Origin of the sequence: Arthrobacter humicola, assembly GCF_022803015.1 — a bacterium.
In the GTDB taxonomy this organism is placed as follows: Bacteria; Actinomycetota; Actinomycetes; order Actinomycetales; family Micrococcaceae; genus Arthrobacter; species Arthrobacter humicola_A.
Genome location: NZ_JAFKON010000011.1, coordinates 56,103 through 107,989 on the forward strand (window position 1 = coordinate 56,103; position 51,887 = coordinate 107,989).

Sequence of the window (51,887 nt, forward strand, 5' to 3'; positions counted from 1 at the left end):
ACATGACCGTCAAGGCCACCGGCGACACCCACATCGATGTCCACCACACTGTCGAGGACGTGGCCATCACTTTCGGCGAGGTTCTGCGGACCGCCCTGGGCAACAAGGCCGGGATCCGCCGTTTTGGCGAGGCGACCGTTCCCCTCGATGAGGCCCTCGCGCAAGCTGTCGTAGACGTCTCCGGCCGTCCCTACCTGGTCCACGCCGGCGAGCCGGCAGGCCAGGAATACCACCTGATCGGTGGCCACTTTACGGGCTCCCTGACCCGCCACGTTTTTGAGGCGATCACCCTTCACGCCGGGATCTGCCTGCACATGAACGTCACCGCCGGGCGCGACCCCCATCACATCGTCGAGGCCCAGTTCAAGGCCTTTGCCCGTGCCCTGCGCGCAGCCGTCGAGCCGGATCCCCGCGTCGAGGGCATCCCGTCGACAAAGGGTGCTTTGTGACCGGCCCGCTGCTCCGCGACGGGGCCATCATCGACCCCGCCGCCGCGACCAAGCCGGTCTCCCCGCAGGGAAAGCCCACCGTTACGGTGCTGGACTACGGCTCCGGGAATGTCCGGTCCGCCGTCCGCGCGCTGGAGCGGGCCGGCGCCGAAGTCATCCTCAGCTCCAAGGCCGAGGATGTCCTCAATGCCGACGGCCTCGTCGTCCCCGGTGTGGGCGCCTTCGAAACCGTCATGCGCGAACTTAAGGCCGTTGACGCCATCCGGATGATCGGCCGCCGTGTCGCCGGAGGCCGTCCCGTGCTGGCCATCTGCGTCGGGCTCCAAGTGCTGTTCGAGGCCGGCGTCGAACACGGCACCGAAGCCGAGGGCATGGGGGAGTGGCCCGGCAAGGTGGAACTGTTGCCTGCCGACGTCGTGCCCCATATGGGCTGGAACACCGTCGCCGTCCCCGAAGGGTCCAGGCTCTTCGCCGGGGTTGAGGACGAGCGTTTCTACTTCGTGCACTCCTACGGTGTCCAGAAGTGGGACTTCGACGTCATCCAGCCGCGGATGGCTGCTCCGCTGGTGACCTGGTCCGACCACGGTGCCCCGTTCATCGCGGCCGTGGAGAACGGCCCGCTGTGTGCCACCCAGTTCCACCCGGAGAAGTCCGGCGACGCCGGCGCCCGGCTGCTGCGCAACTGGGTCCAGGGCCTGCGCCCCGCAGCCCCGGACCGGACCGCAGCCCCGGAAGGGACCGCCTAGATGTGGTCTCTGGTGCTTATGGGCGTGGCCGGCCTGCTGGTTGGCGGCGGGATCTCCTTCCGCCAGCAGAAAAGTCCGCTCTGGGTGCAGATCGTTTTCTACATCCTCGCCGGCATGTCACTGCTGGCCGCCTACCTCCTGACCCTGCCGGCGTCCTGACCGCCCCCTCCCCACCACCATCCCCAAGCTGAGGACTCCACGATGACCACCGAAACCCCGCTGCCCGTACTCGAGCTCCTGCCCGCCGTCGACGTTGTCAACGGACAGGCCGTCCGGCTCGTACAGGGCGAAGCCGGCAGCGAGACGAGCTACGGCACCCCGCTGGAGGCCGCCCTCAACTGGCAGCAGCAGGGGGCTGAGTGGGTGCATCTGGTCGACCTGGACGCCGCGTTTGGTCGCGGTTCCAACGCCGAGCTTCTGCGCGAGGTCGTCGGCCGGCTCGATATCAAGGTGGAGCTCTCCGGCGGCCTGCGCGACGACGAATCCCTGGAGAAGGCCCTCGACCTCGGCGTCGCCCGCGTCAACCTGGGCACGGCGGCACTGGAGAACCCGGAATGGACGGCCCGGGTGATCGATCGCTTCGGCGACAAGATTGCCGTCGGCCTGGATGTCCGCGGCACCACCCTCGCCGGCCGGGGCTGGACCAAGGAAGGCGGGGACCTCTGGGACGTGCTCGGCCGCCTCGAGGACGCCGGCTGCGCCCGGTACGTCGTGACTGATGTGACCAAGGACGGCACGCTCCAGGGCCCCAACGTCGAACTCCTGCGCCAGATGGTCGAGAAAACGGGCAAGCCGGTGGTCGCCTCCGGCGGCATTTCCAGCCTCGAGGATCTGAAGGTCCTGCGCTCCCTGGTGCCGCTCGGCGTCGAAGGCGCCATCGTCGGCAAGGCCCTCTACAACGGCAACTTCACCCTGCCCGAGGCCCTCGACGTCGCCGGCCGCCGCTAGCGGCGAAGGTGCCCATGACGCACACCCACGACCCCAATAACCCCCACGAGGCAGTGCAGGCAGGGACCGGGGCCGGTCCCGTCCGGCATCTGCCCGGGCACATCGCGGCGGCCCTCGCCGGCGCCGGCGGGGCCACCGACTCCGCCGGCCAACCCTGGGCAGGGCGCAGCCTGTCCGGCGATGACGCCAAGATCCACAATTTCGACAACGACGACGGCACCGCCGACGCCGGCTATCTGGCGGCTTTGTCCGACCTCGCCGCGGGCACTGGCGACGAAGCGGCCGTGGTGGCCGCGCTGGCCACCGCCCGGGTGTTCGTGCCCATCCTCGCCCAGCTCGCCGAAGAGGGCGAGGCCGCGGCCGGCCCCAACGGGGATCCGCTGCACTCGGACAAGCAGGCCGACATGGCCCTGGTGACGCTCAAGGCGCCGGACGGGCGGACGGCCATGCCGGTGTTCACCTCGGCGGCGTCACTTTCGGCGTGGCACCCGGAGGCCAGGCCGGTCGCCGTGTACGCGGCCCGGGCCGCCTTGTCAGCGGTCGCGGAAGGCGCGGAGCTGCTCGTGCTCGATCCCGGATCGGAAGTGACGTTCGTGGTCCGCCGGCCGGCAGTCTGGGCCCTCGCCCAACAGCAGCCATGGACGCCGTCATACGCCGATCCCGATCTCGCGGGTGCACTCGGGGAAGGCGCGGTTGGCTTTCCGGCGGTCCGCCGTGTTGAAATTCATCCGGGGGGTGGAGTTGCCTCGGCCACGGCCGATGGCAGGCGGCTCCCCGGTGGGGGAGCCGGCCCGGAACTCCGTGTGGTCCTCTATCTTGAAGACGGTCTCGACGCCGCCGGCGTGCAGTCGATCGTCGCCGGCCTCAATAACGCCTGGGCCCGGAATGAAATCTTTGCCGAGCGGGTTGATTCGATCGAGGTCAAGCTGCAGCGCGCAGCACCATAGCTGACGGCCCAACGGGGGGACCTCCCGGTGCTGCCGTGGGCAGTACCAGAAGGATATAGTCCGTGAATTTCGCGCTTTACCGTCAGCTGCTGGCCATCCGGCCCATCAGGCGCCTCCTGTTGGTCGGCATGATCGCCCGCATACCGCACTCGGCGGCCGGTGTCCTGCTGACCCTGCACATCGTCCTGACCCTCGGCCAGGGCTACGCGGCCGCCGGAGCGGCCGCCGCCGTGATGACGATCGGTATCGCTGTCGGCGCGCCCTGGCGCGGACGTCGGGTCGACACCGTGGGGCTGCGGAAGGCGCTGATTCCGTCTGTGGTCTCCGAGGCCGTGATCTGGTCGATCGTGCCGCACGTGTCCTACGAGGCCCTGTTGCCCCTGGTCTTCATCGGGGGCCTGCTGACCCTGCCTATCTTCAGCGTGGTGCGGCAGTCGCTGGGCGTGCTGGCCCCCGGGGAACAGCGCCGGACTGCCTTTGCGCTCGACGCCATCGCCACCGAGCTGGTCTTCATGATCGGCCCGGCCGTCGGGGCCGTCGTCGCCACCAGCGGCCAGTCCGTCCTGGGCCTGACAGTCGTGGGAGTGGCCACATCCGTCGCCGGGCTCTTCCTGATGTGGTTCAACCCGCCCACCCGGAGTGCTTCCCCGGACGCCGGGCTTGAGGCGCAGGAGCTGGAGTGCGCGGAAGCCGCTGTGGTCGCCGCCGCGCCGGCCCATCTGCAGGAGGCCGCAGCCGAACTGGCACCCCTTGCGGCCGCCGCCGAGGAGCGGCGCCGGCGGGGATCCGGCCTGCGCCACCGGGTCATCCACAACTTCAGCTGGTTCACCGCCGCCGTAGCCGCCGTGTTTGCCGTCGGCGCCGGTGCCGGCATGGTCCTCAGCGGCACCGACGTCGGCATCGTCGCGGCGCTCCAGACCGGCGGCCACCAGGCCGAAATCGGCATCGTGTTCCTCTTCTGGTGCGCGGCCTCGGTGGTGGGCGGCGTCCTCTACGGCGCCATGCACCGGGCCGTTTCCCCGATCCTCCTGTTGCTGGGGATGTCAGCGCTGACGGTCCCGATGGCCTTCGCGACCGACGTCTGGACGCTCAGCCTGCTCGCGTTGCTGCCGGGTCTGCTGTGCGCGCCGGTGTTGTCCGCGGCCTCGGAAAAGGTGGCCGAACTGGTGGATGAAAGCCGGCGCGGCGAGGCGATGGGCTGGTACGGGTCATCGCTCACCGGCGGAGTGGCCCTGGGTGCGCCGCTTGCCGGGCTGTTCATTGACCTCATCGGCCCGTCGGCCGGCTTCGTCTCAGTGGGGTTGGCGGGCGTGGCCCTCTGCCTGGTGGGACTGGCCCTGCAACAGGTCCGGCGCAGCCGCCTGGCCCGCGTCTGAACGCGGGCCGGCCCCACTGCGCCGACCCGGGCACGCGCCCGGGCCGTGCGGACGGAAAATCGTGCGGACGGAAAATCGTGCGAACGGAAAAATAGCGACGCCGGCGGGCGGACCTGGGTGGTAAGCACGCCGGCGTTGTCCTGACTGACGAGTGCTTAGTTGACGGGGCCGGTGTACTTCTCGCCCGGGCCCTTGCCCGGAGCGTCCGGGATGACCGATTCTTCGCGGAAGGCCAGCTGGAGCGAGCGGAGTCCGTCGCGCAACGGTCCAGCGTGCTGTGAGCCGATTTCGGGCGCCGCCGCGGTCACCAGACCGGCGAGGGCGGTGATCAGCTTGCGGGCCTCGTCCAGGTCCTTGAGGTCCTGGGCATTTTCCTCGGCGGCGAGGCCGAGCTTTACCGCGGCGGCGCTCATCAGGTGCACTGCGGCCGTGGTGATGACCTCGATCGCGGGGACTTCCGAGATGTCGCGGATCTGCTGCGAGACGTCCGCCTGGGCGGCCGCGGGCTCGAAGACGTGGGAATTACTATCTGAAGTGCTCATGCTGGTAAGCTTGTCACAGACCGACTAAATGTCGTTATTCTCAAGCTTTTATAGAATGCAGTGTTCTGACTGGCAGTGCTTGTCACTGAAGTTGGCGCCCGGCGACGCATACGTGCGTTGAACGGGTGTCTTTCTGTAGAGTTGGCTTTAGTTTGCAAGCGGAGTTCTCTCCCACCCGCGTCAGCCGCGAAACTTCCTTCGGGAAGCCCCTCCTGTCCAGGAGTCAAGGTTGCCGGGTACCTGGTCGGGCACTACCTCGGACTCCGGTCCGCAGGAAGTGCATGTTGCCCCATTGAGGGCGGCAGTTCCGATCTCGAGGCCTTCGATTGCTCCGGCAATTGGGGGCCTTCTCTTTTTGCCGGTGGAATACCCCTCACGAACACAGGAGCTTTAACATTAGCGAGCCAAGAATCAATGAGCGTATCCGCGTCCCCGAGGTGCGGCTGGTCGGCCCTGCAGGCGAACAAGTAGGAATTGTCCGTATTGAGGATGCCCTGCGTTTGGCTGCCGAGTCCGATCTTGATCTCGTTGAAGTTGCACCGCAGGCGAAGCCTCCGGTGTGCAAGCTGATGGACTTCGGCAAGTACAAGTACGAAGCCGCTGTCAAGGCACGCGAGGCCCGGAAGAACCAGACCAACACGGTCCTGAAGGAAATCCGTTTCCGCCTGAAGATCGACACCCACGACTACGAAACGAAGCGCGGCCACGCGCTCCGCTTCCTCGGTGCCGGCGACAAGGTCAAGGCCATGATCCAGTTCCGCGGCCGCGAGCAGCAGCGCCCCGAGATGGGCATCCGCCTGCTCCAGCGCTTCGCCGACGACGTCGCCGAAGTTGGTGTGGTGGAGTCCAGCCCGCGCATCGATGGCCGCAACATGGTCATGGTGGTTGGCCCGCTGAAGAACAAGGCCGAAGCCAAGGCGGAGGCCCGCCGCGCAACGCAGCGCGCAGAAGCCAAGGCTGAGAACGAAGCCAAGGCTTCGGGACGCGTCGATGTCTCCGGTGGCAACGCCCCGCTGACCCAGACGCTGTCGGACCTCCTGCCGGAAGGCTACGTCGTATCGTCGGAGGCACCCGCAGCGGAGGCCCCCGTCGAAGAAGCCAAGGTCGAAGAAGCCAAGGTTGACGAGACCAAGGTCGAAGAGACCAAGGTTGAAGAAGCCAAGGTTGAAGCGGCTCCGGTCGAAGAGACCAAGGCCGACGAGGCCCCCGCCCAGGACGCGGCGGCGGAAACCGCTCCGAAGGCAGCCGAGGAGCCGGCAGCAGCGAAGGCTCCGGCCGCTCCGAAGGCAGCCGAGAAGCCGGCAGCAGCGAAGGCTCCGGCGGCTCCGAAGGCAGCCGAGAAGCCGGCAGCAGCGAAGGCTCCCGCGGCTCCGAAGGCCGCTCCGGCCCCGGCGGCAGCGAAGGCTCCCGAGGAAAAGGCAGCCGCTCCGGCAGCAGCGCCGAAGCCGGTTGCTGCTCCGAAGCCGGTACCCAGGCCCGCAGCGCCGAAGCCCGCCGCACGGCCGGCCGCCCCCCGGGCAGCCGCCAAGCCTGGCACCAAGAAGACCAACTAGTTCACGGCTGCCGGACAGCAATGTCCGGCAGCAGGCAACCAGCACGCCGCCCGCAGGGGTGGCTGCACGAAAGAGCTGCAGACTTTTCTGCGGATACGTAAGGAGATCGGTTCCCATGCCGAAGATGAAGACCCACAGCGGTGCTAAGAAGCGCTTCAAGCTGACCGGTACCGGCAAGCTGCGCCGCCAGCAGGCCAACCGCCGCCACTACCTCGAGCACAAGTCCTCCCGGCTGACCCGTCGCCTTGCCGGCGACAAGATCGTCTTCAAGGGCGACGCCAAGGTCATCCGGAAGATGCTCGGCATCTAAGTTCCAAGTTCTCTGACTGTTCGCCACCTGGCAGCAGTCAACTACCAAAAAGGCTTCTCAGGCCAGCCGGACCGTTCCGGCAGTAGACGCTTGGGATCAGAAATTTTCTAAGGAGTACGCACGTGGCACGTGTGAAGAGGGCGGTTAACGCCCACAAGAAGCGCCGGGTTATCCTCGAACGCGCAAAGGGTTACCGCGGACAGCGTTCACGCCTGTACCGCAAGGCAAAAGAGCAGCTGCTGCACTCGTTTGTGTACAGCTATGGTGACCGCAAGAAGAAGAAGGGCGACTTCCGCCGTCTTTGGATCCAGCGCATCAACGCTGCATCCCGCGCCAACGGCCTGACCTACAACCGCCTGATCCAGGGCCTGAAGGCCGCTGAGGTTGAGGTTGACCGCCGTATGCTGGCCGAGCTGGCCGTTTCCGACGCCAACGCCTTCGCCGCGCTGGTCAAGGTCGCCAAGGACTCGCTGCCTGCCGACACGTCCGCTCCGGCCGTCCAGGCTGAGGCTGCTCCGGCTCCCAAGGCTGCCAAGAAGGCTCCCGCGAAGAAGCCTGCTGCCAAGAAGGCCGCCGACGAGGCTGCAAAGTAGTTCCTCCCGCAGTTGAAAGACTGCCTCGTTCAAGAGCCGGCTGGAATAGCCACTAAGGTTCTTATATGAACGAAACCGGGCGCCCGCAAGACTTTCCACTCTCCAACCCCCGAGCTGATCGGATGAGGAAGGTGGCACAGCTTGCCGGGCGCCCGGCCCGTTTAAAGCGTCGCGAGTTCCTGGCCGAAGGCCCGCAGGCGGTCCGAGAGGCCTTGGTCCTGCACCGGAAGAAGATCGCCGCGGGGGAGCCCGGCATCGTCTATGAGGTGTACGCCACCGAGGCCTGCCTGGACCGCCACCCGGAGCTGGAGCAGCTGGCCGAGGGAACCCACGCGCACCTCGCAACCGACGAAGTGATCGCTGCGATGGCGGACACCGTCACCCCACAGGGCATCGTCGCCGTCTGCGGCTTCCTGGACGTCAGCCTTGAGCACGTGCTCGACGCCGGCCCGCGGCTGATTGCCGTCCTGTGCCAGGTCCGCGACCCCGGCAACGCCGGCACCGTGCTGCGGGCGGCCGACGCCGCCGGCGCCGACGCCGTCATCCTGACCGGCTCGAGCGTGGACATCTACAACCCCAAGGCCGTGCGGTCGACGGCGGGTTCCCTGTTCCACCTGCCCGTCGTCCTCGGCGCGGAGGTCGAGGAAGTCGTGGCCCGCTGCCGGGAGCGTGGCGTCGGCGTGCTGGCCGCGGACGGCAAGGGACAACTGGACCTGGACCGTCTCCAGGACGAGAACGCCGCCCGCCGCCTGGGGGCCTCCGCCGCCGAATCGGTGTACGCGTTGGAACAGCCGACCGCCTGGCTCTTCGGCAACGAGGCCCAAGGCCTGTCCGAGGACGAGATCGCGCTGGCCGACCACCGGGTGGCCGTGCCGGTGTACGGGGAAGCGGAAAGCCTGAACCTCGGCACCGCAGCCACCGTCTGCCTGTACGCCAGCGCCCGCTCCCAGCAAACCCCCTAGCCGCCCGGCAGGAAACCAGCGGGTCCGGCAGGAATTCCTGTCCAAAAAAAGCAGGCCAAACGAACGGCGGGGCCCACCGAATGGTGAGCCCCGCCGTCGTACTGTCACTGCCGCCCCCACACAAAGTGTGCGGCCAGTGCCTTGAAGAATTAGGTGGTGGTCTTGTTGCGCCCTGTGATGGCGCCGTAGATGAGCGCGGCCGCGAGGCCACCGACGATGGCCAGGAGCCAGGAACCGAGATTCCAGAATTCCATCTTGCCGCCGCCGAACAGCAGGTCCCCGATCCAGCCGCCAACAATTGCGCCGACGACGCCGAGCACGAGGCTGGTAACCCAGCCGCCACCGACCCTGCCGGGCAAGAGTGCCTTGACGATTGCACCCACTATGAGTCCGAGAATGATCCAGCCAAGAAAGCCCATGTCTCCTCCTACATATTTTTCGGCATCCAAATTGTGAATACCGAATATGGCTTCAAGCTAACATAGGGCGGATTGCTTGTCAGCAGGGGACTACCCAATCGTTACGTGGCAGCGTTGGTCCCGCCGCGGTTCGGCGCCGGCCCGGAAACCGGTACGGTATTCCTTGTGGGCGCTGGGTTCTTCCGGTGTTCGCATACACCCCGGAAGAACCCCATAAGGAGAAGCTCACGTGGCTGCAAATGGCGGTACCAAGGCGATTCTCGCGGCGCTGGCCGCAAACCTGACCATCGCCGTTTTGAAGTTCGTCGCCTACTTTCTGACGCTGTCCTCGTCCATGCTGGCCGAGGCGATTCACTCCCTCGCAGACTCCGGCAACCAGCTGCTGCTCCTGCTCGGCGGCAAACGCGCAAAGCGGGAAGCCAGCCCCGAGCACCCTTTCGGCTACGGCCGCGAGCGTTACATCTACGCCTTCATCGTTTCGATTGTGCTTTTCAGCGTCGGCGGCCTGTTCGCACTGTACGAGGCCTGGGGAAAAATCCAGCACCCGCACGCCATCGAAGGGGACTTCTGGTGGGTGCCGCTGGCCGTCCTGATCGGCGCGATCATTGCCGAGTCCTTCTCGTTCCGGACAGCGATCATCGAATCCAACCCGCTCCGCGGGAAGCAAAGCTGGGTTAAATTCATCCGCAACGCCAAGCAGCCTGAACTCCCGGTCATCCTGCTCGAGGATTTCGGTGCCCTCGTGGGCCTGGTGTTCGCGCTCTTCGGCGTGGGCCTGACGCTCCTGACCGGGAACGGCATCTGGGACGCCCTCGGCACCGCGATGATCGGTCTGCTGCTCGTGTCGATCGCCGTGGTCCTGGCCATGGAAACCAAGTCGCTGCTGCTGGGCGAGTCGGCCACCCGCGATGACGTCGCCAAGATCCGCAGCGCGATCGAGGCCGGCGGCACCAGCATCATTCACCTCAAGACCATGCACCTTGGCCCTGAGGAGCTCTTGGTGGCGGCCAAGATCAGCATCGGCCGCTCGGACTCGGGCCAGGACATAGCGAAGGCGATTGATGACGCGGAGGTCCGGGTCCGCGAAGCCGTCCCGATTGCCCGGGTCATCTACCTGGAACCGGACGTGCAGCGCGTCAGCGCCCCCTGAGCCGCCCGGCCCCTAGGGAGAACGGAAGCCACTAGGATAACGGCAGCCGACAGATGGAACGGCGGCCCCTCAACAAAACAGCAGTCCGGTCCAGTGCTTCACTGGACCGGACTGCTGTTCTTTTTGGAGAATTTGGGCGCTGGTACCTCGGTCTCGGCCTCTGCCTCTTCCTCTGCCGTTGCCGTGGCTGTTCTGCCGGGGTACCTCTGCCGCGGCTGTTGCGCCGCGGCGGCGGGGTGGCTAGGAGGCCAGCGGCCGCCGGCGTTCTACGGCGCCGCTGAAGGCGGCGACCCCGAGCCCCAGCACGGCCAGGACGGCGCCCACGAGCGCGGGGGCGACGTAGCCCCAGCCCCAGGCGATCACCAGGCCGCCCAGGAAGGCACCGAGGGCGTTGGCGACGTTGAGCGCAGCATGGTTCAGCGAGGAGGCCAGCGACGGTGCATCCGGGGACGCATCGAGTAGCCTCGTCTGCAGGGCGGGAACGAGCATGGACCCTGCGGCGCCAACGACGAACACCATGACCAGCGCGGACCAGGCCCAGTGGACGCCCACGGCATAAACCACGAGTGCCACCGCCGTGCCGGGCAGGACCCAGTAAATCGTGCCCATGACGGACTTGTCGGCGATCCGGCCGCCAACGATGTTGCCCACCACCATGCCCACGCCGTACAGCGCCACGACCAGCGGCAGCCAGACCGCCGGGAGGCCGGCGACGGAGGTCATGGTGTGCGAAATGTAGGTGTAGGTCGCGAAGAACCCGCCGAAGCCGACGATGCCGACCAGGATGGCAAGCCACACCTGCAGCCGCTTGAGCGCGCCGAGCTCCCTGCGGAAGCTGGCATCGGCGTGTGGTTTCTGGAACGGGACAAACTTCCACAGCATGAAGAGCGTAATGATGCCGATCAGGCCCACCAGCAGGAACAGCAGCCGCCACCCGTAGCTCTGGCCCAGCCAGGTGGCGAAGGGGACGCCAATGACGTTGGATACTGTCAGCCCCGCCATGACCATCGAAATGGCCCAACCCCGCTTGGTCGGCGCCACCAGGGAGGCGGCAATCACGGCCGCGACCCCGAAGAAGGCGCCGTGGGGGAGTCCCGCGGCGAACCGGGACACCAGCATGGAGCCGTAGTCCGGGGCGAGGAAGGAACTGAGGTTGGCGACGCTGAAGAAGAGCATGAGCCCGAGGGCCAGATACTTCCGCGGGAGTTTGGCTCCCACCGCGGCCAGCACCGGCGCGCCGATCACGACGCCGAGGGCGTAGGCCGAAATCAGGTGACCTGCCTCGGGCGTGCTGATGTTCAGGCCCTGTTCGATCTCCTTGAGCAGGCCCATCATGGTGAATTCCGTGGTGCCGATGCCAAAGCCGCCCATCGCGAGGGCAATGATTGCCAGGGCAACGTGACGGGTGCCGGTCTTGGTCGGCGCCGGGGCGTGTGTGGTGGTTGTCATTCGTCTTTTCGGAGAGATTTTCCGGGAGAGACCGGATGGATCGGACAGATAAATATGCTTTTAAGAACCGGGAGGGGGCGCCGAATATTCCGGAAGGTGTCGTGGCGGCCGCCTCCACCATTGTCCCCTACCTGAGCCGGCCCCGGCCCCCGGCCTCGGGCGCCGGACCCTGCGCCCGCCTTAGACTTGAGGGCGTGACTGGACTCATAGGCGTCGTTGGCGGCGCAGTAGTGGACTCGCTGGCCGACCCGGGCATGCTCCTTGTGGCCCGGCGCACGGCGCCGCCGCAGTTTGCCGGAATGTGGGAGTTCCCGGGCGGAAAAGTCGAAGCAGGAGAGGCCGCCGAGGACGCCTTGCACCGCGAGCTCCAGGAAGAACTGGGCGTGCTGGTGCGGCTCGGGGCGGAACTGCCCGCGGAAACCGCCGCGGGCTGGCCGCTCAACGCGAAGGCGGCGATGAGGGTCTGGTTCGCGGAGCTCGCGCAGGGAGAACCCCGGCCGCTGGAGGACCATGACGAATTGCGCTGGCTCGACCTCCGCAATCCGGCAGGGGTCCTGGACCTGCCGTGGATCCCGGCGGACCTCCCCATCGTCGAGGCCCTCCTGGCGGCTGTGCAGGCCACCGGGACTCGCGGAGTGGAAGCGGGGCTGGGCCGCTGACCGGACTCGCCGCCGCGCTTCGGGAGCCCGCCTCTCGCCAAACCGTCAGGCATGTGCCTACTCTGATCCCAACCGAGAGGAGTGGCCCGTGCAGGTCGGTGTCGGACGAGAGCAGCGAGCCGGAGAACGTCGCGTCGCGGCCACACCGGAGACGGCCCGGCAGCTGACAGCGCTCGGGCTCCATCTCCTGGTCGAGAGCGGTGCCGGCACCGAAGCAGGCTTCGCCGACGCCGCTTTCAAGGAGGCCGGCGCGACGGTGATCTTCGAGCTCCCGTTCGAGGCCCTGGACGTCCTGTTGCATGTCCGCCCGCTCACCCCGGAGGCCGCGGCCCGGCTGCGGCCCGGCACCGTCACCATCGGGCTGGCTTCGCCGTCCTCGGAACTGCCAACCGTCCGGGCACTCGCCGCGGCCGGGATCACCTCTTTCGCCCTGGAGCTGCTTCCGCGGATCTCCCGGGCGCAGTCCATGGATGCGCTCAGCTCCCAGTCCCTGGTCACGGGCTACCGCGCCGTGCTGGAAGCCGCCGTCCGCTACCCGCGGTTCTTCCCGCTCTACATGACCGCCGCCGGTACCATCCCGCCGGCGAGGGTGCTGGTCCTTGGCGCCGGCGTCGCCGGGCTGCAGGCAATAGGCACGGCGAAGCGGCTCGGCGCCCGGGTCTCGGCCAACGACATCCGGGCCGCCTCCGCCGAGGAAGTCGCCTCGATGGGTGGCACCTTCATCAACCTGGACATCGATGCGGCGGCAGACGGAGCCGGAGGCTACGCCCGTGCCCTCGGCGAGGACCGGGCGCAACGCCAGCGCAGCCTCCTGGCCCCGCATGTCGCGGCGGCGGACGTCCTGATCACGACGGCCGCCATCCCCGGCCGGGCCGCTCCCTTGCTGGTGACCACCGCCATGGTGGCCGGCATGCGGGCGGGGTCTGTCGTCGTCGACCTCGCCGCGGAGTCCGGAGGCAACGTCGAAGGCGTGATCGCCGGCCAGGACGTGCAGGTGCCGGTCGACGGCGGATCGGTCACGCTCGTGGGTTTGCAGGACGCGGCATCCGCCATGCCCTCGGACGCGTCCCGGCTTTTCGCCCGGAACGTCAGCAACTTCCTCGCGCTCATGACCGACTGCGGGTCGGTGGCCCCGGACTTCGACGACGACGTGGTCGCCGGAACGTGCCTGACCCACGGCGGCACGGTGCGGCACGCCCCCACCGCGGAAGCATTGGAAAGGGAGGCGTGATGGGCCCCATCGTGTTGCTGACCGTGGTGGTTCTCGCGGTGTTCGTTGGCTTCGAAGTCGTCTCCAAGGTCACCAGCAAACTGCACACGCCGCTCATGTCCGGCGCCAACGCCATCCACGGCATCATCCTGGTCGGCGCCATCATCGTGGCCGGACAGGCCAGTGACCCGTGGGTCCTCGGCATCGCGCTCCTGGCCGTCGTCCTGGCCACCGTCAACCTGGTGGGCGGCTTTGTGGTCACGGACCGGATGCTGGAGATGTTCAGCGCCCACAAGCGGACACGCATCCCCGCCTCAAGCGGCGCCGCCAAGGCTGGCGGAGCCGCGGGCGAAGGACACCCCGGCGAGGGGAGCTCCGCCGACGCGGCGGGGGAGTCCAAATGAGCCTCCTGAGCCCCGAATGGACAGCCCTGCTCTACCTTGTGGCCGCCGTCTGCTTCATCCTGGCGCTCAAGGGACTCAGCTCGCCACGAACGGCCCGCCGCGGCAACGCTATCGGCGCGGCCGGGGCGCTCCTCGCCGTCGTCACCGTCTTCCTCTCCGCGCGGCTGGAGAATGTTCCGCTCATCCTCGCGGCCATCGCCGTGGGGTCCGCGATTGCCTTCCCCGTGGCACGGCGGGTGCAGATGACCCAGATGCCCCAACTCGTGGCGCTCTTCAACGGCGTCGGGGGCGGGGCCGCGGCGCTCGTCGCCGTGCTGGAACTTGGCCACCAGGAAGATCCCTGGGTCCGCCTGGCCGTGGTCTTCACCATGCTGGTGGGGGCGGTGTCCTTTGCCGGCTCCGCGGTGACCGTGGGCAAGCTGCAGGAGCTCATCAGCACCCGTCCGCTGCTGTTCCCCGGGATGCCCTGGGTGATGGGGGCCGTCCTGCTGGGGGCGGTCTTCTCAGGAGCTCTGGTGGTCGTGACCGGGTCGCTGGGCTGGTCGCTCGCATTGCTGGGCCTGGGCCTCGCGGCCGGGCTGCTCCTGGTGCTGCCCGTGGGCGGGGCGGACGTGCCGATCGTGATCTCCCTGCTGAATGCGTTCACGGGGCTGGCGGTGGCAGCGTCGGGCGTGGTCCTGGGCAATGTCCTGCTGCTGGTCGCCGGGACGCTCGTGGGCGCGAGCGGCACCATCCTGACCAAGGTCATGGCCTCGGCCATGGGGCGCGGAGTCGGCGGAATCATGTTCGGGGCGTTCAAGGGCGGCTCGACGGCGGGTTCCACCGCCCTGAGCGACCGGCCAGTGCGTTCCTCGTCCCCGGAGGACATTGCCGTCCAGCTCGGCTACGCCCAGCGGGTGGTGATCGTTCCCGGTTATGGGCTCGCCGTGGCCCAGGGCCAGCACACTGTGGCGGAGCTTGCCACGGCCCTGGTCGCGCGCGGCGTGGACGTCGTGTTCGCCATCCATCCCGTGGCGGGACGCATGCCGGGCCACATGAACGTGCTGCTGGCCGAGGCCAACGTGCCGTACGAGTCACTGCGGGAGCTCGCGGAAGTCAACCCCGAATTCGCGACCACGGACATCGTTCTGGTAGTCGGGGCCAACGACGTCGTCAACCCGGCGGCCAAGTCCTCGCCGGGTTCGCCGATTTACGGGATGCCGATCCTGGAAGTGGTGCAGGCCCAGCAGGTCGTGTTCCTGAAGCGGTCCATGCGCCCGGGGTTTGCCGGCATCGAGAATGAGCTCCTGCACGATCCCAAGACCACCCTCCTGTTCGGCGACGCCAAGGATTCGCTGGCGAGGGTGCTCGGCGCGGTCAAGGCGCTCTAGGCATCCTGCGCCCGGCGGCTCAGGGCGCTTTCCGCTCCGGCAGCCCTGCTGCGCAGGGGACCCATGGCTCCGTGTGCTTGAGGTGGAGCGGACTTCAAAACAGTGTGGGCTGGGCCGTGCCGGAACGGGCAGCGCCAGCGTGGCGTGGGCTTGCGTGCCCCGCGGTGTCCGGGATGCTCCCGGCCGGGTACTGGGCTTCTTCCTCCCGGGCGTTGTCATGGTCGCTGCCCCCGTCAAGGTGCCGGTGGCTGAAGCCCTGCGAGCCGGAGAAGCCGTGCAGGTCCTTGAAATGCCGGACCCGTCCTGCCAGCCACGCGCGGTATTCCTTGGATGCGTATGACCCGCTGCCGTACAGGCGGCGGTACTTGCCCGCCAGTTGCGGATGTTCCCGGGCGATCCACTGCATGAACCATTCACGAGTGCCCGGCTTCAGGTACAGCGCACCGGCCGTGACCCCTGTGGCGCCGGCCGCCGCGAGGGCCCCGAAGAGGGAATCGAGGGCCTCATCACTGTCGGAGAGCCACGGCAGGATGGGCATGGCCATGACGCCGCAGGGCAGGCCCGCTTCCCGCAGACGGGAGATGAGCTTCAGCCGGGCCCGTGGCCCAGGCGTGCCAGGCTCCACGGCCTCGGACAGCTGCCCGTTGGTCATGGCCAGCGAGATGCCCACCCCGACCGGCACTTGCGCCGCCGCATGCTTGAGGAGCGGGATGTCCCGGGCCAGGAGCGTGCCCTTGGTGAGGATGGACAGGGGAGTGCCGGAATCGGCCAGGGCACCAATGATGCCGGGCATGAGCTGGTAGCGGCCCTCGGCGCGCTGGTAGGGGTCGGTGTTTGTGCCAAGGGCCACGTGCTCGTGGCGCCAGGACGGCTTGGCCAGTTCCTTGCGCAGGACTTCGGCGGCGTTGATCTTGACCACCACTTGGCTGTCAAAGTCCAGGCCGGCGTCGAAGTCAAGGTAGGTGTGGCTCTTCCGGGCAAAGCAGTAGACGCACGCATGGCTGCAGCCGCGGTAGGGGTTGATGGTCCAGTCGAACGGCATCCGGGAACCGGCGACCACCTTGTTGAGCACCGATTTGGCGGTGACCTCATGGAAGGTGATCCCGGCAAATTCCGGGGTGGAGACCGTCCGCACGAGTCCGGCCAGCGGCAGCAGGGCAGCCGTGGGCGAAGCGGCGGAAACGGCGGCCGGGGAATCGCCGCGCTCAAGTGCTTGTGCGTCCCATCTCATGCCTACATTCGAATATATGTTCGACTGAATGTCAAGGATGCTGACGGGCGAGGCGGCGGCCGGTTGCAGCATGGGGCGGCCTGTGCAGCTGCGGGGATCGGGGCTTACGAAGCCAGCCGCTCACGGGCGTTGTGATCAGGGCCGGTCGGTTCAGTGGCGCGTTTGGTCTGGTTGACCTCGGCCCACACCGCATCGAGGGAGAGTCCGAGGACGCCGGCGATAGCGGCGATGGTCGGGAAGGCGGGGGTCGCTACGCGGCCCGTCTCGATCTTCCGGAGGGTCTCCGGTGAGACGCGTGCATCGAGTGCGATGTCGAGCATCGAGCGTTCCCCCCTGGCGCGGCGCAACAGGGCGCCGAGGCGCTGTCCGCGCTCGATCTCTGCGAATGTGAGGGGCAACCTGACCATGGCTTCGATTATACCGGGATAATATGACCGGTATAGTTATTGGACACGTGAGAAAGGCGCCGCATGATCGAGATCCTGAATCCCACCGAACTTGCCCGGGCCAAAGAAACAGGCGCCCTTGTAGCTGACATCCTGCAGACGCTGAAGAACCGCAGCACGGTCGGCGCGAACCTCCTGGACCTCGACCGATGGGCGCAGGCCATGATCGCCGAGGCTGGTGCGCAGTCCTGTTATGTCGACTACGAGCCGTCCTTCGGCCGCGGGCCGTTCGGACACTACATCTGCACGGCCGTCAACGACGCCGTGCTCCACGGACTCCCACGCGACTACACGCTGGCAGACGGCGACCTGCTGACACTCGACCTCGCCGTCTCCAAGCGGGGATTCGCAGCAGACTCCGCCATCAGCTTCATCGTGGGCGACTCAAAGCCCCCGGGAAGCGTCGCGATGATCAGCGCGACCGAGCGCGCGCTCGGCGCAGGGATAGCCGCTGCCCGGCCCGGAGCCAGGATCGGCGACATCTCCCATGCCATCGGCTCGGTCCTTGGCGAGGCGGGGTACCCGATCAACACCGAGTTCGGGGGCCATGGCATCGGATCGACCATGCACCAGGACCCGCACATTCCCAACACCGGACGGCCGGGCCGTGGCTACAAGCTGCGCCCCGGGCTGCTGCTCGCACTGGAGCCATGGGTCATGGCCGACACCGCTGAACTCATCACCGACGCCGACGGGTGGACGCTCCGAAGCGCGACCGGCTGCCGGACAGCACACAGTGAGCACACGATCGCCATCACCAACGACGGGGCCGAAATCCTCACCCTGCCGACGCGGACACACGCATGAGGCCGGAGCGACACATGCCCCGGCGGCCAAGTGTGGACGGGGCCGGGTCGAGGGTGCCGCGGGGTGCCGCCTTACCGCGGCAGTGGGAGGGCGTTGTTAGGCTGGGGCGATGATTCTCCTGACCGGGTTTGAGCCATTTGGCGGCGATACGGCCAATCCGTCGTGGGCAGCGGCCCGTTCGGCGGCACGGCTGCTCCAATCCGAAGGGCTGGATGTCCAGGCGGTGGAATTGCCATGCGTCTTCGGCGAGTCGGCCAAGGTGCTGGCGGAGGCCCTCGAGCGTTTCACGCCGGAGCTTGTGCTGTGCGCCGGCCAGGCCGGCGGGAGGGCGCGCATCTCGCTGGAACGGGTGGCCATCAATTGTGACGACGCCCGGATTCCGGACAATGCCGGCAATCAGCCCGTGGACGAAGCCGTGGTCCCGGGCGGACCGGCAGCCTATTTCACGTCGCTGCCGGTCAAGGCGGCGCTCGCGGCGTTGAGCGCAGAGCAGATCCCGGCCGAAGTGTCCCAGAGTGCCGGGACCTATGTCTGCAACCATGTCTTCTACGCGCTCATGCACGCCCTGCGGCTACGTCCGGGCACCAGGGGAGGCTTTGTCCACGTCCCCTACGAGGACACGCAGCTTCCGGCCGGGAGCAGTGCCCCCTCGCTGCCGGCCGCCCAGATGGCGGCGGCGCTCGCCGTCGTCGTGCGCACTGCACTGGCGACGACGGCGGATCTAAAGCTCCCTGCCGGCGCAACCCACTAGCCCCAGCCGGTCATCCGGCGCCCGAGCCGGTGGCGGCCGCCGTCGGCGACGCGAAACAACTGCTCCCGCAATTACTGGGCAATCAGTCGAGCAGTTCCCAGACGACGCCGATGGTGGCAGTGACCCCCGACTCACCGGCCTCGACGGTGAGTGAGGTCACGGCCACTTCCCGCTGCATCTTCGCCACGGGGATCGGCGCCTGGAAACCGGTGTGCTGGGTGAGGGACAGGACCCTGCCCAGCCCGGTTCCCGCGAGGGCGGCATAGTGCTCGGCGGTGGTGCGGGCGTCCTGCCAGGCGGCCTCACGGGCCCGGGCTTCGACGGCCGAGGAGTCGGCGAAGCCGAGGGTCAGCCCGTTCAGCCGGACGGCGTCGCCGCCGGCAGCAACCGCCGCGGCAAGGACCTGCGAGGACGCGGACAGCTCGCGGATCCTGACGGTGAGCGTGCTGGAGGCCAGGTAGCCGGTCACGGTCTGGCCCCGGCCATCCTGCCAGTTCAGCTCGGCCCGGACGTTCAGCCCGGAAGTGGACAAGTCCGCGCTGTCCACGCCGCGCTGCCGGAGCTCCGACGTGATGGCGGCCGACCGTGTTCCGGCCTCGCTGTAGGCCTCGGCCACGGTCTCGCGGCGGCATTCAATGCCGATCGACACGGTCAACAGGTCCGGCACCGCCTCGGCGCTGCCGGTTCCTGCAACGGAGATGCTTCGGGGGCTGTCTGTCATGTCAGGCCTCGTAACGTTCAGGGGCGGTCACGCCCAATCTGCGGTGCGTGCGTGGTCTGGTCCCGGGCAGGCCGGGCAGGGGGTAGCCGCCTGCTTCCAGGCCGGCGTGGCGCTCGAAGATGTTGGCGCTGCCCGGGTTGCCCGTGCGCCAGAGGGACCAGCCGGCGGCTATGAAGTACAGCGGAAGGAAGGGCAGCCCGAGGCACCAGGCATATTGGGTGCTGTGGCGCTCCTCGTGGCCCAGCAGCACTGGATTGGCGCGGGCGGATTCCGGTCCGGTTCGGAAGAGGATCACGTTGCCCACGGTGAAGGCCGCAGCAAACGGCAACCGCCAGCGGTAGCGGCCCGCGATCAGCAGTCCGCGCGGACCGGAGCTGACGGTTGTCCGCGCACAGGCTGCCAGCAGCAGGCCCAGCAGGGTGGAGCCGTTGAGCAGGTTGGCGATCTGGCGAAGCCGTTGTCCGGGCGTCATGAGGCCATGGTAGCCGGGGGTGTGCCCGGCAGTCAGGGGGCCGCCGGGATGTCCCGTGCCCTTGGAATTCCGGCGTAAGCGTGCCAGGGGCGGCCGGCACCGCGGCGTCACGTGCGGGGCGGCCATTGCCATGCCGCCGACGGCCGTCTACTAGACTGGGGACAGTGACCACAAGCCTTGCCGAGAACCTGCGCCGCGCCCTGTGCCCGGCGCACGCTGTTGGCATGATCCGACTCGTAGCTAAGAACAGTAGATGACTGAAACTTTGCCGGACGCAGCCGTCCCGAATCCTCTGGATGAAGCCGCCATTACCGCCGCCGTAGACCAGGCCGTTGCCGCCATCGCCGCCGCAGCGACCCTCGATGAACTCAAGGCCGTGCGCCTCGCCCACACGGGCGAGAAGTCCGCCCTGAGCCTCGCCAACCGTGAGATTGGCGCGCTGCCCAAGGACCAGAAGGCCGCCGCCGGCAAGCTCATGGGCGCCTCGAGGGGACGGGTCAACAAGGCGCTCGCGGACCGGACGGTCGCGCTCGAGGCCGAGAACGACGCGCGGATCCTCGTCGAAGAGACCGTGGATGTCACGGCAGCGCCGCGCCGGCGCACGGCCGGTGCACGCCACCCGCTGTCCACGCTGCAGGACCGCGTGGCGGACATCTTTGTCGGCATGGGTTGGGAAATTGCCGAAGGGCCCGAGGTCGAGTCCGAATGGTTTAACTTCGATGCCCTGAACTTCAAGCCGGACCACCCCGCCCGCGACATGCAGGACACGTTCTTCGTCGAGCCGCCCGAGGCCCACCTGCTCATGCGCACGCACACCTCGCCGGTGCAGGTCCGCTCCATGCTGGAACGGGAGCTGCCCATCTATGTGTTGTGCCCGGGCAAGGTGTTCCGCACGGACGAGCTCGACGCGACGCACACCCCCGTGTTCCACCAGTTCGAAGGCCTGGCCATCGATAAGAACCTGAGCATGGCGGACCTTCGCGGCACGCTGGAGCACTTCGCACGCCAGATGTTTGGTGCGGAAGCCCAGATCCGGCTGCGCCCGAACTATTTTCCGTTCACCGAGCCGTCCGCGGAGCTGGACATTTGGCACCCGGGCGCCAAGGGCGGCCCCAGCTGGATCGAGTGGGGCGGCTGCGGCATGGTCAACGCCAACGTCCTGCGCGCGGCCGGGATCGACCCGGACATCTATTCAGGCTTTGCCTTCGGCATGGGCATCGAACGCACCCTCATGTTCCGCAACGAGGTTGGCGACATGCGCGACATGATTGAAGGCGACGTACGTTTCAGCGAGCACTTCGGGATGGAGATCTAACAGTGCGTATCCCACTTTCCTGGCTGCGCGAATTCGCGCAGGTACCGGCCGAAGCATCGGCCGAAGACGTCATGGCCGAACTCGTCAAGGTCGGCTTTGAAGAAGAAGCCGTCCACCGACCCACGGACACCCTTCGTGGGCCGATCGTCGTGGGCCAGGTCCTGAGCATCGTCAAGGAGCCCCAGACCAACGGCAAGACCATCAACTGGTGCCAGGTCCGGGTTGTCCCCGAGGGCCGCGAGCAGACCCTCACGGGCGAGGGCATCGACCCCTCCGGCGTGCAGGGCATCATCTGCGGCGCCCACAACTTCGTCGAGGGTGACAAGGTGGTGGTCACCCTCCCGGGCGCAGTGCTGCCGGGCGACTTCCACATCTCCGCGCGCAAGACCTACGGGCACCTCTCTGCCGGCATGATCGCCTCCGTCCGTGAGCTTGGCATCGGTGAGGACCATGACGGCATCCTGGTGCTGTCCCGGATCGGCCTCGACCCGGAACTGGGCACCGACGCGATGGAACTGCTGGGCCTCTATGACCAGGCGGCCGAGATCAATGTGACGCCGGACCGCGGGTACGCGTTTTCCATCCGCGGCGCAGCCCGTGAATACGCGCACGCCACCGGCACCGTGTTCACGGACCCGGTCTCCAAGGTCCAGGTTCCGCAGTCGCTCTCCGGCGGCTACGGCGTCAAGCTCAACGACGACGCCCCCATCTACGGCAAGCCCGGCTGCGACCGTTTCGTGGCCCGCACCGTGCGCGGTGTGGATGCCACCCGGCCCACCCCGCTGTGGATGACCTCCCGTCTCCGGCTCGCCGGCATCCGGTCCATCTCCCTGCCGGTGGACATCTCCAACTACGTCATGCTCGAGCTCGGGCAGCCGAACCACTGCTATGACCTGGACAAGCTGGCCGGCGACATCGTGGTCCGGCGGGCCACAGCGGGGGAGAAGATCACCACCCTGGACGACAAGGAGCGCACGCTCGACGTCGAGGATCTGCTGATCACGGACGAATCCGGGCCCATCGGAATCGCCGGTGTCATGGGAGGCGCCCACACCGAAGTCTCGGACACCACCACGAACGTCCTGGTCGAGGCCGCGCACTTCGACGAGGTCTCGATCGCCCGCGCACGCCGCCGGCACAAGCTGCCGTCCGAGGCGTCCAAGCGCTTTGAACGCGGCGTGGACTGGCAGGTGGCCGACGTGGCCGCCCAGCGTGTGGTGGACCTGCTGGTCGAACTCGCCGGCGGAACGGCCGACGAGGCCGGGACCGACGTCGGGACCGCGCCGGACGCCGTCACCATCGAACTGCCGGCAGAGTACGCGGCAGCCCGGATCGGGATCGACTTCACCGAGGAACAGATCCTGAGTTCGCTCGAGGACCTCGGCGCCGTCGTTGCCAGGACCGGTAACGGCTATACGGTGACCGCCCCGAGCTGGCGCCAGGACCTCGAGACCCAGGACGACCTGACCGAGGAAATCGCCCGGCTGATCGGCTATGACAAGATCCCGGCGACCCTGCCGGTGGCGCCCCCGGGCCGTGGCCTGACCCGCGTCCAGCAGCAGCGCCGCCGCCTGATTCAGGCCCTCGCCGACGCCGGACTCACCGAGGTGCTGGCGTATCCGTTCGTCTCGAAGTCCGCCAATGACACCTTTGGCGTCCCCGCCGAGGGTGCGGAGCGCAAGGCCCTCAAGCTGGCCAACCCGATCAGCGAGGAGCACGGCTTCCTGCGGACCTCCGTGCTGCCGGGCCTGATCGAGGTGGCCAAGCGCAACCACTCCCGCGGCTTCCGCGACCTCGCCCTCTTCGAGGCCGGGCTCGTGTTCCTGCCGGGCGAGAAGCTTGGCACCTCCGCGATTCCGCCGCTCGGCGTCAAGCCCGGCGACGACGTGCTTGATGCCCTGTACGACGGCGTCCCGGACCAGCCGCTGCACCTGGGCGCTGTGCTCACTGGGCACGACTCTCCCGCTGCCCCGGGCCACGCCCCGCGGGCCTGGGACTGGGCAGACGCGGTGGACATCGCCCGGATCGCCGGCGACGTGCTCGGCGTCGAGCTCCTGGTCACGCAGGGCCGGCATCAGGCCTTCCACCCGGGCCGGGCGGCGCAGCTTGAACTGCGCACCGGCGAAGTGGTGGGCTTCGCCGGCGAGCTGCACCCGAAGCTGCTGGCGGCGCACGACATGCCGGCCCGTTCCGTGGCACTGGAATTGAACGCCGACGCCCTCTTCGAGGCCGCCGCCGACGTGATCGTGGCCCGGCACATCTCGACGTATCCGGTGGCCACGCAGGACGTGGCCCTGGTAGTGGCGCAGGATGTCCCGGCGGGGGAGGTGCTGGCTGCGCTGCGTGAAGGCGCCGGCGAGCTGCTCGAGGACGTCGCGTTGTTCGACGTCTACGCGGGCAAGGGCATCGAGGCAGGCAAGAAGTCGCTGGCGTTCAGCCTGCGCTTCCGCGCCGACGACCGCACCCTGACGGCGGACGAGGCCTCGGAGGCCCGTGAAGGTGCCGTGGCCGCCGCCCACGAACGATTCGGAGCGGTGCAGCGCTGAGGACTGCGCTGCTCACGGCGCAGACGTTTCTGAAAGGGGCGGGTCATGGCATCACACCTTGTTGTGCGTGCCTGCCCGCCCTTTCGCGTTCCCGGCGACCCCCGTGGTCCCAGGGACCTGGGGGCGCCCGTGGACGCGGCACCAGCCCTCTATCCGGAACCGGAGCTGGAATGCGACTCGCGCTCCCTGCTGGACGGGGCCGAACTCGTCCGGGCCCGGGCCATGACCCCGCGGACCCGGGAGGACTTCCTGTACGGGCGGCTCGCGCAGCGCCGGTTCGCCGCCGGCTTGCTCGGCGTTCCGGCGTCGGATCTCACCGCCTGGTACAGCTGCCCACGGTGCGGCACCGGCGCGGACATCTCACACGGCCGGCCCGGCTACCTGCTCCGGGGCCAGGCTGCGCCGCTGCTGCTGAGCCTGTCCCGTGCGGCCGGCTGGACGCTACTGGCCGGGGTCGTGGACCCGGACCCGGGTGAGCAGCTGGGCATCGACGTCGAGGATCCGGCCCGGGCGGACTTCGACGGGTTCGACGACGTCGTGTTGACCCCGGCGGAACAACGGCACCTCGCCGGGCTGGCCGGCACCGCGCTGCTGCAGGGCAGGGCGCGCCTGTGGGCGCGCAAGGAGGCCTGGCTCAAAATGCTGGGCACCGGGCTGCAGACGGCCCCGGACACCCTGGACGTGCTGGCGCCGGCAGTGAACGGCCGCGCAGGGCTCCGGGACCTGCCGCCGGCAGAGACAGGCCTGCCCGCTGACCTGGTGGCCGCCGTCGCCCTGGCGGTCCTTCCCTAGTCAGGGCTCCGCGCCCCTGATCAGATCTTGGGCGGCGTTGCCTGCGGGAGCGGCGGCAGGGCGTCGGCGAACAGCCAGGGGTGCAACAGGGCCTCTGCGTCCAGGCCCGTCGTGTGGGCGGCCGCGACGATGAAGTCGGCGGTGGTCACGGTGCCGTGCCGGAAGCGGTCCGTCCAGTCGTGCAGCAGGGCGAAGAACGCCAGGTCGCCGCAGCGTACCCGCAGGGCGTGCAGGGCCAGGGCGCCGCGTTTGTAGACCCGGTCGTCAAACATCAGTTCCGGGCCGGGGTCGCCCACCATCAGGTCCTGCGGGGCAGCAGCGAGCTTGCGCCAGGCGGCGCGCGCGCGGGCCGCCGCCGACATGATGCCGGCCTCTTCAGACCAGATCCATTCCGCGTAGCAGGCAAAGCCCTCGTGCAGCCAGATGTCCCTCCAGGTCGCAGTGGTCAGGGAGTTCCCGAACCACTGGTGGGCGAGTTCGTGGGCGATCATCCGCTGTGATTCCCAGTCCTGCCGCAGATGGTTGGGCCCCAGGATGGACAGTGTCTGCGCTTCCAGCGGGATTTCCAGGACGTCGTCGGTGACCACCACCGTGTACTCCGGGAACGGGTACGGCCCAAAGCAGTTCGTGAAGGTCCGCATCATGTCGGGCTGGCGGGCCAGGGCGGCCCGGGCGCCCGCCTGCAGCGACGCCGGCACGGCCACATACTGCGGAACGTGCCCTGAGGGCCGGTCGGCATTGAGGGTCAGGAGCTCGTAGCGGCCGATCTGGACCGTGGCCAGGTACGTGGCCATGGGTTCGGCCTGCTCAAAGACCCACGTCACGCGGCTGGCCCTGCTGGTGCGGGAGAGCATCACCCCGTTGCACACGGCCCGGTAGTTCGCATCGGTGGTCACGGTGATGAGGTAAGTCGCTTTGTCCCGCGGGTGGTCATTGCACGGAAACCAGGAGGCTGCCCCGTTGGGCTGCCCGGCGACCAGCACCCCATCGGAGAGCTCTTCCCAGCCCACTTCGCCCCACACACCGCGGCGCGGCGCGGGGTACCCCTCATAGCGGATGTCCAGCGTGAAGGCCTCGGTGGCGAGCAGCGGGTTGTCGGGGTAGACAACGAGCTGCTCTGCCCGCTGCGTGAACCGGCGTACCCTGCGCCCGTTGAGCTGGATCTTCGTGGCCCGCAAGCCGGCCAGGTCCAGGACGATCGCCGACGTCGGGAGCTGCGTGATGGCGTGCAGGACGGCGTGCCCGGCAAGGCGGTTGCTGCTGACGCGGTAGTCCAGATCGAGTTCATACCGGGTGACGCGGTAGGCATTGGTCCCGTGGCCGGGCATATAGGGGTCCGGGGCGCCGGCTTCCGGGCTCGTCGCCCGGCTGATTTCGCGGCTGATTTCCCCGCTGATGTCCCCGCGGGCGGCGGCGCCGCTGCTGCTTGGTGCGCTGGTGCTCAATGGACGGACCTTCGGTTGTGGTGCTGGTGGACGTGCGCAGGCGCCGGGCCTAACGGGGCCCGGCCGGCGGTGCCGGCCCGTCCCAGGGGCTGACCGGATTGCCCATCCAGTACGTCCCGGCAGGGACGGTTTCGCCCCGCATGACGAGGGACGCCGGCCCCACCGTGCCGCCGCTGCCGATCCTGGCCTGCGGCAGGATGACGCCGTGCGGGCCCATGGTGGCTCCGTCATCGAGCGTAACAGTGTCGATGCTCATGACACGGTCATGGAACAGATGGGTCTGGACCACGCACCCGCGGTTGACGGTCGAATTCCTGCCGAGGGTGACGAGGTCCGCCTCCGGCAGCCAGTAGCTTTCGCACCAGGTCCCGGCACCGATTTTCGCGCCGAGTGCCCGCAGCCACCACACCAGCGCCGGTGTCCCCGTGGCGGCGCGCGCGAACCACGGGGCGCTGACCATCTCAATGAACGTGTCCACTACCTCGTTCCGCCAAATGAAGGAGCTCCACAGCGGGTGCTCGCCGGGGCGGATGCGGCCCACCAGCAGCCACTTGGCCACGACAGCACTGCCCGCGGCCGTGGCCCCGGCGAGCAGGATCACCACCCCGCTCAGGAGAGCGGCGACTCCGTAGTTGAACAGGGCCGCCATCGCGTCGAACGCGAGCATCACACCGACGGCGATGACGACCGTCAGCATGACCGGGACGAACCGGCACAGCTCCCACAGGGCGCGCGCGACCTTCAGCCTCCGGGGCGGCTGGTAGGTCCGCGTGTCGTCCGAGGCGATGGCGGTGCGCCGCAGCCGCACCGGCGGGCTGCCGAGCCACGAGGTGCCGGACTTCGCCTTGGCCGGCGTCGCGGACAACACCGCCACGAGGGAGTTCTTGGGCACGCTGCGCCCGGCCGCCGTCATGCCCGAGTTGCCCAGGAAAGACCGCTTGCCGATCTTGGCCGGGGCTATGTGCATCCAGCCGCCGTCGAGTTCGTACGACGCCACCATCGTGTCGTCGGCCAGGAACGCGCCCTCGCCCACGGTGGTCATCCGCGGGATCAGCAGCACTGTCGAGGCCTCCACGTTGCGGCCGACCTTCGCACCGAGAAGCCGCAGCCAGACCGGCGTAAAGAGGCTGGCGTAGATCGGGAACAGCAGATCCCGGGCCAGATCCAGTACCCGCTCGGTCGCCCAGACCTGCCACCCGATCCGGCTCCGGACCCGGTAGTAGCCTTCAGCGAGGCCGACGCTGAGGAGCCTCGTCGTGGCCAGGATCAGCAGCAGGTTGGTCAGGAACCATGCCAGCGCCGCCAGCGGGATCGAGAGCGCTATGCCGGGCAGGGCCGCGGGCAGGGAGGAGCTGCCCTGGATGAACGCGAAGATCACCAAGCCCGCGACGGCAGCGGAGACGTAGGGGATGAGCGCCAGCATGGCGGAGGCGGCGGCGAAACCGGCGAACCACAACCGGCCCATCAGCCGGTGCTCGTCCGGGGAGTCCGGCCACGAGTGCCGGGCCTTGCCACGGCGCTCGGCCGGCGACCCGGCCACGAGCTGGCCCGCCTTGACCTTGCCGATCACAGCGGAACCCGGCTCCACCTGCGCCCCGGCACCCACCGTGGCTCCCGGCATCAGCGTGCTGCGGGCCCCCACGCTTGCGCCGGGGCCAATCCGGATGGCGCCGATGTGGACACGGTCGCCGTCGATCCACCAGCCGGACAGATCGACTTCGGGCTCGATATTGGATCCTGTGCCGAGGGTCAGCAGCCCGGTGACGGGCGGCAGCGAGTGCAGCTGGACGTTCTCGCCGATCTTCGCCCCGAGCGCTTTCGCGTAGTAGGGCACCCAGGGCGCGCTGGCGAGGCTGATGGCGCCGGCGAGGTCCTGGATCTGTTCCGCGAGCCAGAGCCGGAGGTGCACCCGCCCGGACCGGGGATAGGTGCCAGGCACCACGTTGCGCAGCAGGATGCGGGCGGCGGCGACGGAGAGCAGCATCCGCCCGGCGGGACTGACGAAGACCAGCCAGGAAGCTCCCACCCACCACCATGAGATCGTTGGCGCGGCGCTGAATCCGGCGACGGCGGCCAGCAGGTTGTTGGCTGCCATCAGATAGGTCAGCCAGCGCATGCCGACCAGGATGTGCAAGGGAACGCCCAGGAGCGTCTGGAAGGCCTGCGACTTCCGCGCGGTGGGCCGGACGGTGCGCTCCTGGGCAGCGACGGCACCACCCTCCGGCAGCGACTGCCGGGCCTCGTCCACCAGGGCGCCCACCCGGGGTGTCGCGTAGATATCGGCCACCGTGATGGTGGGATAGCGGACGCGGAGGGCGGACACGAGCTGCGCGGCGGCCAGCGAGCCGCCGCCGTAGGCGAAGAAGTCGGCATCGAGGCTGGTGACCGGGCTTCCCAGCACGGCGCTCCACTGCTCCACGATCCACTGCGCGTCCTCCGGCAGGTTCAGCGGGGCACCTTCGGCCTCCGCCGCTCCGGTTCCACTGAGCGGCCAGGGCAGGGCGTGGCGGTCCACTTTGCCGCTGGTCTTGGTCGGCAGCGAATCGACGAGCGTCAGCAGCGGAATGAGGGGCGCGGGCAGGCGTTCGCCCAGCAGTTCGCGGGCGGCTGCGAGGTCGATGTCACGGCCCGCGACGGCGGCAAGGTAGCCGACCAGGATCTGGTTGCCGGCCGCGGTGGTCTGCACGGCGGCCGCGGCGCCGGCGATATCCGGCAGGGACTGCAGGGCGGCGTCGATTTCGCCGAGCTCGATCCGGCGCCCGCCGAGCTTGACCTGCTCATCGGCGCGGCCCTGGAAAATGAGGCCTTCTGCTTCGTACCTGACGAGGTCGCCGGAGCGGTAGGCGCGCGGCCAGCCCAGGGACGGCATGGGGGCATATTTTTCCGCGTCCTTGACCGGGTCAAGGTACCGGGCCAGCCCGACGCCGCCGATGATCAGTTCGCCCACCCCGCCTTCGGCGACGGGCAGCGAATCGGCGTCGACGACGGCGAGGTCCCAGCCGTCCAGCGGCAGGCCGATCCGGATGGGGCCGGGCGCGCCGAGCTGCGCGGCGCACGCGACCACGGTGGCCTCGGTGGGCCCGTAGGTGTTCCATACTTCGCGTCCTTCGACGGCGAGCCGTTCGGCAAGGTCGGGCGGGCACGCCTCCCCGCCGAAGATCAGCAGCCGGACACTTTCCAGCGACTCCACGGGCCAGAGAGCGGCCAGTGTGGGGACGGTGGAGACCACGGTGATGCCGTGGCTGATGAGCCAGGGGCCGAGGTCCATCCCGGTCCGCACCAGCGCCCGGGGTGCCGGAACCAGGCAGGCGCCGTGGCGCCACGCGAGCCACATTTCCTCGCAGGAGGCATCGAAGGCAACGGACAGGCCAGCCAGCACCCGGTCCTGCGGACCCACCGGATCGGCCTGCAGGAAGATGCGGGCCTCGGCGTCCACGAACGCGGCGGCTGAGCGGTGCTGGACCGCGACGCCCTTGGGGGTGCCGGTGGAGCCGGACGTGAAAATGACCCACGCGTCGTCGTCGGGACCGGGCGGCCTCGCGTCGGGGAACGGGCGGGGGTGGTTGCTGTCCGTGACGATCTTCCCGCCGGCGCGGAGGATGCCGGCCACCCTCGCCTCCCCGAAGACCAGTTTGGCCCGCTCGTCGGGATCGTCGGCGTCTACGGGGACATACGCCGCACCAACCAGCAGCACCGCCAGGATCGAGACGTAGAGCTCGTTGGTGCCCGACGGGATCCGGACGCCGATCTTGTCGCCGGCACCCAGCCCGGCGAGGTGCAGTTTCCGGGCGGTGGCCCGGACCTCGTCCATGAGCTGGGCGTAGCTGAGCGAACGGTGGCCGTCGTCGAGCGCCGAAGCGTCCGGGTACCGGGCGGCAGTATCCCGGACGATGTCTATCAGCGTGCGCTCCGGCGGGGCGGAGAGGGCGCCCGGCAGCTGGGGCTCGTGGACGGTGAGACGGGGAGCGGGAAGACTCTGCACCGCACCGGCGTCGGGGGCTTCACTGGGGGTCAGTCGTTGCTCGGTCACTGGCGCATTGTCCCTGCAGGAGATGAACGGATGGTGTTGCCGTACGGCTTGGGGGACCGTGCAGCTTAGGGGACGAGGATGACTTTGCCGGTGGTGCGGCGCTGTTCAAGGTCCTCGTGGGCACGGGCCGCCTCGCCGAGAGGATAGCGTGCGCCGATCCTGACCTTGAGGCTGCCGTCGGCGGCGGCGGCAAAGACTTCGTCGGAGCGCCAGCGGCGTTCCCGGGCGTCGCGCAGGTAGTGGCCCATGGTGGGCCGCGTGAGGTACAGCGAGCCGCCGGCGTTGAGCCGCTGCGGGTCGAACGGCGGGACCGGGCCGGACGCTGCGCCGAAGAGGACCAGCATGCCCCGGATGCGCAGGGACGCCAGGGAGGCGTCGAAAGTGTCTTTTCCGACGCCGTCGTACACCACATCCGCGCCGGTGCCGTTGGTCAGATCCCGGACCCGGTCGGCGAAACCGTCGTAGCGCAGCACGTGGTCGGCGCCGGCTTCGCGGGCCAACTGCTCTTTCGCGTCTGTCGAAACGGTGGTGATGACATTGGCGCCCCTGGCCTTGAGCAACTGGATCATCAGGAGCCCCACGCCACCGGCGCCGGCGTGGAGCAGCACGGTGTGGCCGGACTCGACCTTGAAAGTTGAGTTGATCAGGTAGTGGGCCGTCACGCCCTGCAGCGGCAGCGCCGCGGCGGTGAAATCATCCAGGCCGTCGGGAACCGGGAGGGCCTTGTCCTCATCGACGAGTGCATAGCCGGCGTAGCAGTCAGCGCCCTCGGCCGTGGCCACCCGGTCACCGGGAGCAAACCCGGTGACGGCGTCGCCGACCTCCTCCACGGTGCCCGCGGCCTCGGAGCCGGGCGTGAAGGGGTAGCTGACCTTGTAGACGCCGCTGCGCTTGTAGGTGTCAATGAAGTTCACGCCCGCGGCCGCGACCTTGACCAGCAGCTGGCCGGGCCCGGGAACGGGTCGGGCTGTCTTGTCGAGTTCGAGGACCTCGGGGCCGCCGGCCTGGCGGGCGACGATTGCGTGCATCATGTGGCTCCTTTTCCGGGCGGGAATTCTGTCCCGGTCCCTGGGTCCATCCTAGGGACACCGGGGGTAACCATGAAGGGGCCTTCCGTAACCAGCCGTCACGTGATGTTTGGGCCGACGTGGCCCGGAGGCGGCAGGTCCTGCGCGGCCGGCGGCGGTCCGTCCTTTAGTAGCGGCGGGTTACCGTTGCCATCGGGCATTCGAAGTGGCGGCCCGCGGCGAGTCCGACGTCGTTGAGGTAGCGGACAATGATGGCGTAGGACTGCATCAGCGTGGTTTCCGTGTACGGGACCTGGTGCTTGGCGCAGTACTCGCGGACGATCTTGGCGGCCTGGTGCAGCTGCGGGCGGGCCATGTCCGGGAAGAGGTGGTGTTCGGCCTGGCGGTTGAGGCCGCCGAGCAGGATGTCCATGAAGCGGCCGCCCGAGATGTTCCGGGACGTCAGGACCTGGCGGCTGAAGAAGTCCACCCGGCTGTCCGCCGGCAGCACCGGCATGCCCTTGTGGTTCGGCGCGAAGGACGCGCCCATATAGAAGCCGAACACGGCGAGTTGGACGCCGATGAAGGCGAACGCCATGCCCAGCGGCAGGAAGGTGAACGCGAGGACCGGCAGGAGGCTGAGCCGGACCGCGAGGATCGGGATTTCGACCCAGCGGTGCGTGACCTTGGCCCGGCGGACGATGAATTTCACGGAATCGATCTGCAGTCCCAGGCCCACCAGGAACAGGAGCGGGAAGAAGAACCAGCCCTGCTTGCGGGTCAGGAACGCGAGGCGTCCCTGACGGTCGGCTACGGCTTCGGGGTGGAAGGCGATGGGGCCGGGCGCGATGTCCGGGTCCTTGGAGATGACGTTCGGGTGGTTGTGGTGCGCGCCGTGCTTCTGCTCCCACCAGGAGTAGCTGATCCCGGCCACGGAGGTGGCGAGCAGGCGTGCTGCCCAGTCGTTGGCACGGCGGGACGCGAAGATCTGCCGGTGCCCGGCCTCGTGGGCGAGGAAACTCAACTGCGTGCAGATGATGCCGAGGGCGGCGGCGATCAGGAGCTGGAACCAGCTGTCACCGATCAGCGCGAACCCGAACCAGGTGGCGGCCATCAGGAGCACCAGGCTGGCGAACACTGTGATGTAGAACCCGACGCGCCGTTCGAGGAGGCCGGCCGTCTTCACGCTCTTGAGGAGTTCCGAATAGCTCAGGACGACGGCGTTGGGCTGCCCGACCCGCGATGGCGGCCGCGCCGGCGTTTCGGCGGGAAGGGTGGAAGTGGCGGTCATAGGGCGCTTGCCTCGTCACGGTTACGGGCAACGCTGCAGCTGACATTCGCAGCTGCACGGTCTGGATCACCCTTTACCAAGCATACGCCCCCGGGTTTCCGCGGCGGGCCGTTCGGGAGCTTTGGACACACGCCCATCGATGCATAAATATCGGCATCTATGCATACTCTTGCTGTATAGTCGTGCTTATGACTATTTCTGTTGCCGTTTCCGGGGCTAGCGGCTATGCCGGCGGCGAGGTCCTGCGGCTCCTCGCCGGTCATCCCGACGTCACCATCGGCGCCATCACGGCCCACAGCAACGCCGGTTCCAGACTAGGGGAATTGCAGCCGCATCTCCATGGCCTCGCGGACCGGATTCTCGAAGACACCACCGTGGATAACCTGGCCGGGCACGACGTCGTGTTCCTGGCGCTTCCGCACGGGGCATCCGGGGAGATCGCGGCGCAGCTGCCCGCCGGGACCCTGGTCATCGACGCCGGCGCGGACCACCGACTCGAGGACCCGGAGGCCTGGGAGAAGTTCTACGGGTCGGCCCACGCCGGAACCTGGCCCTACGGACTCCCGGAACTGCCCGGCCAGCGAGATGCCCTCCGTGGCGCCACCCGGATCGCCGTCCCCGGCTGCTACCCGACCTCGGCCCTGCTCGCCCTCACTCCCGGCTTCAGCAACCAGCTGCTGGAGGGCGACGACGTCGTGATCGTCTCCGCCTCCGGCACCTCAGGGGCCGGCAAAGCTGCCAAGGTCAACCTGATCGGCGCCGAAGTCATGGGCTCCATGAGCCCCTACGGGGTCGGCGGGGGACACCGGCACACCCCCGAGATCGAACAGGGACTCTCCAAGGCGCTGGGGTCCCCGGTCACCGTCTCCTTCACGCCCACGCTGGCACCGATGAGCCGCGGCATCCTCACCACGGCGACCGCCAGGGTCCGGCAGCAGCCAGGCCGCAGTGTCACTGCCGCAGACCTGCGTGCCGCCTGGGCCGAAGCCTACGACGACGAACCGTTCGTGCACCTGCTCCCCGAGGGGCAGTGGCCCTCCACGAAATCGGTCCAGGGATCGAACCACACGGTCATGCAGCTCGCCTTTGATGAGCACACCGGCCGCGTGATCGTGTGCTGTGCGATCGACAACCTCACCAAGGGGACCGCCGGCGGGGCCGTGCAGTCCATGAACCTAGCCCTCGGCCTGGCGGAAACCGCCGGCCTCAACCTCCAGGGAGTCGCACCGTGAGCATCACCGCACCGCAGGGATTCCGCGCCGCCGGCGTGACGGCCGGGCTCAAGGCTTCCGGCAAGCCGGATGTGGCCCTCGTGGTCAACGACGGCCCGTCCAAGGCCGCCGCGGCGGTCTTCACGTCCAACCGCGTCGCAGCGGCCCCCGTGCACTGGTCCCGCGAAGTGGTCAAGGACGGCCGCGTGGATGCCGTGATCCTCAACTCCGGCGGCGCCAACGCCTGCACCGGGCCCCAGGGGTTCCAGAACACGCACACCACTGCGGAGAAGACCGCCGAGGTCCTCGGCGTCTCCGCCACCGACGTCGTGGTCTGCTCCACCGGACTGATTGGCGAGCAGCTCCCCATGGAGAAAATCCTGGCCGGGATCGGTTCCGCCACCGCGGCCCTGGCCGCGGACGGCGGCCCCGCGGCGGCCACCGCGATCATGACCACGGATTCGGTGTCCAAGCAGGCCGTCTTCACCGGCACGGCCGCGGACGGCACGCAGTTCACCATCGGCGGCATGGCCAAGGGCGCCGGCATGCTGGCCCCGGGCCTGGCCACCATGCTGGTGGTCCTCACCACGGACGCCGACGTCCCGCCGGACGTGCTCGACGCCGAACTCCGCAACGCCACGCGGCTCACCTTCGACCGGGCGGACTCGGACGGCTGCATGTCCACCAACGACACCGTGGTGCTGCTCGCCTCCGGCGCCTCCGGTGCCGCGCCGTCCGCCGCCGACTTCGGCACGGGCCTGACCCAGGTCTGCGCCGAGCTGGCCCGCAAACTGATCGGCGACGCCGAGGGCGCCAGCCACGACATCGCGATCCGGACGTTCAACGCCACGAGTGAGCGGGACGCAGAAGTCGTCAGCCGCGCCGTCGCCCGCTCCAACCTGTTCAAAACCGCGATCTTCGGCAAGGACCCCAACTGGGGCCGCGTGCTGTCCGCCGTCGGCACCACCGACGCGGCCTTCGAACCGGACCAGCTGAACGTATCCATGAACGGTGTGCAGATCTGCCGCAACGGCAGCATCGGCGATGACCGGAACCTCGTGGACCTCGAACCGCGCGAGGTCCTGGTCGAAATCGACCTGCAGGCCGGTACAGCCGAGGCCACGATCCTCACCAACGACCTCACCCACGACTACGTCCACGAAAACAGCGCCTACTCCAGCTAATCCCCCCCCCCGGAGGGATGAACAGTAGGGACGAACAGAGGACGAACAGCATGAACACCCAGACCCGCGAGACCACCTCCCAGTCCGACGCCCGGGACAAAGCCGCCACGCTGATCGAGGCGCTGCCCTGGATCCAGCGCTTTGCCGGCAGCACCATGGTGATCAAGTACGGCGGCAATGCCATGGTCAACGACGAGCTCCGCCGCGCCTTCGCCGAGGACGTCGTGTTCCTGCACCACGTCGGCATCCACCCCGTGGTGGTGCATGGCGGCGGCCCGCAGATCAACGCCATGCTCAGCCGGCTCGGGATCGAATCCGAATTCAAGGGCGGGCTGCGCGTCACCACGCCCGAGGCCATGGACGTGGTCCGGATGGTCCTCACCGGCCAGGTGGGACGCGAACTCGTGGGCCTGATCAACTCCCACGGCCCGTACGCCGTCGGGATGTCCGGCGAAGACGGCGGCCTGCTCCGCGCCGTCCGCACCGGCACCGTGGTGGACGGCGAAGCGGTGGACCTCGGCCTGGTGGGCGAGGTGGTCGGGGTGAACCCGGAAGGGATTGTGGACATCCTCGCGGCCGGCCGGATTCCCGTGATCTCCACCGTCGCCCCGGAAATCCACGACGACGGATCCACCACCGGTCAGGTACTTAATGTGAACGCGGACACGGCGGCGGCCGCGGTCGCGTCGGCCCTGGGTGCCTCCAAGCTGGTCATCCTGACCGACGTCGAGGGCCTCTACGCCAACTGGCCGGACAGGTCATCGCTCATTTCGTCGCTGACGGCGTCGGAGCTGCGCGAGATGCTGCCGCGCCTCGAGTCCGGCATGATCCCGAAGATGGCGGCGTGCCTGAAGGCCATTGACGACGGCGTCGAGCGCGCCCACATCGTGGACGGCCGCCTGCCGCACTCGATGCTCCTGGAAACCTTTACGACCGCCGGCATCGGCACCCAGGTCGTCCCCGACGAGGAAGTGAACGCATAGTGAGCAGCACTGAACTGAGCCATTCCGCTGAAGGCCGCAGCAGCGATGGGGGGCCGGGTGTGGTCGGGCACCGCGAAGCGGGCGGGGCCCCCATCGCTGCGGAGGCCGCTGCAACCGCGCTCGTTGGTCAAACCAGTGGCGCGCAGTGGCTGTCCCGCTACTCGTCCTCCCTGCTGGGCGTCTTCGGCACCCCGCAGCGGGTCCTGGTCCGCGGCGCCGGCTGCCTCGTGTGGGACGCCGACGGCAAGGAATACCTGGACCTGCTCGGCGGCATCGCGGTGAACGCCCTCGGCCACGCCCACCCGTTCGTGACCTCGGTGATCTCCAGCCAGCTGGCCACCCTGGGCCACGTCTCGAACTTCTTCACGAGCCCCACCCAGATCGCCCTGGCCGAGAAGCTGCTGGAACTGTCCAAGGCCCCGGCCGGCTCCAAGGTGTTCTTCGCCAACTCCGGCACCGAAGCCGTCGAGGCGGCCTTCAAACTGGCGCGCCGTAACAGTGGCGCGAGCCAGTCCGCGGCCGCGGAGAATATTGTCGCGGAAAGAACAGCGAAGCCGCGCACCAAGATCATCGCGCTCGAAGGCGCCTTCCACGGGCGCACCATGGGTGCCCTCGCGCTGACCTCCAAGGAGGCCTACCGGGCGCCGTTCGCGCCGCTGCCCGGCGGCGTCGTGCATGTCCCGTTTGGTGACATCGAGGCCCTCCGCGCCGCCATTGATGAGACCACTGCCGCCGTCTTCCTCGAACCGATCCAGGGCGAGGCCGGCGTCCGGCCGCTGCCTGCCGGCTACCTCAAGGCGGCCCGCGAGGCCACGAGCGCGGCCGGCGCCCTGCTGATCCTCGACGAGGTCCAGACCGGCATCGGCCGCACCGGCAAGTGGCTGGCCAGCGAGGACGCCGGAATCGTGCCCGACGCCGTGACCCTCGCCAAGGGCCTGGGCGGCGGCTTCCCGGTCGGCGCGCTCGTCACGTTCGGCCCGGAAACGTCTGCCCTGCTGACCGCCGGCCAGCACGGGACGACATTCGGCGGCAACCCGGTGGCCACCGCCGCCGCCCTCGCCACCCTGCACGTCCTGGAAAACCAAGACATCCTGGCCCACGTCCGGAACCTGGGGGAGCATCTGCGCGCCGGCCTCACCGGAATCGCCGGCGTGACAGAGGTCCGCGGCGAGGGGCTGCTGATCGGCTTCGACCTCGACGCCGACGTCGCCCCGGGCGTCGTGGCCGCCGGCCTCGACGCCGGGTTCATCGTCAACAGCCCGGGCCCGCGCACCATCCGGCTGGCGCCCCCGCTGATCCTGACCACCGAGCAGGCAGACCTTTTCCTGGCCGCCCTGCCGGCACTGCTCGAGACCGCCAAGACCAACGCTGCAAAGGACGCCAAGTGACCGCCGCCGTGACCGCCTCAGTGCCCACCCGCCACTTCCTCAAGGACACGGACCTCAGCCCGGCCGAGCAGGCCGAGGTCCTCGAGCTCGCCGTCCGGATGAAGGCCGCGCCCTACAGCGTGCAGCCCTTCGCCGCGGACGGCAACGGCCGCCGGACGGTGGCCGTCATCTTCGACAAGACCTCCACCCGGACCAGGGTCTCCTTCGCCACCGGCATCGCGGACATGGGCGGCAACGCGCTCATCATCAACCCCGGCGAGGCGCAGATCGGGCACAAAGAATCGGTCGAGGACACCGCGAAGGTGCTCGAACGCATGGTCTCCACCATTGTGTGGCGCACCGGCGCGCATGCCGGGCTCGTCGCCATGGCCGAGAACTCCCGCGTTCCGGTCATCAACGCCCTGTGCGATGACTACCACCCATGCCAGCTCCTGGCCGATCTGCTGACGGTCAAGGAGCACAAAGGCTCGCTCCAGGGCCTGACCATGGCCTACCTGGGCGACTCGGCCAACAACATGGCCAACTCCTACCTGCTGGCCGGCGTGACGGCGGGCATGAACGTCCGCGTCGCCGGGCCGGAAGGCTACCTGCCGTCGCCGGAGATCATCGCCGCCGCCGAGGACCGTGCCGCGGAGACCGGCGGCTCGGTGCTGGTGACGGTTGACGCCGCCGAAGCGCTCCTGGGCGCCGACGTCGTCGCGACCGACACGTGGGTGTCCATGGGCCAGGAGGCGGAGAAGGAAGCGCGGATGAAGCTGTTCCGCGCCTATTCCGTGGATGCCGACGCGATGAAGCTCGCGGCGCCGGACGCCGTCGTGCTGCACTGCCTCCCGGCCTACCGGGGCTACGAGATCGCCGCGGACGTCATTGACGGCCCGCAGTCGGTGGTCTGGGACGAGGCCGAAAACCGGCTGCACGCGCAGAAGGCACTCATGGCCTGGCTCATGCACCGCTCCGGTCTGGCAGTGGTTGACGGTCTGGCGCCACTCGATGGGCCGGCACCGGTGGGCGGCCCGGCCTGATGTCCGTCCAGCCAGCCTCTCCTGGGGCCAGCCCGGCCACCAAGACAGCCCGGCAGGCGCGGATCACGGCGATTCTCACGGGCGAATCTGTCCGTTCCCAGGCCGAGCTCGCGGCGCTGCTCGCGGACGACGGCGTCCAGGTCACCCAGGCCACGCTGTCACGCGACCTCGTGGAACTCGGCGCCGTCCGGGTCCGCGGCAAGGACGGCGTGCTGGTCTACGCCGTCCCGGGGGAGGGCGGCGAACGGGCGGCCAAGAGCGGCGTCACCCAGGAAATCCTCGACGCCCGGCTGACCCGGTTGTGTGGGGAACTGCTCGTCACCGCCGAGGCCTCCGCCAACCTCGTGGTGCTTCGGACCCCGCCGGGCGCCGCGAACTTCCTGGCCCTCGCCATCGACCACTCCGTGATGCCCTCGATCCTGGGCACCATCGCTGGGGACGACACCGTCCTGCTTGTCACCCGGGACCCCCTGGGCGGCGCGGACATCGCCGCACGCTTCCTGCAGTTCGCCGAGGAAGCCGGCCAGTAAGCCACACCATGAGCCCTTCACAGGACCGGGCACCCGGGGTGTGTGACAGGCTTGCAACAGACAGATTTTTCCCAGACTTAAAGCATCACCAAACAACTAAGGAGCATTTCCGTGACTGAGCGTATTGTTCTGGCCTACTCCGGTGGCCTGGATACTTCCGTAGCCATCGGCTGGATCGGTGAAGCCACCGGCGCCGAGGTCATCGCCGTGGCGGTCGACGTCGGACAGGGCGGCGAATCGCTGGAGACCATCCGCCAGCGCGCGCTGGGCTGCGGCGCCGTCGAAGCCTACGTCGCCGACGCCAGCGACGAGTTCGCCAACGAGTACTGCGTGCCCACGCTGAAGGCCAACGCCCTCTACCAGGGCCACTACCCGCTGGTCTCGGCCATCTCCCGCCCGGTGATCGTCAAGCACCTGGTCAAGGCCGCTCGCGAATTCGGCGCCACCACCGTCGCCCACGGCTGCACCGGCAAGGGCAACGACCAGGTCCGCTTCGAAGTCGGCATCCAGACCCTCGGCCCGGACCTGAAGTGCATCGCCCCGGTCCGTGACCTCGCCCTGACCCGCGACAAGGCCATCGCCTTCGCCGAGGAAAAGGGACTGCCGATCGAGACCACCAAGAAGAACCCGTACTCGATCGACCAGAACGTCTGGGGCCGCGCCGTCGAAACCGGCTACCTCGAGGACATCTGGAACGCCCCCACCAAGGACATCTACGACTACACCGCCACCCCGGAATTCCCGCCGGCACCGGATGAGGTCACCATCTCCTTCGAGGCCGGCGTCCCGGTCGCGATCGACGGCGTCAAGGTCACCCCGCTGCAGGCCATCAAGGAACTCAACCGCCGCGCCGGCGCCCAGGGCGTGGGCCGGATCGACGTCGTCGAGGACCGCCTCGTGGGCATCAAGTCCCGCGAGATCTACGAGGCACCGGGCGCCATGGCGCTCATCACCGCGCACAAGCACCTCGAAGACATCACGATCGAGCGCGAGCAGGCCCGCTTCAAGGCGACCGTCGGCCAGCGCTGGGCCGAGCTGGTCTACGACGGCCAGTGGTTCTCGCCGCTCAAGCGCTCCCTCGACGCCTTCATCGAGGACACCCAGAAGTACGTCTCCGGTGACATCCGCATGGTGCTGCACGGCGGCCAGGCAATCGTCAACGGACGCCGCTCCGAGACCTCGCTCTACGACTTCGACCTTGCCACGTACGACACCGGCGACACGTTCGACCAGTCGATGGCGCGCGGCTTCATCGAGCTGTGGGGCATGTCCGCCAAGGTTGCCTCCGGCCGCGACATCCGCGTCGCAGGAGAGTAGCCCCTGTGGCTGAGTCGGAAACCACTAAGTCTGAGGCGACAAATACGGGAGCGCTGTGGGGCGGCCGGTTTGCCGGCGGCCCCGCGGACGCCCTCGCCGCGCTGAGCAAGTCCACGCACTTCGACTGGCGGCTGGCCCGCTACGACATCGCCGGGTCCAAGGCGCACGCCCGCGTGCTGCACAAGGCCGGGCTGCTGGACGATGCCGAACTCGACGGCATGCTGGCCGCCCTGACGCAGCTGGATGAGGACGTCGCCTCCGGCGCCTACCTGCCGGCCGAGTCCGATGAGGACGTGCACGGTTCGCTCGAGCGCGGCCTGATCGAACGCGCCGGTACCCAGCTCGGCGGCAAGCTCCGCGCCGGCCGGTCCCGCAACGACCAGGTGGCCACCCTGGGACGGATGTTCCTGCGCGATCACGCCCGGATCATCGCCCGCGGCGTGCTCGCCACGATTGACGCTCTCGTGGACCAGGCCAAGGCGCACCAGGGCGTGGCCATGCCTGGCCGCACCCACCTGCAGCACGCCCAGCCGGTCCTGCTCAGCCACCACCTGCTGGCCCACGCATGGGCGCTGCTGCGCGATGTGCAGCGGCTGGCCGACTGGGACAAGCGCGCCGGGGTTTCGCCCTACGGCTCCGGTGCCCTGGCGGGCTCCTCGCTCGGCCTGGACCCCGAGGCCGTCGCCGCGGACCTCGGCTTCTTCTCGGCGACGCACAACTCGATCGACGGCACCGCCTCCCGCGACGTCTTCGCCGAGTTCGCCTGGATCACGGCCATGATCGGCGTGGACCTGTCCCGGGTCTCGGAGGAAGTGATCCTGTGGGCCACGAAGGAGTTCTCCTTCGTCACCCTGCACGATTCCTACTCCACCGGCTCCTCGATCATGCCGCAGAAGAAGAACCCGGACGTGGCCGAACTCGCTCGCGGCAAGGCCGGCCGGCTGATCGGCAACCTGACCGGGCTGCTGGCCACCCTGAAGGGCCTGCCGCTCGCGTACAACCGCGATCTGCAGGAGGACAAGGAACCGGTCTTCGACGCCGCCGACACCCTGGAGGTCCTGCTCCCGGCAGTTTCCGGGATGATCGCGACGCTGAAGTTCAACACCGAACGGATGGAAGCGCTGGCTCCCCAGGGTTTCGCGCTGGCGACGGACATCGCCGAATGGCTGGTCCGCCAGGGTGTGCCGTTCCGCGAGGCGCACGAGCTCTCCGGCGCCGCGGTCAAGCAGGCCGAAAGCCGCGGCGTCGAGCTCTGGGACCTCACGGACGAGGAATACGCCGCCATCTCGGGGCACCTGACGCCGGAGGTCCGTACAGTCCTGTCCACCGAGGGTTCGCTCAACAGCCGGAACTCGCAGGGCGGCACCGCACCGGCCGCCGTCGAACGCCAGCTGCTGGCCCTCGAGGGCGAGCTCGCCGGCGTGCGGGAGTACGCCGGCTAGCCAGCACACGCGGGGGGCCACGCGGGCAGGGTTCCCTGGCCGAGCTTGCGAGGCTAGGGTGCCGGTGGGGAGTTCCGGCAGCGTCTCGGCCGACGCTCCTGCATTGCCTGCAGGAGCGTCGGCGGATTTCCTGCCAAAAGTGAGGGAGCGTTTGGCGTTTGCCGCCGAAAACTCCCCGCTAGCATTGCGACATGAGCGAATCGTTCCGCCAACTGCTGCGTGCCCTGCCAGACTTCCCGGAAGTGCTCCCGGACTTCGACCCGGCGGCGGCGCCCGCGGACCCCGCGGAGCTGTTCCGGCTGTGGCTGGACGAGGCCCTGGCGGCCGGGGTGCCGCAGCCCAATGCGTGCAGCCTGGCCACCGCCGATGAGCACGGCCGGCCGTCGTCGCGGATGCTGATCCTGAAGGACATCGACGCCGACGGCTGGCACTTCGCCACGTCCCGGAAATCCCGCAAGGGCAAGGAGCTCACGGCCAACCCGCACGCGGCGCTGAACTTCTTCTGGCAACACCAGGGCCGCCAGGTGCGGGTGGCCGGGGACGTCGTGGAGCTGTCCGCGGAAGCCTCGGCCGCCGACTGGCGGGCCCGGCCCGGCGCCGACGACGGCGAAAATGCAGACAATGAAAACACAGACTGGCAGCTCTACGCCATCCGGCCCCGCGAAATAGAATTCTGGCAGGCCCGGCATGACCGCCGGCACATCCGGCACCGCTACGCGCCCCGCTGACCGGGCAACGCTCAGTTAATCCGACTTAATCGGGTGGCTCGGTTTAGGATGGGCGCCATGACCTCAATCACACCAGAGAACCTTCGGGCAGAACTGCACCGCGCCGCCGGAGTCGTGGCCGGAATCGCCGCGAAACTGACGGAACAGGACATCAAAGCGCCGTCGGAACTGCCCGGCTGGAGCCGCGGGCACGTGCTGGCCCACATCTGCGGGATTGCCAACGCGATGGCCCGGCAGCTCGAATTTGCCGCCCGCGGCGAGGGCGTCGAACTCTATGACGGCGGCTTCGAGGGGCGGAACCGCGCCATCGAGATGGCGGCCGGCCACAGCCTCGGGCAGCACCGGGCCGACCTCGACGCAGCGTTGGACCGGGCCCTGCGCGCCTTCGACTCCCTCGACGCGGCCGGCTGGCGTGAGCCCATCACCTACCGCGGAGGAGTCGTGTTCGACGGCGGCCTGGCACTGTGGCGCGAACTCGTCATCCATGCCGCCGACCTCGGCACCGGCCACGGACCGGAAACCTGGAGCCGCCCGTTCTGCGGGCACCTTTTCGATTTCCTCTCCGCGCGGGTACCCGAGGGCCAGCGCTTCGTGCTGCAGCCGCTCGGCCTGCCCGCGGTGGCCATCGGGAGCGGCGGAACATCGACCGTGATCAACGGCATGCTCACGGACATCGCCGCGTGGCTCGCCGGCCGCAACCCCACCCTCGGCAGCCTGCGCGCCACCGCCGCGGCCGACGGCGTCGACCTTCCGAAGCTGCTGCCCTGGCCTGCCGGCGTTCCGGTCAACAACTAAGGTCGCGGGGCCATCGGGGGCAGGCCTCTCACGGGGCCGAGTTTGGGCCCGTGCAGGTCTAGGGCCGTGCCGTCGCGAGGGCTGCTTCGCGTTCCCGGTCCAACAGGCTGCCCTTGACGGCCAGCCCCCAGCGGAAGCCGCCCAGCGTCCCGTCGGTGCGGATGACGCGGTGGCAGGGAACAAACAGGGCCGCCGCATTGAAGGCGCAGGCACTGGCGGCCGCCCGGACGGCCTTGGCGTTGCCGGACAGCTCCGCGTACTCCGTGTAGGTCACCGGGCGCCCCGGCGCGACCGTGCGCAGCACGTCCCAGGCATGGCTGCGGAACGGCCCGGACTTCTGCAGCACCGGCACCCCCATGGCAGGCTCCGGATCGCCGGCATAGAACGCCTCCACGGCCTCGGAGATCTCGCCCAGCCCGGTGACGGTCTCGAATCCGGCCGGAAGCAGGTCAGCGTGGATCTGGCCGGTCAGCTCGCCGGGAACGGCGGTCCAGCCCGACGACAGGACAGCCCCGTCCCGGGCAATGATGGTGAACGGACCGTCCGGGGTGGACATGGTCAACAGCTGGGCTTTCATGGTTTCGCTTCCTTCAGAGTCTGCTTCGGAGTCTGCTTGTGGTTCTGCGTTGGAGCCTGCCTCGGCGGCAGGGACGGCTTGCGCGCCGCGGCCTGGGCAGCCGCTGCTGCGCGCCACAGGTGCATGGTGGCGTAAGAGCGCCAGGGGCTGACCTCACGGAAATCCGGGGCGAGGGTGGCGCCGTCGGGTGTCTCGGCGAGTGAACGGATGCCATTGCGGACCGCGGCGTCGTTGGCCAGGAACACATCCGGCGCGCCGATGACCCGCATCGCGACGTATCCCACGGTCCACGGCCCGACGCCGGCCAGGGGCAGGAGTTTGGCCTCCAGCCCCTGCACGTCATCGCCGTAGCCGAAATCGAGGTCGCCCGAGGCCATCGCCGCCGCGGCGCCCCGGACAGCATCGATGCGCCGCTGCGGGCCGCGGAGAAGTTCGAAGCCGGTCCCGGCGATCTGTGCGGCCGTCGGGAACAGCCGGTGGAGGCCGTCATCGGGCACCAGGCTCGTGCTCCCGGCCGCGGAAAGCTGGACCAGGGCGGTCCGCGCGGCGGCCACGGTGATCTGTTGGCCGATCATCGCCCGGATCAGCAGTTCCTGCGGATCAACGGCGCCGGGCATCCGGATGCCCGGCGTGAGCGCCACCGCGGCGGCCAGCCGGGAGTCGGCCTCGAGGGCGGCATCGATGGCGACCGGATCGGCGTCCAGGTCCAGCAGCCGGCGGACCCTGCTCAACAGGGCGGCCAGATCCCGGAGGTCGACGGCGCCGATGGTCAGCACGAGCGGACGCCCGGCCGTGCCGGCGTCGTAATCCACCCGGAAGCGGGCATCGCCGTGCATCAGCCGCAGGGTCCGGGCGTAGGAAGTGGAGGTACCTTCCTCGATCCCGGGGATGGCGCGGACGGCCAGGAAATCAAAGACGCCCGGGTCGAACGGTTCGCGGTACGGAAGGTTGAGCGTGAGCGCTGTGGTGGCCGCGGGGGAGCGGTGATGCCTGGCTGTGGCCCGGAGCGCGGAAGGCGTCATCGCAAAGACCTCGCCGATGGTCTCGTTGAACTGGCGCACGCTGCTGAATCCGGCGGCGAAGGCGATGTCCGAGACTTTCATGGCGGTGGAGACCAGCAGGGTGCGGGCGGTCTGGGCGCGGCTGGCCCGCGCCAGGGACAGCGGGCCGGCACCGAGTTCGTGGCTGAGGATCCGGTTGAGCTGGCGCGAGGAGTATCCGAGCCGGGCCGCGAGCCCCTCGACGCCGTCGCGGTTGATCACGCCGTCATTGATGAGCCGCATGGCCCGGCCGGCGATATCGGAGCGCACGTTCCAGGCCGGCGTACCCGGCACGGCCTCGGGCAGGCAGCGTTTGCACGCACGGTAGCCGGCGTCGTGCGCCGCGGCGGACGTTTCATAGAACGTGACATTGTCCGCCTTGGGCGTCCGCGCGGGGCACGATGGCCGGCAATAGATGCCGGTGGTCCGGACAGCTGTGTAGAACTGCCCGTCGAAGCGGGTGTCCCGGGCATCGATTGCCCGGTAGCGCTGCCAGAAGTCCATCACCCCATCCTGCCAGCTTCGCGGAGCAGCTGCTAGCGGAATTCGGACACGGCCTACCTCACCTTTGGCGGTGTTTGTTAAAGTCTGAGCATGACTTCCAGCCCGCTTCCTGCCGAGTCCGGCACGGAGTCCGGCGCGGCCGTGTCCGTCCGCGAGCTGCTCTCGGCCGATGCCCGGCACGTGGCGCCGCTGATCCTCGGCGCGGTCCTGACGCACGACGGGCCCGGCGGATCCGTCTCGGTTCGGATTACCGAAGTGGAGGCATACCTGGGCCCGCATGATTCGCACCACCCTGACCCCGGGTCCCACACCTTCCGCGGCCAAACGGCCCGCAACGCCCCGATGTTCGGCCCGGCCGGCCACCTCTACGTGTATTTCACGTACGGGATGCACCATTGCGCCAATATCGTGTGCGGGCCCGAGGGCGTGGCGTCGGCGCTCCTGCTGCGGGCCGGCGAAGTGGTCGCGGGGCATGAACTGGCGAGGGCCAGGCGGCCGACGTCGAAATCGGATGTCGACCTCGCGAGCGGGCCTGCCCGGCTGGCGACCGCGCTGGGACTGACGACGGCGGACAGCGGGCGGGATGCCCTCGCGCCGCCGTTCCGGCTGGAACCGGCCGCGCACCCGCCGGAGGGGGTCGCCGCGGGCATCAGCTCCGGTCCGCGCGTCGGCGTCTCCGGCGACGGCGGCAGCCACGAGTACCCCTGGCGGTTCTGGCTCAGCGGCGACCCGACCGTCTCCCGCTACAAGGCGGCAAAGCCGGCAAAGGCGCCAGGCGCCCGCGGCGCGTGAGGCAGCGGGCACTGTGTGCGCCCCGTTCCCGCGCGCTGATGCCGGAGCGTGCGGTGGGGGATGATGGAGCATTATGGGCGAGGGGAAGCGCGGAAAACCGGGCAGCGAGCTCGAGCGGCTCCAGATCTTCGCGGAGCTGGCCGCCGAGTACTTCCGCATGGTGGAACTGTTCACCCCCGACGGCGTGCAGGTCGCGGCCGACTCCGTCGAGGCAGAGCGCCGGCACTGGATTGAGCTCTTCCGCGCGGCCCTGCTGCGCAAATTCATCGTTCCCGAAGAACACGTTTCGCTCAAACTCGTGGTGCGGGCGCTGCGCCTGTGCAACTACTCGGCGGACTCCCGCCTGGGCCAGGGCGCAGCGGAAACGGCCGGGATGTTCACCAACGGGATGATCCGGGACCGCGAGGCGCTGATGGCCGAAATCGCCCTGGCCGACCATGACTTGTTCGAGGACGTCCTCTATGGACGGCTCCTTCACGGTGACGCCGACAGGTTCCGCCGGTCCGGATGGGCCGGGGACTACGCCCGGCTGAGCCGCGTGGCGGCCGGGCGGTTCGACGCCGAGCGCGCGCTCCGAAAAGCGCTGAACATCGTCAACTACGGGCTTGCCAACGGACTCCTGCGCCCGCCGGAACCGGACTCCGTGCCTCCAGATGCCGTGCCCCCAGATGCCGGGCCTCCCGTTCATCCGGACGCCTTGCCGCCACCGGCGGGGGATTAGGGGTTCCAAGTTGCTGCGGAGCTGCCCAGTGAATAGTCGGCGCCGACGGCGAAGGGGGCGAGCCGGCGCCGCAGGTCCTCGCGCACGTGCGGCCACTCCTGCGAGAGGATCGAGAAGACGGCCGTGTCCGCTCGTCCCCCGCCTGGCGCCGCGCGGTGGCCGCGGAGGACCCCCTCGAATTGTGCGCCGAGCCGTTCGATCGCCGTCGCACTCCTGGTGTTGCGGGCGTCGCAGCGGAAAGCCACCCGGTCCACTTCCAGTACCTCATAGGCGTAGGCGAGGAGCATGTGCTTGCTCGCCGGATTGACGTGGCTGCCCCAGAATTGCCGCCTGTAGAATGTTCCGCCGATTTCCAGGCGTTGCTGGTCCGGAACGTAGTCGCGGAGGGACGTCGTGCCCAGCAGGGCGCCGGTGCGCCCGTCCGTGACTGCGAACGGGATGGTGGCGGGATCCTCCAGCCGTGACCGGAACAGCGCCGCCAGTTCGAGGGCAGTCGCAGGCATCGGTGCCGCCATGCCTGCCCACATGCCGGCGTCCACAAAATCGAAGAGGCCCGCCGCATGGTGCGGGGCCAGCGGAACCAGCCGAACCCCATGGCCGGAGAGGACGATTTCGTGTCGCATTCGAGCATTCAATCACCGGCGGGATGGACAGGAGCGGCGAATCCGGCACCGACAGCGTGAACATTGGATGGCCGGTGGGTTGCCGCGGGCCGCCGGGACGGGAGGCCCGGGAAGCTTCCGGCTACCAGCCAGTAAGGTGGATGGGTGAATCAAAGCGACCCGAACCAGACGACGACTGCAATGCCGGTGGATGAGCTGATCAAGAGCCTGTGCGCCACTATCCCGGACTATCCCAAACCCGGCGTCAGCTTCAAGGACCTGACCCCGGTCTTCGCCGACGGTGCTGCCTTCGGGGCCGTCGTCGATGCCCTGGTGGGACCTTTCCAGGGCCAGTTCGACGCCGTCGCCGGAGTGGAGGCCCGCGGCTTCCTGCTCGCGGCGGCCGCCGCCTACGCCACCGGGACCGGGGTCATCACGGTCCGCAAGGCCGGCAAGCTTCCGCGCGAGGTGTTCTCCGAGGACTACGCCCTGGAGTACGGCACCGCCACCCTTGAGCTGCACACCACGGACCTGGCGCCGGGGAGCCGGGTGCTGATCCTCGACGACGTGCTCGCCACGGGCGGCACGCTCGGCGCCGCGGCGCGGCTCTTCGAGCGGTGCGGGATCCACGTGGCAGGCATCGGTGTGGTCATGGAACTCGACGATCTTGGCGGCCGCACAGCCCTGACCGGCCACAACGTCCGGTCCCTGCTGCGGATTTAGCGGGCCTGCCGGGCTGGACCATCCGGGCCGTGTCGGTAGAATTCCCTGACGAAGACTGCCTTGGCATCGTTCGGCGACATGCAACAGCCGTGCCGCCGAAATGGCTGTAGAATGGTGGGTCTGTCTTTTTCGATAGGGGAACGTTCGATGCACGACGCTGATTTGGTCCATGAACGCGACTATGTGGCCGGACTTTACGCCCGACTCGATGAGTTGCGGGCGGAGAAGCGCACCCAGCTGGCCCAGGTGCGCCGGGCCGGTGCCGTGGGCACCATGCAGAACGTTTCCGAACGTGATGCCTTCGCTGCCCTCTACGAGGACCGCCTCGCCCAGCTCGACGCCGTCGATGACCGGCTCGTGTTCGGCCGCCTGGACCTGGATTCCGGGGAGGCCCAGTACATCGGCCGCATCGGCCTGACCACCGAGGACCTGCAGCGGCTCATGGTGGACTGGCGTGCGCCCGAGGCCGGCCATTTCTACCAGGCCACGGCATTCGACCGGCAGGGCGTCCGCCGCCGCCGCCACCTGATCCTGCAGGGCCGCGAGGTCAAGGCAATCGAGGATGACGTGCTCGACGCCGACATGCTCGCCGACAACGATTCGCTACAGGGCGAGGGTGCCCTGCTGGCTGCCCTGAACTCCAAGCGGACGGGCCGGATGTCAGACATCGTCGGCACCATCCAGTCCGAGCAGGACCGGATCATCCGTTCCTCCATCTCCGGCGCCCTCGTGGTCCAGGGTGGCCCGGGCACGGGCAAGACCGCTGTCGCCCTGCACCGCGCCGCGTACCTGCTCTACACGCACCGGGACCGGCTCAAGAGCGCCGGCGTCCTGCTGGTGGGGCCGACGTCGTCCTTCATGAAGTACATCGAACGCGTGCTGCCCTCGCTCGGCGAGACCGGCGTCGTCATGGCGAGTCTGGGCCGGCTGATGCCCGGCATCACCGCCGTTGCCGAGCCGGACTCCGCCGTCGCCGCCATCAAGGGCCGGCTCGACATGGCCGAGGTGGTCGCCAACGCCGTGGCCAACCGGCAGCGCATTCCGGCCGGAAACCGGACCCTTGAGGTGGACGGCCGCAAACTGGTCCTCACGCCCAGGCAGGTCCGCCGCGCCAAGGAGAGGGCGCGCGCCACGGGCAAACCGCACAACGAGGCCCGCGTCTCCTTCGTCAAGATCCTGCTCCGCGAATTGACCGAGCAGATGACGGAGCTGGTGGAGGCAGGCAACATCGGCAACAACGCCGACCGCTCCTACCTGGCCGAGGATGTCCGCTCGGCCCGGGATGTCCGGATCGCCCTGAACCTGTGCTGGATGCCGATGACCCCGGAGAAACTCGTGGGGGAGCTGCTCAGCAAGCCGGCCATCCTCGAGGCATGCACCCCGAACCTCAGCCCGGAAGAACGCGCACTGCTGCTCCGTCCGGCCGATTCGCCCTGGACCGAGTCCGACGTTCCGCTGCTGGACGAGGCTGCCGAATTGCTCGGCGAACTTGATGCCGCCGCCGGGCGCGGCCTGGCGCAGCAGGAACAGGACCGGGCCCGCGACCTGGCCAACGCCAAGCAGACCCTGGTCAACATGGAAACCGCCGGCGTGGACGTCCTTGTCACGGCCGAAGACCTGGTGGATCAGAACCAGGAGCGTGAGACGCGGCTGACCGCTGCAGAGCGTGCCACCACGGACCGTTCCTGGGCCTTCGGGCACATTGTGGTGGACGAAGCGCAGGAGCTGTCACCCATGCAGTGGCGGCTGCTGGTCCGACGCTGCCCGCTGAAGTCCTTTACGATCGTGGGCGACATCGCGCAGACCAGTTCTGTTGCCGGCGCCAACTCCTGGCACAGCGCGCTGGGCCCCATGTTCGGCGACCGCTGGCAGCTCGAGGAGCTGACCGTCAACTACCGCACCCCGTCCCAGATCGCCGAGGCCGCCGCCCGCATGGCGACCGCGGCAGGACTTGTGGTTTCGGCGCCCAAGGCCGTGCGGGAAGGGCGATGGTCCCCGGTCATCGACAAAGTCGGCCAGGGCCAGATCGTCAGCAAGCTCGTCGAGGTGCTTCCGGAGGAACTGGACGCCATCGAGGGCGGCCTGCTGGCGGTCATCGCCGACGGCGGCCTTCTCCCTGAGGCCAGCGCGGCACTGCGGGCCGTGTACGGCCACCGGGTCGGGACGGGCGCCGGGAGTTATGCGCAGGACATCGTGGTGATCAGTCCCCGCGAGGCGAAGGGGCTGGAATTCGACGGCGTCGTGGTCCTGGAACCGACGGACATGCTCAATCACGAGCACGGCCGGGTGGGTGACCTGTACGTGGCCATGACCCGGCCCACCCAGCGCCTGCGGCTCATCGCCGCCGCCGGAGTCCCGGCAGGCATCGAGGAGTAGGCCGGGCCGGCAGGCGTCACCTGCGCTGCCGCCCGGTTGATCCTGCTAACTTAGATTCCGTGTCCCAGCTAAATATTCTCGATGCCCAGCAGAACGATCCCAGCTTTGCCAATATCTGGCAGGAGCTGAAATGGCGCGGCCTTGTCCACGTCTCCACGGATGAGGCGGAGCTCGAAAAGCTCCTCGCCGGCGACCCCGTGACGTATTACTGCGGCTTCGATCCGACCGCGCCGAGCCTGCACCTGGGCAACCTGGTCCAGCTGCTGCTCATGCGCCGGATCCAGCTGGCCGGCCACAAGCCGCTCGGACTGGTGGGCGGCTCCACGGGCTTGATCGGTGATCCGCGTCCGACGGCGGAACGCACCCTGAACACCAAGGACACCGTGTCCGAGTGGGTGGGCTACCTTCAGGCCCAGGTCCGTAGGTTCCTGAACTTCGAGGGCGACAACGCAGCCCGGATGGTCAACAACCTGGACTGGACGGCGCCCCTGAGCGCCATCGACTTCCTGCGCGAGATCGGCAAGCACTACCGTGTCGGCACGATGCTCCGGAAGGACGCCGTCGCCTCCCGCCTCAGTTCCGACGAAGGCATCAGCTACACGGAGTTCAGCTACCAGATCCTGCAGGGCATGGACTACCTGCAGTTGTTCCGCGACTACGGTTGCATGCTGCAGACCGGCGGCTCGGATCAGTGGGGCAACCTCACCAGTGGCACCGAGCTCATCCGCAAGGTTGAGGGCAAACACGTCCACGCCCTGGGAACGCCGCTCATCACCAACTCTGACGGCACCAAGTTCGGCAAGAGCGAGGGCAACGCGATCTGGCTGGATCCAACCATGTGCAGCCCTTACGCGTTCTACCAGTTCTGGCTCAACACGGCGGACGCCGACGTCGCGGACCGACTCAAAGTGTTCACCTTCCTGAGCCGCGCCGAGATTGAGGAACTGGAGCTCGCGATCGCCGAACGGCCCTTCGCCCGCGAGGGCCAGCGAAAGCTGGCCTACGAGGTGACTTCGCTCGTCCATGGCGTGGACGCCACCGAGAAGGTCATTGCGGCTTCCGCCGCGGTGTTCGGCAACGGCGACCTCTCCGTACTGGACGAAGCGACACTGAAGGCGGCGACCTCCGAGCTGCCCTCCGCCACGGTTGACGCCGGCGCCCTGGGCATCATCGAGCTGCTGGTCGCCTCCGGTCTGTCTGAGAGCAAGTCCGCCGCACGCCGCACTGTGGGGGAGGGCGGCGCCTACGTCAACAATGCGAAGGTGTCTGACCCCGACGCCGTTATTGCGGCCAGCGAGTTGCTGCACGGGCGCTACCTGCTTCTGCGCCGGGGCAAGAAGAACCTGGCAACGGTGGAAGTCGCAGCGTCCTGACCAGTACGGGATCCTGACCAGTACCGGATCCTGACCAGTACCGGATCCTGACCGGTACCGAAAACGCACCTGCACGCTCCTTCCCGGCCGATTTGCACGGCCGGGGAGGAGCGTGTATTGTTTTCTGAGTTGCCGCCGTTGAGTGGTGACAAACCCCCACAAATGAGAAGCAATTCTTCATGCGCCAGGCGCACATAATGAAAATTGCTTCAATTATGCTGGGCGGATTCGCTCCACAAAGCGAAATTCCGGTGAAAATCGCGAATTTGCAAAGTGGAAATGAATGAAATAAGCTGTAAACATCGCAGCGAAGAAAAGCGAAACAAAGAATTCATCGAAATGAATTGTTCCGGCAAGTATTCGAATGTGTCTGTTGTTTGAGAACTCAATAGTGTGCCAAGTTTGTTGATACCAATTTATTGTATTGAATTGGTTGAATTTGCCGGGCCCGCCACCCCGTGGTGTGGTCTGGTGTTATTTGGCTGGTTTCAAATTTTGTGCAGCGTGTGCATCCCGTTTTCCCGGGGGCGCATGTTGTGTCTGTTTTACTTCAACGGAGAGTTTGATCCTGGCTCAGGATGAACGCTGGCGGCGTGCTTAACACATGCAAGTCGAACGATGATCCGGTGCTTGCACCG

49 protein-coding genes and 1 rRNA gene (1 of these 50 only partly in view) are annotated in these 51,887 nt (G+C 68.5%); 36 read left to right on the forward strand and 14 right to left on the reverse strand.

Annotated elements, in window-relative coordinates:
- The 6 genes from hisB to ARTB_RS18255 all read left to right on the forward strand — a co-directional run.
- Nucleotides 1–449, forward strand: the 3' portion of a protein-coding gene (hisB, locus tag ARTB_RS18230; RefSeq protein ID WP_028277237.1) for an imidazoleglycerol-phosphate dehydratase HisB. Its footprint begins 178 nt before the window's first position; 449 of the gene's 627 nt are visible here — the last part of the coding sequence; its start codon lies beyond the left edge, outside the window; it ends in the stop codon at nt 447–449.
- Nucleotides 446–1,195, forward strand: a complete 750-nt coding sequence (hisH, locus tag ARTB_RS18235) for an imidazole glycerol phosphate synthase subunit HisH (RefSeq protein ID WP_243181769.1) — start codon at nt 446–448, stop codon at nt 1,193–1,195. The genes hisB and hisH overlap by 4 nt, the downstream gene beginning before the upstream one ends.
- Complete coding sequence (locus ARTB_RS18240) at nt 1,196–1,354, forward strand: hypothetical protein (protein WP_164468561.1); 159 nt, start codon at nt 1,196–1,198, stop codon at nt 1,352–1,354. It abuts the gene before it with no gap.
- Between the two features lie 42 nt (nt 1,355–1,396).
- A complete protein-coding gene (gene priA, locus ARTB_RS18245) occupies nt 1,397–2,143 on the forward strand; it encodes a bifunctional 1-(5-phosphoribosyl)-5-((5-phosphoribosylamino)methylideneamino)imidazole-4-carboxamide isomerase/phosphoribosylanthranilate isomerase PriA (RefSeq protein ID WP_243181770.1) in 747 nt (248 codons plus the stop codon).
- A gap of 14 nt (nt 2,144–2,157) precedes the next feature.
- The gene (locus ARTB_RS18250; protein ID WP_243181771.1) at nt 2,158–3,090 is read left to right on the forward strand and encodes an SseB family protein; all 933 of its coding nucleotides are present in this window, start codon (nt 2,158–2,160) and stop codon (nt 3,088–3,090) included.
- A 62-nt stretch (nt 3,091–3,152) separates the two neighbouring features.
- Nucleotides 3,153–4,466: an MFS transporter gene (locus ARTB_RS18255; RefSeq protein WP_243181772.1), complete on the forward strand. Its 1,314-nt coding sequence runs from the start codon at nt 3,153–3,155 to the stop codon at nt 4,464–4,466.
- Nucleotides 4,467–4,621: 155 nt separating this feature from the next.
- Here ARTB_RS18255 and ARTB_RS18260 read toward each other — a convergent pair whose 3' ends face one another.
- The gene (locus ARTB_RS18260) at nt 4,622–5,008 is read right to left on the reverse strand and encodes a DUF1844 domain-containing protein (RefSeq protein WP_243181773.1); all 387 of its coding nucleotides are present in this window, start codon (nt 5,006–5,008) and stop codon (nt 4,622–4,624) included.
- A 437-nt stretch (nt 5,009–5,445) separates the two neighbouring features.
- Here ARTB_RS18260 and infC point away from each other — a divergent pair, with 437 nt between their 5' ends.
- From infC to ARTB_RS18280, 4 genes are all read left to right on the forward strand, one after another.
- Entirely contained in the window at nt 5,446–6,561 is a 1,116-nt protein-coding gene (infC, locus tag ARTB_RS18265) for a translation initiation factor IF-3 (RefSeq protein WP_243181774.1), read from the forward strand.
- 115 nt (nt 6,562–6,676) lie between these two features.
- Nucleotides 6,677–6,871, forward strand: a complete 195-nt coding sequence (rpmI, locus tag ARTB_RS18270) for a 50S ribosomal protein L35 (RefSeq protein ID WP_003798720.1) — start codon at nt 6,677–6,679, stop codon at nt 6,869–6,871.
- A 122-nt stretch (nt 6,872–6,993) separates the two neighbouring features.
- Nucleotides 6,994–7,464 carry a 50S ribosomal protein L20 gene (gene rplT / locus ARTB_RS18275; RefSeq protein WP_028277244.1) on the forward strand — a complete coding sequence of 157 codons (471 nt, stop codon included), beginning with the start codon at nt 6,994–6,996 and terminating at the stop codon, nt 7,462–7,464.
- Nucleotides 7,465–7,529: 65 nt separating this feature from the next.
- On the forward strand, nt 7,530–8,426 hold the full coding sequence (locus tag ARTB_RS18280) for a TrmH family RNA methyltransferase (RefSeq protein WP_243181775.1): 897 nt from the start codon (nt 7,530–7,532) through the stop codon (nt 8,424–8,426).
- 149 nt (nt 8,427–8,575) lie between these two features.
- Here the strand turns inward: ARTB_RS18280 and ARTB_RS18285 are convergent, their stop codons facing one another.
- On the reverse strand, nt 8,576–8,845 hold the full coding sequence (locus ARTB_RS18285; RefSeq protein WP_028277246.1) for a GlsB/YeaQ/YmgE family stress response membrane protein: 270 nt from the start codon (nt 8,843–8,845) through the stop codon (nt 8,576–8,578).
- Between the two features lie 229 nt (nt 8,846–9,074).
- On the opposite strand from ARTB_RS18285, the gene ARTB_RS18290 reads away from it, so the two are divergent.
- Nucleotides 9,075–9,995: a cation diffusion facilitator family transporter gene (locus ARTB_RS18290; protein ID WP_028277247.1), complete on the forward strand. Its 921-nt coding sequence runs from the start codon at nt 9,075–9,077 to the stop codon at nt 9,993–9,995.
- A 240-nt stretch (nt 9,996–10,235) separates the two neighbouring features.
- Here the strand turns inward: ARTB_RS18290 and ARTB_RS18295 are convergent, their stop codons facing one another.
- Nucleotides 10,236–11,444 carry an MFS transporter gene (locus tag ARTB_RS18295; protein WP_028277248.1) on the reverse strand — a complete coding sequence of 403 codons (1,209 nt, stop codon included), beginning with the start codon at nt 11,442–11,444 and terminating at the stop codon, nt 10,236–10,238.
- Between the two features lie 194 nt (nt 11,445–11,638).
- Between ARTB_RS18295 and ARTB_RS18300 the strand changes: the two genes are divergently transcribed.
- The 4 genes from ARTB_RS18300 to ARTB_RS18315 all read left to right on the forward strand — a co-directional run bounded on the left by ARTB_RS18300 (nt 11,639) and on the right by ARTB_RS18315 (nt 15,087).
- The gene (locus ARTB_RS18300) at nt 11,639–12,103 is read left to right on the forward strand and encodes a (deoxy)nucleoside triphosphate pyrophosphohydrolase (protein WP_308197254.1); all 465 of its coding nucleotides are present in this window, start codon (nt 11,639–11,641) and stop codon (nt 12,101–12,103) included.
- An 88-nt stretch (nt 12,104–12,191) separates the two neighbouring features.
- The gene (locus ARTB_RS18305) at nt 12,192–13,334 is read left to right on the forward strand and encodes an NAD(P) transhydrogenase subunit alpha (RefSeq protein WP_243181776.1); all 1,143 of its coding nucleotides are present in this window, start codon (nt 12,192–12,194) and stop codon (nt 13,332–13,334) included.
- A complete protein-coding gene (locus tag ARTB_RS18310; protein WP_243181777.1) occupies nt 13,334–13,717 on the forward strand; it encodes an NAD(P) transhydrogenase subunit alpha in 384 nt (127 codons plus the stop codon). The genes ARTB_RS18305 and ARTB_RS18310 overlap by 1 nt, the downstream gene beginning before the upstream one ends.
- Nucleotides 13,714–15,087, forward strand: a complete 1,374-nt coding sequence (locus ARTB_RS18315; RefSeq protein WP_028277251.1) for an NAD(P)(+) transhydrogenase (Re/Si-specific) subunit beta — start codon at nt 13,714–13,716, stop codon at nt 15,085–15,087. The genes ARTB_RS18310 and ARTB_RS18315 overlap by 4 nt, the downstream gene beginning before the upstream one ends.
- A gap of 94 nt (nt 15,088–15,181) precedes the next feature.
- Here ARTB_RS18315 and ARTB_RS18320 read toward each other — a convergent pair whose 3' ends face one another.
- Together ARTB_RS18320 and ARTB_RS18325 are read right to left on the reverse strand one after the other, a co-directional pair.
- The gene (locus ARTB_RS18320; RefSeq protein ID WP_243181778.1) at nt 15,182–16,318 is read right to left on the reverse strand and encodes an Rv2578c family radical SAM protein; all 1,137 of its coding nucleotides are present in this window, start codon (nt 16,316–16,318) and stop codon (nt 15,182–15,184) included.
- A 104-nt stretch (nt 16,319–16,422) separates the two neighbouring features.
- Nucleotides 16,423–16,725 (reverse strand): helix-turn-helix domain-containing protein, encoded by a 303-nt coding sequence (locus ARTB_RS18325; protein WP_028277253.1) that lies wholly within the window; start codon nt 16,723–16,725, stop codon nt 16,423–16,425.
- Nucleotides 16,726–16,788: 63 nt separating this feature from the next.
- Between ARTB_RS18325 and map the strand changes: the two genes are divergently transcribed.
- Both map and pcp read left to right on the forward strand, forming a co-directional pair.
- Complete coding sequence (gene map / locus ARTB_RS18330) at nt 16,789–17,571, forward strand: type I methionyl aminopeptidase (RefSeq protein WP_243181779.1); 783 nt, start codon at nt 16,789–16,791, stop codon at nt 17,569–17,571.
- A gap of 109 nt (nt 17,572–17,680) precedes the next feature.
- Nucleotides 17,681–18,322 (forward strand): pyroglutamyl-peptidase I, encoded by a 642-nt coding sequence (gene pcp, locus ARTB_RS18335; protein ID WP_243181780.1) that lies wholly within the window; start codon nt 17,681–17,683, stop codon nt 18,320–18,322.
- 82 nt (nt 18,323–18,404) lie between these two features.
- Here pcp and ARTB_RS18340 read toward each other — a convergent pair whose 3' ends face one another.
- Nucleotides 18,405–19,043, reverse strand: coding sequence for an SIMPL domain-containing protein (locus ARTB_RS18340; protein ID WP_243181781.1), 639 nt, complete (start codon nt 19,041–19,043; stop codon nt 18,405–18,407).
- Nucleotide 19,044: 1 nt separating this feature from the next.
- On the reverse strand, nt 19,045–19,515 hold the full coding sequence (locus tag ARTB_RS18345) for a hypothetical protein (protein WP_028277257.1): 471 nt from the start codon (nt 19,513–19,515) through the stop codon (nt 19,045–19,047).
- Between the two features lie 253 nt (nt 19,516–19,768).
- On the opposite strand from ARTB_RS18345, the gene pheS reads away from it, so the two are divergent.
- The 3 genes from pheS to ARTB_RS18360 all read left to right on the forward strand — a co-directional run bounded on the left by pheS (nt 19,769) and on the right by ARTB_RS18360 (nt 24,168).
- Entirely contained in the window at nt 19,769–20,830 is a 1,062-nt protein-coding gene (pheS, locus tag ARTB_RS18350; RefSeq protein ID WP_028277258.1) for a phenylalanine--tRNA ligase subunit alpha, read from the forward strand.
- Between the two features lie 2 nt (nt 20,831–20,832).
- The gene (gene pheT, locus ARTB_RS18355) at nt 20,833–23,376 is read left to right on the forward strand and encodes a phenylalanine--tRNA ligase subunit beta (RefSeq protein WP_243181782.1); all 2,544 of its coding nucleotides are present in this window, start codon (nt 20,833–20,835) and stop codon (nt 23,374–23,376) included.
- Between the two features lie 129 nt (nt 23,377–23,505).
- Entirely contained in the window at nt 23,506–24,168 is a 663-nt protein-coding gene (locus tag ARTB_RS18360) for a 4'-phosphopantetheinyl transferase family protein (protein ID WP_243181783.1), read from the forward strand.
- 20 nt (nt 24,169–24,188) lie between these two features.
- Here ARTB_RS18360 and ARTB_RS18365 read toward each other — a convergent pair whose 3' ends face one another.
- The 4 genes from ARTB_RS18365 to ARTB_RS18380 all read right to left on the reverse strand — a co-directional run bounded on the left by ARTB_RS18365 (nt 24,189) and on the right by ARTB_RS18380 (nt 31,941).
- Complete coding sequence (locus ARTB_RS18365) at nt 24,189–25,613, reverse strand: M1 family metallopeptidase (RefSeq protein ID WP_243181784.1); 1,425 nt, start codon at nt 25,611–25,613, stop codon at nt 24,189–24,191.
- Nucleotides 25,614–25,662: 49 nt separating this feature from the next.
- Complete coding sequence (locus tag ARTB_RS18370) at nt 25,663–29,595, reverse strand: Pls/PosA family non-ribosomal peptide synthetase (protein ID WP_243181805.1); 3,933 nt, start codon at nt 29,593–29,595, stop codon at nt 25,663–25,665.
- Between the two features lie 113 nt (nt 29,596–29,708).
- Nucleotides 29,709–30,674 (reverse strand): quinone oxidoreductase family protein, encoded by a 966-nt coding sequence (locus tag ARTB_RS18375; RefSeq protein ID WP_028277261.1) that lies wholly within the window; start codon nt 30,672–30,674, stop codon nt 29,709–29,711.
- Nucleotides 30,675–30,837: 163 nt separating this feature from the next.
- The gene (locus tag ARTB_RS18380; protein ID WP_243181785.1) at nt 30,838–31,941 is read right to left on the reverse strand and encodes a fatty acid desaturase family protein; all 1,104 of its coding nucleotides are present in this window, start codon (nt 31,939–31,941) and stop codon (nt 30,838–30,840) included.
- A gap of 188 nt (nt 31,942–32,129) precedes the next feature.
- Here ARTB_RS18380 and argC point away from each other — a divergent pair, with 188 nt between their 5' ends.
- The 10 genes from argC to ARTB_RS18430 all read left to right on the forward strand — a co-directional run bounded on the left by argC (nt 32,130) and on the right by ARTB_RS18430 (nt 42,541).
- Nucleotides 32,130–33,173: an N-acetyl-gamma-glutamyl-phosphate reductase gene (argC, locus tag ARTB_RS18385; RefSeq protein WP_243181786.1), complete on the forward strand. Its 1,044-nt coding sequence runs from the start codon at nt 32,130–32,132 to the stop codon at nt 33,171–33,173.
- A complete protein-coding gene (gene argJ / locus ARTB_RS18390; RefSeq protein WP_243181787.1) occupies nt 33,170–34,336 on the forward strand; it encodes a bifunctional glutamate N-acetyltransferase/amino-acid acetyltransferase ArgJ in 1,167 nt (388 codons plus the stop codon). Before argC ends, argJ begins: the two co-directional genes overlap by 4 nt.
- A 50-nt stretch (nt 34,337–34,386) precedes the next feature.
- A complete protein-coding gene (argB, locus tag ARTB_RS18395; RefSeq protein WP_243181788.1) occupies nt 34,387–35,319 on the forward strand; it encodes an acetylglutamate kinase in 933 nt (310 codons plus the stop codon).
- A gap of 59 nt (nt 35,320–35,378) precedes the next feature.
- Nucleotides 35,379–36,707: an acetylornithine transaminase gene (locus tag ARTB_RS18400; protein WP_439954149.1), complete on the forward strand. Its 1,329-nt coding sequence runs from the start codon at nt 35,379–35,381 to the stop codon at nt 36,705–36,707.
- Nucleotides 36,704–37,729, forward strand: coding sequence for an ornithine carbamoyltransferase (argF, locus tag ARTB_RS18405; protein ID WP_439954148.1), 1,026 nt, complete (start codon nt 36,704–36,706; stop codon nt 37,727–37,729). Before ARTB_RS18400 ends, argF begins: the two co-directional genes overlap by 4 nt.
- Entirely contained in the window at nt 37,729–38,259 is a 531-nt protein-coding gene (locus ARTB_RS18410; protein WP_079551248.1) for an arginine repressor, read from the forward strand. Before argF ends, ARTB_RS18410 begins: the two co-directional genes overlap by 1 nt.
- A 111-nt stretch (nt 38,260–38,370) precedes the next feature.
- Nucleotides 38,371–39,576 carry an argininosuccinate synthase gene (locus ARTB_RS18415; RefSeq protein ID WP_028277269.1) on the forward strand — a complete coding sequence of 402 codons (1,206 nt, stop codon included), beginning with the start codon at nt 38,371–38,373 and terminating at the stop codon, nt 39,574–39,576.
- 5 nt (nt 39,577–39,581) lie between these two features.
- Complete coding sequence (argH, locus tag ARTB_RS18420; protein WP_028277270.1) at nt 39,582–41,018, forward strand: argininosuccinate lyase; 1,437 nt, start codon at nt 39,582–39,584, stop codon at nt 41,016–41,018.
- 191 nt (nt 41,019–41,209) lie between these two features.
- Nucleotides 41,210–41,746, forward strand: a complete 537-nt coding sequence (locus tag ARTB_RS18425) for a pyridoxine/pyridoxamine 5'-phosphate oxidase (RefSeq protein ID WP_243181789.1) — start codon at nt 41,210–41,212, stop codon at nt 41,744–41,746.
- A 57-nt stretch (nt 41,747–41,803) separates the two neighbouring features.
- A complete protein-coding gene (locus ARTB_RS18430; protein WP_243181790.1) occupies nt 41,804–42,541 on the forward strand; it encodes a maleylpyruvate isomerase family mycothiol-dependent enzyme in 738 nt (245 codons plus the stop codon).
- A 58-nt stretch (nt 42,542–42,599) separates the two neighbouring features.
- On the opposite strand, the gene ARTB_RS18435 is transcribed toward ARTB_RS18430, so the two are convergent.
- Nucleotides 42,600–43,118, reverse strand: coding sequence for a methylated-DNA--[protein]-cysteine S-methyltransferase (locus tag ARTB_RS18435; protein WP_243181791.1), 519 nt, complete (start codon nt 43,116–43,118; stop codon nt 42,600–42,602).
- Nucleotides 43,115–44,662, reverse strand: coding sequence for an AlkA N-terminal domain-containing protein (locus tag ARTB_RS18440; RefSeq protein ID WP_243181792.1), 1,548 nt, complete (start codon nt 44,660–44,662; stop codon nt 43,115–43,117). The genes ARTB_RS18435 and ARTB_RS18440 overlap by 4 nt, the downstream gene beginning before the upstream one ends.
- A 90-nt stretch (nt 44,663–44,752) precedes the next feature.
- On the opposite strand from ARTB_RS18440, the gene ARTB_RS18445 reads away from it, so the two are divergent.
- Nucleotides 44,753–45,454, forward strand: coding sequence for a DNA-3-methyladenine glycosylase (locus tag ARTB_RS18445; RefSeq protein WP_243181793.1), 702 nt, complete (start codon nt 44,753–44,755; stop codon nt 45,452–45,454).
- 73 nt (nt 45,455–45,527) lie between these two features.
- On the forward strand, nt 45,528–46,175 hold the full coding sequence (locus ARTB_RS18450; protein ID WP_243181794.1) for a hypothetical protein: 648 nt from the start codon (nt 45,528–45,530) through the stop codon (nt 46,173–46,175).
- On the opposite strand, the gene ARTB_RS18455 is transcribed toward ARTB_RS18450, so the two are convergent.
- Complete coding sequence (locus ARTB_RS18455; protein WP_243181795.1) at nt 46,172–46,798, reverse strand: GNAT family N-acetyltransferase; 627 nt, start codon at nt 46,796–46,798, stop codon at nt 46,172–46,174. The genes ARTB_RS18450 and ARTB_RS18455 overlap by 4 nt on opposite strands.
- Before the next feature lie 180 nt (nt 46,799–46,978).
- Here ARTB_RS18455 and ARTB_RS18460 point away from each other — a divergent pair, with 180 nt between their 5' ends.
- The 4 genes from ARTB_RS18460 to ARTB_RS18475 all read left to right on the forward strand — a co-directional run.
- Complete coding sequence (locus ARTB_RS18460) at nt 46,979–47,500, forward strand: adenine phosphoribosyltransferase (protein WP_243181808.1); 522 nt, start codon at nt 46,979–46,981, stop codon at nt 47,498–47,500.
- Nucleotides 47,501–47,647: 147 nt separating this feature from the next.
- Entirely contained in the window at nt 47,648–49,876 is a 2,229-nt protein-coding gene (locus tag ARTB_RS18465; RefSeq protein WP_243181796.1) for a HelD family protein, read from the forward strand.
- Between the two features lie 59 nt (nt 49,877–49,935).
- Nucleotides 49,936–51,249 (forward strand): tyrosine--tRNA ligase, encoded by a 1,314-nt coding sequence (gene tyrS / locus ARTB_RS18470; RefSeq protein ID WP_243181797.1) that lies wholly within the window; start codon nt 49,936–49,938, stop codon nt 51,247–51,249.
- A gap of 550 nt (nt 51,250–51,799) precedes the next feature.
- Nucleotides 51,800–51,887: ribosomal RNA gene (locus ARTB_RS18475) — 16S ribosomal RNA — on the forward strand; the annotation flags it as partial.

What these genes read in the sequence shown, in the direction of transcription:
- ARTB_RS18240 (WP_164468561.1), top strand. Translation starts at nt 1,196, where the DNA reads ATGTGGTCTCTGGTGCTTATGGGCGTGGCCGGCCTGCTGGTTGGCGGC.
- priA (WP_243181770.1), top strand. Translation starts at nt 1,397, where the DNA reads ATGACCACCGAAACCCCGCTGCCCGTACTCGAGCTCCTGCCCGCCGTC.
- ARTB_RS18250 (WP_243181771.1), top strand. Translation starts at nt 2,158, where the DNA reads ATGACGCACACCCACGACCCCAATAACCCCCACGAGGCAGTGCAGGCA.
- ARTB_RS18260 (WP_243181773.1), bottom strand. Translation starts at nt 5,008, where the DNA reads ATGAGCACTTCAGATAGTAATTCCCACGTCTTCGAGCCCGCGGCCGCC.
- rpmI (WP_003798720.1), top strand. Translation starts at nt 6,677, where the DNA reads ATGCCGAAGATGAAGACCCACAGCGGTGCTAAGAAGCGCTTCAAGCTG.
- ARTB_RS18280 (WP_243181775.1), top strand. Translation starts at nt 7,530, where the DNA reads ATGAACGAAACCGGGCGCCCGCAAGACTTTCCACTCTCCAACCCCCGA.
- ARTB_RS18285 (WP_028277246.1), bottom strand. Translation starts at nt 8,845, where the DNA reads ATGGGCTTTCTTGGCTGGATCATTCTCGGACTCATAGTGGGTGCAATC.
- ARTB_RS18295 (WP_028277248.1), bottom strand. Translation starts at nt 11,444, where the DNA reads ATGACAACCACCACACACGCCCCGGCGCCGACCAAGACCGGCACCCGT.
- ARTB_RS18310 (WP_243181777.1), top strand. Translation starts at nt 13,334, where the DNA reads ATGGGCCCCATCGTGTTGCTGACCGTGGTGGTTCTCGCGGTGTTCGTT.
- ARTB_RS18315 (WP_028277251.1), top strand. Translation starts at nt 13,714, where the DNA reads ATGAGCCTCCTGAGCCCCGAATGGACAGCCCTGCTCTACCTTGTGGCC.
- ARTB_RS18320 (WP_243181778.1), bottom strand. Translation starts at nt 16,318, where the DNA reads ATGAGATGGGACGCACAAGCACTTGAGCGCGGCGATTCCCCGGCCGCC.
- ARTB_RS18325 (WP_028277253.1), bottom strand. Translation starts at nt 16,725, where the DNA reads ATGGTCAGGTTGCCCCTCACATTCGCAGAGATCGAGCGCGGACAGCGC.
- map (WP_243181779.1), top strand. Translation starts at nt 16,789, where the DNA reads ATGATCGAGATCCTGAATCCCACCGAACTTGCCCGGGCCAAAGAAACA.
- pcp (WP_243181780.1), top strand. Translation starts at nt 17,681, where the DNA reads ATGATTCTCCTGACCGGGTTTGAGCCATTTGGCGGCGATACGGCCAAT.
- ARTB_RS18340 (WP_243181781.1), bottom strand. Translation starts at nt 19,043, where the DNA reads ATGACAGACAGCCCCCGAAGCATCTCCGTTGCAGGAACCGGCAGCGCC.
- ARTB_RS18345 (WP_028277257.1), bottom strand. Translation starts at nt 19,515, where the DNA reads ATGACGCCCGGACAACGGCTTCGCCAGATCGCCAACCTGCTCAACGGC.
- pheS (WP_028277258.1), top strand. Translation starts at nt 19,769, where the DNA reads ATGACTGAAACTTTGCCGGACGCAGCCGTCCCGAATCCTCTGGATGAA.
- ARTB_RS18375 (WP_028277261.1), bottom strand. Translation starts at nt 30,674, where the DNA reads ATGATGCACGCAATCGTCGCCCGCCAGGCCGGCGGCCCCGAGGTCCTC.
- ARTB_RS18380 (WP_243181785.1), bottom strand. Translation starts at nt 31,941, where the DNA reads ATGACCGCCACTTCCACCCTTCCCGCCGAAACGCCGGCGCGGCCGCCA.
- argC (WP_243181786.1), top strand. Translation starts at nt 32,130, where the DNA reads ATGACTATTTCTGTTGCCGTTTCCGGGGCTAGCGGCTATGCCGGCGGC.
- argB (WP_243181788.1), top strand. Translation starts at nt 34,387, where the DNA reads ATGAACACCCAGACCCGCGAGACCACCTCCCAGTCCGACGCCCGGGAC.
- ARTB_RS18410 (WP_079551248.1), top strand. Translation starts at nt 37,729, where the DNA reads ATGTCCGTCCAGCCAGCCTCTCCTGGGGCCAGCCCGGCCACCAAGACA.
- ARTB_RS18425 (WP_243181789.1), top strand. Translation starts at nt 41,210, where the DNA reads ATGAGCGAATCGTTCCGCCAACTGCTGCGTGCCCTGCCAGACTTCCCG.
- ARTB_RS18430 (WP_243181790.1), top strand. Translation starts at nt 41,804, where the DNA reads ATGACCTCAATCACACCAGAGAACCTTCGGGCAGAACTGCACCGCGCC.
- ARTB_RS18435 (WP_243181791.1), bottom strand. Translation starts at nt 43,118, where the DNA reads ATGAAAGCCCAGCTGTTGACCATGTCCACCCCGGACGGTCCGTTCACC.
- ARTB_RS18440 (WP_243181792.1), bottom strand. Translation starts at nt 44,662, where the DNA reads ATGGACTTCTGGCAGCGCTACCGGGCAATCGATGCCCGGGACACCCGC.
- ARTB_RS18445 (WP_243181793.1), top strand. Translation starts at nt 44,753, where the DNA reads ATGACTTCCAGCCCGCTTCCTGCCGAGTCCGGCACGGAGTCCGGCGCG.
- ARTB_RS18450 (WP_243181794.1), top strand. Translation starts at nt 45,528, where the DNA reads ATGGGCGAGGGGAAGCGCGGAAAACCGGGCAGCGAGCTCGAGCGGCTC.
- ARTB_RS18455 (WP_243181795.1), bottom strand. Translation starts at nt 46,798, where the DNA reads ATGCGACACGAAATCGTCCTCTCCGGCCATGGGGTTCGGCTGGTTCCG.
- ARTB_RS18460 (WP_243181808.1), top strand. Translation starts at nt 46,979, where the DNA reads ATGCCGGTGGATGAGCTGATCAAGAGCCTGTGCGCCACTATCCCGGAC.
- ARTB_RS18465 (WP_243181796.1), top strand. Translation starts at nt 47,648, where the DNA reads ATGCACGACGCTGATTTGGTCCATGAACGCGACTATGTGGCCGGACTT.